This window comes from Sphaerisporangium sp. NPDC088356 (genome assembly GCF_040685555.1).
In the GTDB taxonomy this organism is placed as follows: domain Bacteria; phylum Actinomycetota; class Actinomycetes; order Streptosporangiales; family Streptosporangiaceae; genus Sphaerisporangium.
Genome location: NZ_JBFBIK010000004.1, coordinates 57672 through 113752 on the forward strand (window position 1 = coordinate 57672; position 56081 = coordinate 113752).

Genomic DNA, 56081 nt, shown 5'->3' on the forward strand with positions numbered 1-56081 from the left:
TGGACCTCGTTCACCCCGCCGCCGAAGGTCAGCACGACCGCGCCCTTGACCCCGTGGTCGAGCACGTCGACGAACGCGGCGGTCTCCGGGTCGGACGGGTCGCCGTACCGGGCGAGCACCTCGCCGACGATCCTGCCCACGTCCTGCATGCGCTCGGAGCCGTAGATCTTGGTGGCGGAGGCGTCCGGGGCGCCCAGCCAGCCGAGGTCCATGTTCGCCGCCACCTGCCAGTTCAGCAGCTCGTTGGTGCGGAAGTAGGCGTATACCCGCCCGATGGCCCGCCGCACCGCCGGCTCCTCGATCGCGCCGGTACGCCGCGCCCAGCCGGCGAACCGGTCGTACACGTGGGCGATGTTCCCGGCCGGGCCAAGAGTGACCCGCTCGTGGTTGAGCTGGTTGACGATGAGATCCCAGCCCTTGTTCTCCTCGCCGACCAGCATGTTCAGGGGCACGCGCACGTCGGTGTAGTAGGTCGAGTTGGTGTGGTGGCGCCCGTCCATCGTCATGATGGGCGTCCAGGAGTACCCCGGGTCGGTCGTGTCGACGATCATCATCGAGATGCCGCGGTGCTTCTTGGCGTCCGGGTTCGTGCGGGCGGCCAGCCAGATGTACTGGGCGTAGTGGGCGCCCGAGGTGAAGATCTTCTGCCCGTTGACGACGTAGTGGTCCCCGTCCTTCACGGCAGTGGTGCGCAGGGACGCGAGGTCCGTCCCGGCTCCGGGCTCGCTGTACCCGATGGCGAAGTGACACTCCCCGGCGAGGATCCGGGGCAGGAAGAACTCCTTCTGCTCCGCCGTGCCGTACTGCATCAGGGTCGGGCCGACCGTCTGCAGCGTGATGATCGGGTACGGCACCTCGGCGCGGGCGATCTCGTTGGCGAAGATCTGCTGCTCCAGCGGCCCGAGACCGGCGCCGCCGTACTCCTTGGGCCATCCGAGGCCGAGCTTGCCGTCGCGGCCGAGCCTGCGGCAGTGCTCGATGTACGCCTCGCCGAACGGGTCCTGGGCGATCTTCCTGCGGTCCTCGCCGGTCAGGCACGCGGTGAAGTAGTCGCGGAGCTCCGCGCGCAGCCGCTTCTGCTCGGGGGTGAGGTCGATCAGCATCAGACGAGCGCTCCTATCGTGTCGAGCCGGGCCTCCACGCCACCGAGAAGGTGGGCACGGTGCTTTCCCCAGGCGAAGTAGCGGTGCAGCGGGTATGTCACGTCGAGGCCGATCCCGCCGTGCAGGTGCTGGCAGGTGTACAGGCCGACGAGCGCGGCGTCGGTCACGGTGTGGGCCGCGACGGCCAGGTCCAGCTCGGCCTCGTCGTCCAGCCCGGCGTCGACCCGCCACGCGCCCGACCAGACCGCCACGTCGAGCGCCCGCCCGGCGATGTAGACGTCCGCGATCTGCACCGTCACCGCCTGGAACTCGGCCAGCGCGCGGCCGAACTGTTTGCGCGCCTTGATGTACTCGGTCGTCAGCCCCAGCGCCCCCGCCAGCACGCCGGAGGCACTGGCGGTGATCGCGACGAGGGCGAGCAGCCGCAGCGTGCCGTAGGCTGCTCCGCCGGGCTCGCCGACCGGCTCACCCGGGGCGCCGTCGAGGATGACGGCCGCCGCGGGCTCTCCGGTGGTGGCCGGCACGGCCCGCACCACCGCGTCCCCGGGCCTCACCAGGAAGAGGCCGGTGCCCTGCTCCGTCTGGGCGGGCACCAGGATGGCGTCGGCCTCGGCGGCGTAGGACACCATGGTCTTGCGCCCGGAGAGCACCCATCCTTCCCCTGATCGCCGCGCCGTCGTCAGGGGTGTCGCCCCGAGGTCCCGGCCCGGTTCCAGGAGCGCGGCGGTCAGCACGATCTCGCCCTCGGTCAGGCGGGCCAGCCTCCCGCGCTGCTCCGCGGAGCCGTACCGCCCGATCACCATCGCCGCGACCAGGCTGTCCTGGATCGGCGCCGGGACCACTTTCGCCCCCGCCTCGCGCAGGATCACGGCCAGCCCCACCGCGCCGAGCCCGGCGCCGCCCGCGTCCTCGGGCAGGCACGCGCCGATCAGCCCGGCCCGCGCCACCGCGTGCCAGAGCCCGGCGTCGTACGGCCTGCCGCCCTTCTCGTGGTCGGCGAGCCGGTCGTGCGCGGCCTCCCTGCCGAACAGGCTCGCGGCCAGTTCCCTCAGCTCCGCCTGCGTCTCGTCCAGGGTGAAGTCCATCATCGCTCCAGGGGGTGCTGGTCGTCCGGGATGAGGTCCATCAGTGCTCCACGGGTGCTGCTCGTCCGGAATGGGATGCGTCAAGGTCCAGCAGGTGGCGTCGTCCGTGCCGGGTGAACTCCTCCTCGATGGCCGCGAGGTCCGCCGGGGTGATCTCCCTGAAGGCCGCCGGCGCCCCGGGGGGACGCCACCAGACCGGATCGCCCGCGCGCCATCCCTCGGCGGCCAGCACGCGCTTGACGACCTTGTGGGACGGGGTCTGCGGCAGCTCCTCCGCGACGCGCACGTAGCGCGGCAGCGCCTTGCTCCCGAGATCGCTCCGGCCCGCCAGGAACGAGGAGAACGCCTCGGAGTCGAAACGGCCTTCGAGCACCAGCGCGGCCATCACCTGGTCGCCCGCCGCCGCGTCCGGCACCGGGTAGACGGCCGCCTCCACCACTCCGGGGAACTCGCGGATCACGCCCTCGATGGGGGCGACGGCCAGGTTCTCCCCGTCCACCCGGAGGCGTTCGGTGCCGCGCCCGGCGAAGAAGACCCAGCCGCCGGGGTCGGCGTAGGCCATGTCGCCGCTCCAGAACGCGCCTTCCCGTACGCGCTCGCCGTCGGCGCCCGGGTCGTTGTAGTAGCCCTCGAACAGGCCGAGCCCTCGGGTGTTGACCAGCTCGCCGATCGCCTCGCCGGCGTTCAGCAGCCTGCCGTCCTCGATGATCGCGGGGGGGCAGCGCCCTCCGGTGAGGGGATCGCGGATCTCCACCTCTTCCGGCAGGCGTCCCAGGCTTCCTGGCGGCCCCGTGGCGTCGGGGGTGATCGAGATGGCGGTCTCCGTGGAGCCGAACGCGTCGATCACGCGGCAGCCGAACCGCCGGCCGAACCGCCTGGTGGCGGTGGCGCTCCCCTCGTTGCCGAACGCGATCCTCAGCGAGGTGCCCGCGTCATCCGGCCCCTCGGGGGTGGCGAGGACGTACGACAGCGCCTTGCCGACGTAGTGCAGGTACGTGCAGCCGTACCGCCGCAGGTCGGGCAGCACGCCGGACGCCGAGAACCGCCTTCGCAGCACCAGTGCCGCCCCCGAGGCCACGGCGGGCGCGTACGCGGCCATGATCGCACCCGAGTGGAAGAGCGGCATCGAGCAGTAGACGACGTCCTCCGGCGTCAGCATGGCCGCCAGGCTCGTGCCGGGCACCGCGATCTTGCGCTGCGTCACCTTGACGGCGCGCGGGCGCCCGGAGGTCCCGGACGTGAAGATCAGCATCACCAGGGCTTCCGAGGCGGCGGGAGGGGCCGCCGGGCCGTCCCGCCGGGTGCCGGGGTCGTCTATGCGCGCCGCCGGTTCCTCCATCCGGGCGCCGCGCCGTCCCTCCGGGTCGACGCCGATCGCCGTCACCCCCAGCCGTCCGGCTATGGCTGTGGCGATCCCGGCGTACGCGGGCTCGTGGACGACCAGGCCGGTGTGCGTCGCCGACGCGTCCCGCGCCAGCTCGTCCACGCTTCTGGTGGTGTTCAGGGCGACGAGCACATGCCCGGACAGCGCCGCACCGCCCAGCAGGAACAGCAGCTCCGGCACGTTGTCGAACAGGACGGCGACATGCGGACGGTTCGCCGGACGGCGGCGGGCGAGCTCATCGAGCCAGGCGGCGCGGTCGCGGCACTCGGCCACATAAGCACGCCATGACCAGGTGCGCTCCTCGAAGAGCAGGCCGAGCCGGTCGTCCCGAGCCCTCGCCTGGAGCAGCTCCACGAGCGTGTCCGCCGACATGACGCCTCCCATGACCTGGTCAGCCGCAAACTAGAACAGATTCCAATCTGTGTCCAGGGACATTTACGGTGAGGCCGGCAGATATCTGCTCGCAACACAAACGTCATGCAAGACCGGCATTCGTTGTGACCGGTCAGTAACAAGGCCTACCTGCGAGTAATCCGGTAACGTGTTCTTATGCGCACCCCGCATGCCGGCGCCCCAGCCGTCCCGGCACCCATCGGGCCCGACGGCGACGATCACGTGGCGCATTCGCCTCCAGCCGCCCCGGTCTCCTCCGGCGTCCGCACGCGCAGCCAGCACCAGCGGCGCAAGCGCATCGTCCAGGCCGCCGCCGCGCTCGCGTCCAGGGGCGGCGTCGAGGCCATGCAGATGCGCACCGTCGCCGAGCGCGCCGGGGTGGCCCTCGGCACGCTCTACCGCTACTTCCCCTCCAAGATGGATCTGGTCGTCGCCGTCGTCGGCGAGGAGCTCGACCTGCTCGAAAGCAGCATCGAGCGCCGGCCGCCGAGCGCGGCCTCCCCGGCGGGCCGGGCCGTCGACGTGCTCATGCGGGCGACCCGCGGCCTCATGCGCGAGCCCGAGCTGGCCGACGCGCTGATCCGTTCGCTGATCATGGCCGAGGTCGACACCCCCTTCGGCGACCGCATGGCCGGCCTGCTCCTGCGCGTCTCGGGCGACGGCCTCACCGCGCAGTCGGCCACCGAGGAGGAGTTCGCCCTGGCGGGCTCGCTGGCGAGCATCTGGGTGCACGAGCTTCTCGAGATGCTCCGAGGCCGGCGCACCTACGAGCAGATCCAGCGCCGCATCGAGATCGCCGCCGGGCGCCTGCTCAGCGACTTCGGCGTCCGACCCCCGGCGCCCGGGGCTTCCACCTCAAAATAGAACCCGTTACAGTCTCGGCTAGAACAACGTTCGGACGTTGAGGAGGCCCGCATGGGCACGCCGGTGATCGTCGAGGCCGTACGCACCCCGATCGGCAAGCGCAACGGCTGGCTGGCGGGGCTCAAACCCCAGGCCCTGCTGGCGACGGCCATGAGGGGCGTGGTCGACAAGTCCGGCGTCGACCCCTCCACCATCGGCCAGGCGTTCGCCGGGTGCGTGACCCAGGCAGGCGAGCAGGGCGGGCACATCGGCCGCTACGCCTGGCTCTACGCCGGCCTGCCGTACCAGACGGGCGTGACCACGGTCGACGCCCAGTGCGGGTCGTCCCAGCAGGCCGTCCACCTGGTCGCGGCGCTCATCCAGGCGGGCGTCATCGACGCCGGCGTCGCCTGCGGCGTCGAGGCCATGAGCCGCCAGCCGCTCGGCAGCAACGTGCTCCCCGCCAAGCCCCGGCCCGAAGACTGGTCCATCGACATGCCCGACCAGTTCACCGCCGCGGAGCGCATCGCCAGGCGGCGCGGGCTCACGCGCGAGCGGCTCGACGCGTTCGGCGCCAGATCACAGCAGCGCGCCGCCAAGGCGTGGGCCGACGGCCGGTTCGAGCGCGAGATCATCCCGGTCACCGCCCCCGTGCTGGGCGAGGACGGGCAGGCGACCGGCGAGAGCCGCACGGTCTCCAGGGACCAGGGCCTGCGCGACACCACGGCCGAGGGGCTCGCCAGGTTGAAGCCGGTGCTCGGCGAGAACGCGTTACACACGGCGGGCACGTCGTCCCAGATCTCCGACGGCGCGGCGGCCGTGCTGCTGATGAGCGAGGAGGCCGCCGCGAGGCAGGGCCTGCGCCCGCGCGCCCGCATCCTGGCCCAGGCGCTGGTCGGCGCCGAGCCGTACTACCACCTGGACGGCCCGGTGGACGCCACCGCCAAGGTGCTGGCCATGTCGGGCATGAAGGTGGCCGACATCGACAGGTTCGAGGTGAACGAGGCGTTCGCCGCCGTCGTGCTGTCCTGGGCAACCGTCCACCAGCCGGACATGGACGCCGTCAACGTGAGCGGCGGGGCCATCGCGCTCGGCCACCCAGTGGGCGCCACAGGCTCACGCCTGATCACCACGGCCCTCCACGAGCTGGAGAGATCCGACTCCTCGACCGCCCTGGTCTCGATGTGCGCCGGAGGCGCCCTCGCCACCGCCACCGTTCTCGAGCGCGTGTGAAGACGCGCCGCAGGCCGTACAGCGCGCAGCGGCCCGCCGATCTCGGCGGCGGGGTGTGGAGCGTCCCGGTGCCGATCCCCGGCAACCCCCTCGGGTACACGCTCGTGTACGCCGTCGAGTCCCCCTCAGGGCCGGTGCTCGTCGACGCGGGGTGGAACCACGAGGACGCCTGGCTGGCGCTTCGAGACGGGCTCGCCACCCTGGGCATCGACGTCCGTACGGTGCGCGGGGTGGTCGTCACCCACCACCATCCCGACCACGCGGGGCTCGCCGGGCGGGTGCGCGAGGAGTCCGGCGGCTGGATCGCCATGCACGAGGCGGACGCCGCGCTCGTGCGGCTGATCCACGAGCTGGCCGAGGGCTCCCACCGGAACTTCCAGGCCGACATGATGCGCCGGGCGGGCGCGGGGTCCGACGCGGACGCGGTCGCGTTGTCCGGCCGTCCCGATCCGCCCGCCGTGCCCGACCTGGAGCTCAGGGATGGGGACCTGATCGACGTGCCGGGCCGCAGGCTCCGCACGGTCTGGACGCCTGGGCACACGCCCGGGCATGTCTGCCTGTACCTGGAGGACGCCGACCGGCTCTTCACCGGGGACCACGTCCTGCCCGGCATCACCCCTCATATCGGGATTTATCCGTACGACCGGACCGACGTCGACCCGCTGGGCGACTTCCTGTCCTCCCTGGAGCGCGTGACCGGCCTCGGGAGCGTCGAGGCCCTTCCCGCCCACGAGTGGACGTTCCCCGACGTCGCCACGCGCGCGGCCGAGATCCGCGCCCACCACGAGGACAAGCTCATACAGCTGCGCGACCTGCTGGCCGGGCTCTCCCCGGTCTCGCCGACCATCTGGGACGTCGCCGAGCGGATGACCTGGAACCGCCCGTGGGCCGACCTGGCGCCGATGCAGCGCGGGATGGCGGCGGGCGAGGCGGCGGCCCATCTGCGGACGCTCGAGGCCCGCGGGGTGATCCGCCGCGAGCCTGGTGCTCCCGGTGATCCCGTTCGGTTCACAGCCACGACACACTGACGGCATACACTCCTAGACATCCGATGTATTGGCTTGAACGCGCGACTACAGGGGTGGTGACTCCGTGGCGGTCACGGACGCGGCGATCGACAAGATCAAGGGGATGATCGTCTCCGGCGAGCTGGCCCCCGGTGCGAGGCTGCCCAAGGAGGCCGACCTCGCCGAGCGACTCGGTCTATCCCGCAACTCGCTCCGTGAGGCCGTCCGTGCGCTCGCGCTCATCAACGTGCTCGACGTGCGCCAGGGCGACGGCACGTACGTCACGAGCCTTGAGCCGCGGCTGCTCCTCGACGCCCTCTCGTTCGTGGTCGACTTCCATCGCGACGACACCGTGCTGGAGTTCTTCCAGGTCCGCCGCATCCTGGAGCCCTCGGCGACGGCGATGGCCGCCGCCAACATGAGCGCGGAGGACATCGAGGAGCTGCGCACCATCCTCGAAGCCCTGCCCGAGGAGCCCAACATCGAGCAGCTCGTGGCCAATGATCTGGACTTCCACCAGGCCATCGCCAAGGGCTCGGGCAACACCGTGCTGTGCTCGCTGATCGAGAGCCTTTCCGGCCCCACCACCCGGGCGCGCATCTGGCGGGGCCTCACGCAGGAGGGGGCCACCGTGAAGACCCAGGAGCAGCACACGGCGATCTACGAGGCCATCGCCAGCCACCAGCCCGACATCGCCCGCGCCTGGGCCACGGTGCACGTCGCAGGCGTCGAAGAATGGCTCCGCCGAGCCCTCTGACCCACGTCACCGCCCTCGCCAGTGTGCCGCGCGCCGGTATTGAGTAAGGAGCCCGAACACGTGAGCCGAGACCACCCGCGACCTGGATGTGGCCCCGGAAAGAGGTCCTCATCCAGAGGGAGCGCATCGCAGAACTGACGGGCCAGATCCGCGACTTCTCACTGGATGGAATCGGCTCCGTTAGAGAGATCGCCTAGAGGAAAATGCCCGCTTGTTAGATCCAGTCCGCAGGACCGCATCGGCACGGAGTTATGTAGCAATTGCGACGGGTATGCCGATCTTCGCAGTGATCGGCAGGTAGATGTCGGTCGGAACCTCGCTAGTCAGCGAAACCAGAAGTGCGTAGCGAACCGGCAGGTGGGCGCGGTCTTTCCGTCGGTAGTCCTTCCACCACCCGCCCACCGGGACCACCGCGATGGCGCCGCCCTCGGCCAACTCAGCAGCCGAGCCCTCCCAGATGTCCGCGTGCAGTGAACCCTTGTGCCGGTGGGCAGGCCCGACACACCAGCGGCCATCGGGCACGGACGGCGCTGGTGCGTGGTTCTCCTCTTCCTGTTGCGCCTCACGACCGACGCGAGCCTTGAACTCTTGGATGGTTTCGGTGGGGCGTTTGACGTCGAAGCGGAGCTGGTGTGACGGATAGCGATAACGCACGTCCCAACCTCTACTCGAAGGGTTGGGCTCGACGAAGTACGACAAGGTGATCCGCATCCGCACGGTCGCGTCATGCAGATCAAGCAACTGCTCGCGGGGCCACGGAAGCTCGTGGAGCCGGAGCGCTCTCATCTTGACTCCGGACTTCTCACGCTGGAAGGGCTGGAACTCGTCCTGGATGATCAGCGTTACATCGCTCGACGCGCTGGTAAGCAGCCGGTCCTCGGTGGGTACTCCCCAACCGTAACGGCGCAGGAGCGCTGCCCTCTGCCCCTTCGTTACCCCCCTGGCCAAGATCCGCTGCCGCATCGCGGGAGTCCAGTGGGCGGCATGCACAAGCAGTCCTCGGGTGGTCTCCGGCCACAGGCCCGGGTATCGGGCCATCACCAGGGCGGCCAGCCGGGCAGCCTGCGCGGTGGCGGCGCTGGTGGCATTGGCCGTGGTGAGACCTCCCTGATACGACGTTGTGAGCAAGCTCACCACGTCGTGACTTCCCTGCTCGACGCGCACCGGGTCAGTGAGAAGGTTGCCTCCTTCTAGCACGATGTCAGGTTTGACCGGCCAAGGGCCGTCGAAGAGAACCGACGTGCGGCTGTGCGGGGAAAGCTCTCCGGGCGGTGCCACCGGCTCCCAATTATGAAAGCTTCCATTCTGCGGCACGTCAGTGAGGTTGGTAACAGCGCCAACGGTTAGCACGTTCCACGCCTGGCCCGGGTTCTCGACCCGCTGACCGTCGCAGAACTCGAGGTAGTCAGGCAGACCAGTTGGCGCATGGAGGGCATAAGCCGCGTTGCCTGCCGAGACCACGAAGAGACGCCGGGCAGCGGCCTCAGGTTCGCCCAGCAGCGTGATACCTGTCGGGCTTGATGAAATGTCAGTCCCGAAAGAAATCGCGTCGAGCGCGGCTGACCAGGACGACGGTTGCCCCCCCGATGCCCCGTTCGTCGCGGTGACCGGCATGGAGAATACCCTTTGCCGAGCAGGAGCCTCGATCTCGACACGGGCAGCCGCATCCGCCGTTACGGCGCCGTACAACTCGGGAGCCGTGGTGGATCCCGGTCTTGAAGGGTCCACGTATTTCACCGACTCAAGGCGGTGCGAAAGCCGTACCAGGCCGTTCCCGGCGAGGACACCGCGTAGGTCACCGTAGAGAGCAAGACCAGCCATGCTGGTGCCGTGCCCATGTTCGTCGGCCGAGGTGGTTCCGGGGAGCACGCTGTGCATGCCGTCCACCGACTCGCGCAGCAACCGGTGCGCGGACGCGACGCCGGTGTCGAGCTGCGTAATGGCCGGCGAGCGCGGACGGGCGGGCTCGATGCGCTCGATCAGATGATCGATCAGTTCCCGCTGTGTGTCCAGGTCGACACCGAAGACCTCATCGACCCGTAATGGCCGATGAACCTCTGCGACTACGCAGTTCGTGGCGAGCAGAGCGCCAAGCTGATCGATGGTGCCATGCACCATCGCGATGGTCATCCCAGGAGATCCGCCGTTCATCCAGAGCCGCGATCACGCTTCGAGTGTCGAGAGCATCGTTGTCCTGGAGGATCGCTTGCTTGGCAGCGCCCTCGGCAGCCCGGACGAGCTCAGCCTGGCTCAGCCCCTCCGCTTGGCCGGCGACCTCATCCCAGTCCACCGCACTCGTGTCCACGGCCACGAGCCGACGCTGGAAGACCTCCAGTGATTGCCTTCGACTAGGGAGATCGTAGCTAATGGCCAAGTCAAACCGACGGAAAAGCGCGCGGTCGAGCAGGCCTGGATGGTTGGTGACGGCGACGACGAGACTTTCCGGCATGGTCTCGTCCAGGAACAGCAGGAAAGTGTTGAGAATTCGCCGAGCTTCACCGACATCGTTGCCCGCCCCACGCTCGGCACCCAGCGCGTCGAACTCATCGAACAAGTAGACCGCCCGAGTCTTTTTCGTGGCGTCAAAAATCACTCGGAGCTTGGCGGACGTCTCACCCATGAACCGGCTGATCAATGCGTCGAGTCGGATCGTGAACAGCGGCAAGCTCAACTCTTTGGCCAAGGCCGATGCCGTCATGCTCTTGCCCGTGCCCGGTGGGCCGACGAGAAGAAGCCGGTGAATTGGTGAGAACCCGTGATGGGCGAGCCGCTCCCGCTGGCGCTGCTCATGCAGCACTCGCACCAGTTTCGCTCGCACGCCCTCGGCCAGCGTCATGTCAGACAATCCAACGGTGGGGTAGCCGGCGGTGACGAGGTCCGCGAGCTCGCCGCGTGGCTGGACCACTGGCGTTGGGGCAACCCGAGGGGCCGGCTCGTCCTTGAGCCCGTCCACAAGGTCTCGCAACTCACCCGCGAGCCGAGTGTGGCCCTGTCTCGCCGCTTTTGCCGCCATCTGCAGGGCAATAGAATAGAAGGTATCCTCGTCGCCCGCCGCGTGCGCTCTGACGAGGGCCTTCACGTGGTCTGCCGAGGCGGCCATGTCTACACTCTCCACCCGGTTGCGTGTCGTCCGACTCTACCGACTCACCAGCACGAACAACCCGGCCTTGAACGAGAACGACGTTTCGCTATACAGATCATCATTCCCCTGAGCCACAGGCCCAAGCAGCCCACACCGGATTCGCCTCCTCCGACCCGTCACGCTGGAGGCCGGCGACGACGCTCGCCAGCACATCGTGCACCTGAGCACGAAGACGCGTTCCCTGCTTCCCGCCATCCAGGCCGAATGGGCCGCGAGCTGACGCTCGACGATCCCGCCCACGCCCCCGTTCCGCGAGGCGCTGGCCGGGCCGTCCCATCCTGCGGCCCCCGCCTGAGCGCCCGTACCGACACCCCCGGGGTACTGACACCCCCCTGCGCGAAAGAGAAGGACATGGCCGAGCGACGCTTCCTCATGGACATCCGGCCCCTGAAGGAGTCACCCGCTTTCCGGCGGCTCTGGGCGGGGTCGACGCTGTCGGCGGTCGGCGGTCAGATGACGAGCTTCGCGGTCGTCGTGCAGGTGTACGTCCTCACCGGCTCCGCGATCGCGGTCGGCGCGGTCGGCCTCGCCTCGGCCCTCCCGGCGATCGTGTTCGGCCTCGCCGGCGGCTCGCTCATCGACGCCGTCGACCGGCGCAAGCTCGTGCTGGTGACCAGCGGCTGCCTGACCGGGGTGTCGGCCGTGCTCGCGGTGCAGGCGTTCATGGGCCTCGACCAGTTGTGGCTGCTGTACTGCCTGGTCGCGGTGCAGTCCGTGCTCAGCGCCGTCAACGGTCCCGCGCGGAGCACCTTCCTGCCGCGGCTGCTCACGGCCGAACGGGTTCCCGCCGGAGCGGCGCTCAACATGTTCACCTTCCACTTCAGCGCGACGATCGGCCCCGCTCTGGCCGGGGTGACGGCCGCCGCCGGAGGGCTCCGGCTGTGCTACCTCGTCGACGCGCTCAGCTTCGCCGCGGCGCTGTACGGGATCGCCCGGCTGCCGGCGATGCCGCCCGAAGGCGGCGGCACGCGGCCCAGCCTGCGAGCGGTCGGCGAGGGCCTGCGGTTCATCGGCCGCAACCGGATCCTCGGCGGGGCGTTCCTCGCGGACATGAACGCCACGATCCTCGGCATGCCCTTCGCGCTCTTTCCCCTGATCAACGCCGAACGCTTCGGCGGTACGACCCAGACGCTCGGCCTGCTCACCTCGGCGGTCGCGGTCGGCGGCATCCTCGGCACGGCGCTGTCCGGATGGGTCGGCCGGGTGTCCCGGCAGGGACTCGCCATCCTGGTCGCCGGAGTCGTCTGGGGCGCCGGTCTCGCCGGCTTCGGCCTGGCCCAAAACCTGTGGCTCGCTCTCACCCTGCTCGCCGTCGCCGGCGCAGCCGACGTGCTCAGCGTGGTGTTCCGCACGACCATCGTCCAGGTCGCCACGCCCGACCGCTATCGCGGGAGGGTCAGCGCGGCCAACTACGTCGTCGGCGTGGGCTGCCCGGAGCTCGGGAACTTCCGCGCCGGCGCGGTCGGCTCGCTGGTGTCACCCACCTTCAGCGCCGTGACCGGCGGCCTGACCACCATCGCGGGCGCCGCCCTGATTGGGCTGGCCCTGCCCGCCTTCACCCGCTACCGCGCCGGGTCCGGCTCCGAACCCGAGGAGACGAACGTTCCGCAGCGGCATCCGGCCTGAGCCGCCCGTGAGCACCAAGCCTCGTCGCGCCGTGGATTCCCGCCCATCGCGCGATCAGGAGTGCTGAATCTGGTAGGGATGGCACATGTCTCCCCTGGCCCCCCTTCGCGCCGAAGACCCCGAGCAGCTCGGCACCTACCGGCTGGAGGGACGGCTCGGAAGGGGCGGCCAGGGCGTCGTCTTCTTCGGCCGCTCCCCCGGCGGCGCCCCCGTCGCGGTCAAGTTGATGCACTCGCGGCTGGACGAGGAGAAGGCGCGCCGCCGGTTCATCGGCGAGGTGGAGGCGGTGCGGCGGGTGGCACCCTTCTGCACCGCGCAGCTGCTGCATGCCGACCTCGACGGCGACCGGCCGTACATCGTCAGCGAGTACGTGGACGGCGTCTCGCTGCAGGAGCACATCACGGCGGAGGGCCCCCGTACGGGCGGCTCGCTCGACCGGGTGGCGGTCGGGACCGCCACCGCGCTGGCGGCCATCCACGGCGCGGGCGTCGTCCATCGTGACTTCAAACCGGGCAACGTCCTGCTCGGCGCGGACGGGCCGCGCGTCATCGACTTCGGCATCTCGCGGCTGATGAATACCACGGCGACCACCGGCCGGGTGCCGATAGGCACGCCCGCCTACCTGTCTCCGGAACAGCTCAAGGGCGAGCGCGCCGGGCCCCCGGCGGACATGTTCGGCTGGGCGCTGACGGTCGCCTTCACCTCCAGCGGCAGGCACGCGTACGCCGCCAACTCCTTCGAGGCGACCCTGGGCCGCATCCTGTTCGGCGAGGCCGACCTCGACCCGCTCACCGGGTCCCTGCGCGAGATCGTGGTCGCCTGCCTGGCCGAGGACCCGTCCCTGCGGCCGAGCGCCGAGGAGGTGCTGCGCCGCCTCATCGGCCACGGTGCGCCGCCCCTCCCGGCCCAGTCGCCCGGCGAGGTCCTGGAAACCGGCGCGACCCTTGCCTCGCAGCCGCAGCCGGCCGGGGGCGACGGCCCGACGAACCTCCCGTTCACACCACACGATCACCAGGGTCCCTCGACGCTCACCTTCGCGCCAGTGGACGACGGCCCCTCCACGCTCACCTTCACCCCGCGGGCGGACGACCACGAGGGCCCGTCGACGCTCGGCTTCGACGCGCACCGGGACGACCACGAAGCTCCGGGCACGCCCAGCTTCCCACCGCGAGCCGCCGGCCACGAGGGCGAGGCGCCCATCACGTCGGCGCCGGAGGCGAGCGGTCACGGCCTCCTGGAGACGGACCTCGGTCCCGCGGCTCGAACGGGGACCAGGTGGCGCACCGTCGTGGCCGGGACCGCCGTCCTCGCGGCCGGCGTGATCGGCGTCGCGCTGTGGCAGGGGAACCTCGGCACGGCGGGGAACGCCTCGCCGGACGCACCCGCCACCTTCTCGTACGCGGGCCGGTGGACCGGCAGCGCCGAGCATCCGACCGCCGGGCGGGTGTTCCCCGTGGAGATCCTGCTGAAGGGCGCCACAGGGCCGGGGACCATGCGGTGGGGCGCTGACCTGCACTGCACGGGGCGGCTGACCAGGCTCGATGGACAGGCCCCGCCGGCGACCTTCCGGCTCGACCAGGTGCGGGGCGACCAGTGCCACCCCAGCACGGTGGAGATCTCCCCCGAAGGCCCGGACCAGATGGCCTTCAGCGTCACCCGACCGGGCGAGACCTCCTCCCGCTACTCCGGCACCGCCTCCCGATCCGCCTGACCACGCCCTCAGAAGTCGACGTCGAGGCAGGCGAGGCGGGCGCCCGCCTGGCCTGCGTGACCGGCTCCGGTGTGGGTGTGCTCGGCATGGATCACGACCGAGTGCGGATGCCGGTCGGTGAACTTCTTGTCCAGCGCCGAGCGTGACGATCCATTGCCCTGGGCGTCGGTCGTGAAGTCCAGCCAGATCTCGTTACGCGCGTTCGCGTACTTGGGGTCGGTGGAGGGAGTGACGGGATCCTGCGTGTGCTGGTAATGCGGCCCCGCGTCCTCGCCCTTCGCCCCGCATTTGTCGTTGTGCACGTGCGCGCCGTACTTGCGGTTCGGAAGAAGCCCCTGCGCCTTCAACTGCACGTACGCGCGCGCGTTCCCCGAGGCCACGTACGCCACGGCCGCCGCGGCACCGGCCGGAACGAGTTTCGCGTCATAGGTGACGGCCACCTGCCCCTGCACATAAGCCCCGAACCGCCCAAGCGCCAACACCGGCTCCGAACCAGCTCTCACAGGCTCCGAACCAGCTCTCACAGGCTCCGCCTGAGCTTTCGCGACCATGGCGCCCGTATCAAGCAACGCCAACGGCAGCAACATGGCCGCGACCCCACTGCGCACCACCATTATGAAATCTCCCCGCTCTCTCCAGACCACCCTTTCAGCGGCATTTTCAGATATACCCGGCATTGGGATAATTCCAGCCAATACCACGCTAAGAGTACGCAATCACCCGCCACAGCCCCAGCGGACGTGCCGGTAACGACACCATGGCGATCCGGGTGCCGATCCGAAGCCAACATTGGCATCGGCTCGGGACCGCCTCCTGGTCTTACACGCGACCCTCGCGTCAGGACTCCGCAGCATGGATGAGGAGATCAACCAGGCAATGAGCCCATATAACATATTTCAGCATTCCATAAGGGTAAATATCGGACGCCTCTTACTCCACCAGTCGCAGGCAGTGCCAATCTCGGCGGCCGGTCACGGTAATGCGTTCGCACGAGCATTCATATAGAACATTCCACTACAACGTGGATAAGCGACCCCTTCGAGAACCCTGGAATCCAGGGCATTGGCGGCAATTGAGCACGGCACCGCAATCTTCTGTGCCAAGGTTGATCCTTTGACTTCCACCGAAGACAAGCGGCCCCCCAGGAGGTACAGTTTTGACTGTACAGCGAAGCGCGTGTCCCGATTGCGGTCGCATCTACTACGAACGGGGGTCGGCCAAGATGATCGAGGCGGCGCGCACCCGTGAAGGAGACTCCAGGGCCGACGCGTTCATAGCGAGGCTCGAAAATCGCGCAGCCAGAAGGACGCGAAACGGCTCGCCGATATCCTCGTAAGATTCGAGCGATATGCATACACAGGCTCGCTTGCCATTCCTCGTGAGCTAAACGAGCTGCGCGATGGCATAAGAGAGATAAAAGCAGGCGATGTCCGGTTGCCATTTTTCGACGTCCCCGCCTCCCCTCCCAACGCCATCCGTATCACCAGCGGGTTCCTCAAGAGGTCGTTGAAGACACCGAGGAGGCAGATAGACGAGGCCATCTGGGTCAGGAAGGAGGATCTGGCGTCGTGAGAAACCTGTATGAGCGGTTCGCGGCCACCACAAGGGGTGCCAGAGCTCTGGCGGCGGCCCGGCTCCGTCATGAAGTTCTCTCGGTTCTCCATCAGGCCTTGGAGTTGTTCGGGGCTTCGCAGAGTGATCTCGCCAAGCGGCTCGGGTTTCGTCGTTCGGCCGTCAACCAGGTCTTCCGCGGAGACGGAAACCTCCGGATCGACACCCTCGCCGACTACCTGCACGCCATGGGGTTCGAAGCGGACATCCGACTGGTGCCCGCGGGTGAGCCACGACGCGCCGCGGTCGAGCAACGAGCCGTACGCCCGGTGGCCAACGATTGGCGCGTCAAGCGCCCTCAGGCCACATCATCCGGCGTCTTCCTCACGGGCGAGGCCGAGGGGCGCCCCCTGCTGATCCAATGGAAGTCGGCACCCATCGGCAGCACGGAGAGCATCCGACTAGAGGCCGAAGTACACCCCATGGGTCCACGAGTTCCCTCTCCGGATCAGTACATCTCTCTCGGCACAAGCTCGCTGGTGACGTGATGAGCGAGCATGCGGGAGAAGACCCCGCCGATCTCGTCAAGAGGATCAGCGAACGCGTCGAGTTGCAGGACATCGCGCCCGTGGCCTTCTCCGGCGAGAGGCTGAAGCCTGGAAGCGGGTCCAGGCTCCAACTGGCACTCGGCGCGGCGGCCGCCACCGCCGACGGCTCCCTTTCCTACAAGTTCGACCTGAGCGGCGAGGTCTTGGACGACGATGACGAGGCCATCGTCACGTTCGCCATCTCGATGGTGGTGACCTACGGTCCCCGTGACGCCGGCCGGCAGGCCGCGTTCACCGAGGACACCGCCTCGCTCAAGGTGTTCGGTGACCAGGTCGCCTGGGTGGAGGTCTACCCCTACATACGTGAGGGACTGCAGACGGTTCTGGGCCGCCTGCGCGTACACGGCTTCCAGTTGCCGATGCTCCGTCCGGCCAGTGGCCTCAAACCGGATGTCACCGGCTAGGAAGAGACCCTGCGCCTTGCCTTTCGGTTCGCTCGGACCGAGGTCGCGAGTCGGTCAAATATGCAAGGCGTACGCCGTCTGCGCCGTGGTGGTGAAGAACTGTTCGCGCTCGTTCTCGCTGAGGGCCGTGGTGAGCTGCCGTGCGAGGGTGGTCACCTGTTCGTAGGACGCGGCGAGTTCGCAGACGGGCCAGTCGGAGCCGAACATCACGCGGTCGGGGCCGAAGCACGACAGCACATGGTCGGCGTACGGGGCGATGCGAGGGGCGTCCCAGTCGGTCCAGGCGGCCTCGGTGACCAGGCCGGACAGCTTGCACGTCACGTTGGGCGACTCGGCGAGGGCCTTGATCTCGCTCGCCCACGGTTCGGTGACACCCGAGGCGATCGGGGGCTTGGCCGCGTGGTCGAGCACGAAGCGCACCCCCGGCAGGTCTCTCACGACGTCTCTGGCCGCCGGGAGCTGTGGCGTGAGCACGAGCAGGTCGTACGCGAGCCCTGCCTGGCCCACCGCGCGGATGCCGTGCCGTACGTCGGGGCGGGCGAGCCACGCGGGATCCCGCTCGTCCTGCACCGTGTGGCGGATGCCGACCAGCAGGTCGCCACCCGGGCCGGTGCGCAGCCGCATGAGCTCGTCGGCGACGCCGGGCCCGGTCAGATCCACCCACCCGACGACCCCGGCTATCAGCCCGTCCGACGCGGCGGCGGTCGCCAGGAACTCCTCGGTCTCCTCGACAGAGGCGACCGTCTGGACCAGCACCGTGCGCTCGACGCCCGCGGCCGCCGTCTCCCGCCGCAGATCATCGACGCCGTACGGCCTGCGCAGCGGCGCGAGCGCCTCCCCCGCCATCCACGGGTACTCACGGCGCGAGGTGTCCCACAGGTGGTGATGCGCGTCGATCATCGGTGGCTCTCCATGGTCGGGCCGGCGATAAGGGACTCCTCGGCGAGCGCGGTCCACAGCTCGCAGGGGACGGGGGTCGCGACGAGGGCGGCGTTGCGCTCGACCTCCGCCGCGGACCGGGCGCCGGCGACCACGGACACCACGGCCGGGTGCCGCGAGGGGAAGGCCAGGGCCGCGTGCGGGAGCGTCACGCCGTACCGCTCGCAGACGGCGGCGATCCGCCGTGCCCGCTCGACCAGGTCGCCCGGCGCGGGCCCGTAGTTGTACGTGCCGGTCGCGTCGTGCGTGGCCAGGAGCCCGCTGTTGAACACCCCGGCCGCGAACACCGAGACGCCGCGCGCCTGGCACAGCGGCAGCAGCCCGGCCGCGCCCGACTGGTCGAGCAGCGTGTAGCGCCCGGCGAGCATGACCACGTCGAGGTCGGTCTCCTTGACGAAGCGCGCCGGCATCTCCCATTGGTTCATGCCGACGCCGACCGCCTTGATCACGCCCTCGTCGCGGAGCTCGGCCAGCGCCGGGAAGGCCTGGCCGGCCGCCTCCGCCCAGTGGTCGTCCGGGTCGTGGATCAGGACGATGTCGACCGAATCGTGCCCCAGGCGTTCGAGGCTCTCCTCGATCGAGCGGCGCACCCCGTCGCGGGAGAAGTCCCAGACCCTGCGGTGGTCCGCGGGCACGTCGAAGCCCTGGTCGTCGCGCCCGCCCGCCGATGAGGGCACCAGCAGCCTGCCCACCTTGGTCGACAGCGTGTACGAGTCACGCGGCCGGTCGCGGAGCGCGGCGCCGAGACGGCGCTCGGAGAGCCCGAGCCCGTAGTGCGGAGCGGTGTCGAAGTAGCGGATCCCGGCGGCCCAGGCCGCCTCGATCGCTCCCCCGGCCTGCTCGTCGCTGAGCGCCGAGAACAGGTTGCCGATCGGCGCGGCGCCGAACCCGAACCCGGTCACCCGCGCTCCCCGGCCCACGATCCCGTTCTCCACTCACATCTCCTTCGTCATCGGGCCGGTCCCCCGAGCGGCGCCTCGTCGTCGTACGTGCGGCCTGGCCCACCTAATCTTGCGCCTTTCCGCTGGTGACCCGGGCCAGCATCAGCGCGATGAGGATGATGCCTCCGTAGATGGCCTGGATCCACTGCGCCGAGACGCCGGCCAGCGTGAGGATGTTGTTGATCAGGCCGAGCACCAGCACGCCGCAGAGCGCGCCGAACAGCGTGCCCTTGCCGCCGTCGAGGCTGACCCCGCCGATGACCGCCGCGGCGAACACCGTGAAGATCATGCCGTCGCCCTGGGCCGCCGAAACCGAGCCGAGCCTGCCGGTCATCAGCAGTCCGGAGAGGGCCGCGAGCAGCCCGCCGATCATGAACACCGCCCAGACCACCCGGTCGGTACGTACGCCCGCCGCGCGGGCCGCGTCGACGTTGCCGCCGATGGCGTAGATCGACCGGCCGTGCCGGAAGTATCCGAGGGTGATGATGCCGGCGATGTAGGCGACCCCGCAGATCCAGATCGACGCCGGCAGCCCGAGCCAGCGCGCGTTGCCCAGGTACAGGAACGACTCGGGCAGCGCGAACAGGTTCTGGCCGCCGGTGAAGCCGATCTGCAGGCCGCGCAGCACGATCAGCATGCCCAGCGTCACGATGAACGCCGACAGCTTGAACCGCAGGATCAGCAGCCCGTTGAAAGCTCCGATGATGACACCGATCAGCAGGCAGATCGGGATCCCGAGCGCGGCCGGCCAGTCGGTGCCGAGGCCGTTGGCGGCGGCCGGGATGACCAGCCCGACGCCCAGCGCCGGGGCGAGCCCCACGGTGGACTCCAGCGACAGGTCGAACTTGCCGGCGATGAGGATCATCGCCTCCGCCAGCACCAGCAGGGACAGCTCGGTCTGCTGCTGGAGCACGTTGGTCAGGTTGTCACCGCTGAGGAACGCCGGTTCGAGCAGCGCGCCCACGACCATCAGGACCAGGATGGCCGGAACCAGCGCGAGGTCGCGGAACCGTGCGAGCCGCACCACGGGCGGTCCCGAACGCGTCTTGCCCGGAGACCCGGGAGAGCCGCCCGGTGTCCCGGGTGAGGCCACGGTCGTTTCAGTCATCGTGCGTCGACACCTTCCATGACCGCCACGAGCTCGGCGTCCGCCCAGCCTCGTGGCACTTCCTTGACGACCCGGCCGTGGAACATCACCACGACCCTGTCGCAGATGCGCAGGTCGTCCAGCTCGTCGGAGACCAGCACGGCTCCCGCGCCGCGTTCGGCGGCGTCCTCGACGGCGCCGAGCAGCGCCTGCTTCGCCCGCACGTCCACTCCCGAGGTCGGGTTGATCACGACGAGCGCCGTCGGGTCGTCCGCGAGCGCGCGCGCCATGACGACCTTCTGCGCGTTCCCACCGGACAGGTCCCCGACGGGCTGGGACGGGCCGGTGGTCTTGATGGCCAGGTCCTCGATCATCCGCTCCGCCCTCGCCCGCCGCAAGGCCGGGGAGACCGCTCCCAACCGCCCCAGCTTGTGGGCGATGGGGAGGGTGGCGTTCTCGGCGATCGAGAGCAGCGGTATGAAGCCCTCCTTGTGCCGGTCCTCGGGAACGAAGCCGAGGCCCGCGCGAAGCGCCGAGGTGACGTCCCCGGGGCGGGGACGGTCCCCGTTGATCGTCACCTGACCGCTGTCGGCGGCCTGCAGGCCGACCAGCGTCTCCGCCAGGCCGATCTTGCCGCTGCTGCCGGAGCCGGCGAGTCCGACGATCTCCCCGGCGCGGACGGTGAGGTCCACGTCCTGGTAGCGGCCGGCCAGCGACAGTTTCTCGGCGCTGAGCACGACCTTCGCCTTGGCGTCGGCCGTACGGGGGCGGGCCTGGTAGCCCGCGGCGGCCTCCCCGGTCATGGCCGCGACCAGCTCGTCGTGCGGGAGCTCGCCGACCGCGCTGGTGAGGATGTGCCGGGCGTCACGGAAGACCGTGACCGACTGGCACACCTCGTACACCTCTTCCAGGTGGTGCGAGATGAACATCATCGTCACGCCCTGGGAGCGCAGCGCCCGCATCCGGTCGAAGAGCCGCTGGATGGCCGGGCCGTCGAGCCGTGCGGTCGGCTCGTCCAGGATGATGAACCGCGCGCCGAACGACAGCGCGCGGGCGATCTCCAGGAGCTGGCGCTGCTCGACGTCGAGGTCGCCCGCGAGGCGGCCGGCGTCGACGTCCACGCCGTACTGGTCGAGCAGGTCGCGGGCGCGGGCCCGCAGCGAGCGCCAGTTGATCGGGCCGTGAGCCGCCTGGCGGTTGAGGAAGAGGTTCTCCGCGACGGTGAGCGTCGGGATGATCGTGGACTTCTGGTAGACGCAGGCGACCTGCCGGCGCCAGCCGTCACGGTCCGCGATCGCGGGGGCGGGGGTGCCCGCGAAGAGCACCTCGCCCTCGTCGGGGCGCTGGAGGCCGGTGAGGATCGAGACCAGCGTCGACTTGCCGGCCCCGTTGCGGCCGACCAGGGCGTGGGTCTCGCCTTCGCCGATGACGATCCCCGCGTCGTCGAGTGCCGTCGTGGGCCCGAAGCGCTTGGTGACGCTCCGGGCCTCCACGGCCGGGGTGGTGGATTCCGGCATCACTTGACCTGGTTGCCCCAGAGGTTGGGGTCGTCGACGTTGTCCTTGGTGACCAGCGGCGCGGGGAGCTGGTCCTCAAGGCGGCCACCGCCCACGTCGATGATCGTGCTGTCGTGGTCGGTCTTCCCGGGGGCGAACGTCTTGCCCTCAAGGGCCGCCTTGGCGTACGAGAGCGCCCACTTGGCGTACAGGTCGGCGGGCTGGGAGACCGTGGCGTCGATCTGGCCCTCCCTGATGGCCTGGAACTCCTGCGGGATGCCGTCGTTGGAGACGATGAAGATGTGCTTGGGGTCGGTCGGCGGCACCAGCAGGTTCTTGGACTTCAGCAACTGCAGGGTGGGGGCGAGGAACGCGCCGCCGGCCTGCATGTAGATGCCGTTGATGTCGGGGTGCTGGGTGAGGCGGGTCTGCAGCGCGGCCGAGGCCTTGGTGCCCTCCCACTCGGTGGGCTCGGCGAAGACCGTGATGCCGGGGTAGTTCGTCTTCATGCACTCGCCGAACGCCTCGGAGCGGTCGCGGCCGTTGACCGACGCCAGCGACCCCTGGAACTCGACGACCTTGCCCTTGCCCTTGAGCTGTTCGCCGAGGAACTCGCAGGCCTTCTCGCCGTACGCGCGGTTGTCGGCGCGGACCACCATGAACGTCTTGCCCTTGTCGGGGCGGGTGTCCACGGTCACGACGGGGATGTTCTTGCTCGCGAGCTGGTCCAGGGTGGTCGCGATGGCGCCGGTGTCCTGCGGGGCCATGACGATGGCCTTCGCGCCCTGGCTGACGAGCGCCTGGGTGTTGGACACCAGCTTGGCGATGTCGTTCTGCGAGTTGGTGGGGGCCATCAGATCGATGCCCAGGTCACTCGCCATCTTCGGGACGTACTTGTTGTAGGAGTTCCAGAAGTCGGTGTCGGCTCGGGGGAAGTCGACGGCGACCTTGCCGCCCGCGGCCGGGGCCGAGGAGCCGGCCCCGGCGGAGGCCGCGGGGGCAGCCGGGTCGGAGGACCCACATGCCGACAGCGTCATGGTGACCGCGAAAAGGGCCACGCAGGTGGCCGAGGATCGTATTTTCACTTGTCGCCTCAATTCAACCGGAGTTGGGGGGTGCGGGCCGCTCCTAAGAGCGACCGGGTCTGTCTCATCTGTCGAACCGCCGGTCAGGGTCCCCGGCGCCATGGGTCTGGGGAACCCTAGGATTTCGGGCGGGGGCGGAGCCCGTGCATGCCGCCGTCGACGGCCAGCACGGTGCCTGTCGTACTGCTCGCGAGGGGGCTCGCCAGGTACGCGATCGCGGCGGCCACCTCCTCGGCGCTCACGAGCCGCCCCATGGGCTGGCGCTGCTCCAGCGCCCGGCGTTCGGCGTCCGGATCGGACGCGGCGTCGAGCAACCGCTGCACCCACGGAGTGTCGGCGGTGCCCGGGTTGACGCAGTTCACCCGGATCCCCTCCGCGATGTGGTCGGTCGCCATGGCCAGCGTGAGGGAGAGGATCGCGCCCTTCGACGCGCTGTAGAGCGCGCGGTTGGGCAGGCCGGCGGTGGCCGCGATCGAGCAGGTGTTGACCACGGCCGCGTGGCCGGACGCCCGCAGGTACGGCAGGGCCGCCCGCGTCACCCGGACGATGCCGAGGAGGTTGACGTCGAGGACGCGGAACCACTCCTCGTCGGCGTTCTGCTCGATGGTGCCGGCCGCGCCGATGCCGGCGTTGTTGACCAGGATGTCGATGCCGCCCAGGCGCCCGGCCGCCTCCGCGACGGCCGCGCGGACCGCGGCGTCGTCGGTGACGTCGGCCTTGACGCCCACGAAGGGATCGCCAGGCGGGTTGACGTCCAGGCAGGCCACGCGGGCGCCCCGCTCGGCGAGCATGGTCGCCGCCGCGAGGCCGATGCCGGAACCGCCGCCTGTGACCAGCGCGGCGAGTCCGCCGAACTCACTCATCTGACTTCTCCATCTCTTCCTCCGGCCTCACGCCGACTCCAGAGCCGCCGTCGAGGCGATGTTCCAGACGGGGCCACCGGGAAACGTGTACTCGGCGATCGACTCAGGGCGCATCGTGGCACTGAAACCGGGCGCCAGGGGAGCCCTGTAGCGGCCGTTGTCGATCACGGCGGGGTCGACGAAGTGCTCGTGCAGGTGGTCGACGTACTCGATCACCCGGTCTTCGAGGCTGCCGCTGACCGCCACGTAGTCGAACATGGCCAGGTGCTGCACCAGCTCGCAGAGGCCGACGCCGCCGGCGTGCGGGCAGACGGGCATGCCGAACTTGGCCGCGAGCAGCAGGATCGCGATGTTCTCGTTCACGCCGCCCACGCGCGCGGAGTCCAGCTGGACGATCGACAGCGAGCCCGCCTGCAGCATCTGCTTGAAGACCACGCGGTTCTGGACGTGCTCGCCGGTCGCGACCTTGATCGGCGCGAGCGCCCGCGCGATGGTGGCGTGGCCGAGCACGTCGTCGGGGCTCGTCGGCTCCTCCACCCAGTACGGGTCGAACTCCTTGAGCGCGCTGACCCACGCGATGGCCGAGCCCACGTCCCAGCGCTGGTTGGCGTCGATCGCGATGCGGAATCCCGGCCCGCAGACCTCGCGGGCGATGCGCATCCGCCGCCGGTCGTCCTCCAGATCGGCTCCGACCTTCAGCTTGATCTGGGTGAACCCCTGATCGATCGCCTCCTTGCACAGGCGGCGCAGCTTGTCGTCGTCGTACCCGAGCCAGCCCGGCGAGGTGGTGTACGCGGCGTAGCCCTCCGCCTTGAGGTGAGCGATGCGCTCCTGCCGCCCGGGCTCGGCCCTCCGCAGGATGGCCAGTGCCTCCTCGGGGGTCAGCGCGTCGCTGAGGTAGCGGAAGTCGACCAGCGAGACGAGCTCCTCGGGGGACATCTCCCCAAGGAGCAGCCACAGGGGCTTGCCCTCGATCTTGGCCTTGGCGTCCCAGAGCGCGTTGACGACCGCGGAGATCGCCATGTGCATGACGCCCTTCTCCGGGCCGAGCCAGCGGAGCTGGGAGTCGTGCACCATCTCCTTGCAGAGCGCGCCGAGGTCGTCCAGGCGCCTGCCCACGACGAAGGGCGCGAGGGCCTCGATCGCCGTGGTCTCGATGTCGTTGCCCCGGCCGATGGTGAACGCGAACCCGTGCCCCTCGACGCCGGCGTCGGTCCGAAGGACGACGTACGCGGCCGAGTAGTCGGGGTCGGGGTTCATCGCGTCGGAGCCGTCGAGCTCCCTCGATGTGGGGAACCGGATGTCGTGGGTCTCCAGCGCGGTGATCAGGTGGGCGCTCATGCCTGTCCCACGATCTGACGCTGCCGGCCGAGGCCGTCGATCTCCAGCTCCATCACGTCCCCGCTCCTGAGGTAGGGCTGGTCCGGCATACCGAGCGCGACGCCGGCGGGCGTGCCGGTGTTGATCACGTCGCCGGGCTCCAGGACCATGAACCGGCTCAGGTAGCGCACGACCTCCGCCACTCCGAAGATCATGTTCTTGGTGCCGCCGTCCTGCCGGACCTCGCCGTTGACCGAGAGCCGGAGCCCGAGGTTCTGCGGGTCGGGTACCTCGTCGGCGGTGACGAGCCAGGGGCCGAGCGGGTTGAAGGTCTCGCACGACTTGCCCTTGTCCCACTGGCCGCCGCGCTCAAGCTGGAACTCCCGCTCGGAGACGTCGTTGGAGATGGCGTACCCGAAGACGCAGTCGAGCGCCTCCTCGTGAGAGTCGAGGTAACGCGCGGTCTTCCCGATGACGACCGCGAGCTCCACCTCCCAGTCGGTCTTCACACTGCCACGCGGGATCAGGACCTCGTCGTTCGGCCCCACCACGGTGTTGGGTGCCTTCATGAAGATGATCGGCTCGGCGGGGATGGCCGCTCCGGTCTCCTCGGCGTGGTCACGGTAGTTGAGGCCGACGCAGACGACCTTCCCCGGCCGCGCGATCGGCGCCCCGATGCGCCCTCCGAGGGCACCGGAGGCCGTGTCCTCGCGGAGGAGCGGCAACTCATTCCTCAGCAACGCGTTCGCGACGCGCGCCACTTGCCCCGAAGCGAAGAAGGCCCCGTCGAGGTCGGCTTCCTGCCCGAGCAGGCTTCGCAGGTCACGCGGATGCCCGGTGTCGTCCAGGACCGCGGGACGCTCCTCTCCGGGTGGTCCCACTCGCAGTAGCTTCACGCGTCTCCTTCAATTCATCGGATGTCTTGAGAGAGAAGACTACGCGGAGATGGGCCAGCGTCAAGTCCTTCGAGGTCAGGCGGCATGATTCATCCGATCCTTATTTTCACCTCCATACAATGTCCGTGACGTCCGCCCGGTGATGGGAGGGGCACTTTCCGCTGCTCGGCGCGGCGGGCGCATCAGTGGCGGTCACGTGACTTGACGTGCCCGCACGCCCGTAATAGAACACGTTCCAGAAACTGGTTCGGCCAAGCGCTTGATCGAAACCTCAGGTGGTCATATGGAAATCAACCTCGTCGACCAGGATCACTACGCGAGGGACGGTGTCCCGCACGAGCAGCTCAGGTGGCTGCGGGCCAACGATCCCGTCTTCTGGCACGAGGGGGATCCCGAGCTCGACTGGCCGGGGTTCTGGGCGGTCACCAAGCACGAGGACGTCGTCCACGTCTCCCGCAACTCCGAGCTCTTCTCCTCCAGCAAGAAGCTGGCCCTGTTCAACGAGATGCCCGAGGAGCAGCGCGAGCTCCAGCGGATGATGATGCTCAACCAGGATCCCCCCGACCACACCCGCAGGCGGTCGCTGGTCAACCGGGGCTTCACGCCGCGCCAGATGGGCGCACTGGAGGAGCACATCCGCGACATCTGCCACAACCTGATCGACGAGGCCGCGGCCAAGGGCACGGTGGACTTCGTCACCGACGTGGCCGCGCCCCTCCCCCTGTACGTGATCTGCGAGCTGCTCGGAGCGCCCGTCGAGGACCGGAACAAGATCTTCGAGTGGTCGAACCGGATGATCGGGAGCGAGGACCCCGACTACGCCGGCACTCCCGAGGAAGGCGCGATGGCGGCCGGGGAGGTCTACGCGTACGCCAACCAGCTCGCCGCGCAGCGCCGCGACCAGCCGCAGGACGACATCGTCACCCGGCTCATCCAGCCCGCCGAGAACGGCGAGGTGCTCAGCGAGGACGAGTTCGACCTGTTCGTGCTGCTTTTGGTCGTGGCGGGCAACGAGACCACGCGCAACGCGGCCTCCGGCGGCATGCTCACCCTGTTCGAGAACCCGGCGCAGTGGGAGCGGCTGGTACGCGACCCGTCGCTCGCGCGCACGGCCGCCGACGAGATCGTCCGGTGGGTGTCCCCGGTCAACCTCTTCCGCCGTACGGCCACCCGCGACACCGTCATCAGGGACAAGGAGATCAAGGAAGGCGACAAGATCGTCGTCTTCTACTCCTCGGCCAACCGGGACGAGGACGTGTTCGCCACGCCGTCGAACTTCGACATCGGCCGCGACCCCAACCCGCACATCGGGTTCGGGGGCGGCGGCGCGCACTTCTGCCTGGGCAACCACCTGGCCAAGCTGGAGCTTCGGGTGCTCTTCGAGGTCGTCGCCCAGCGCCTGCCCAACCTGCGCCAGGCCGGAGAGGCCAAGCGGCTGCGGTCGAACTTCATCAACGGCATCAAGACCCTCCCTGTGGAGATCTGACCGGGTCATCCCATCCGGTGACCGTCCCCGTGGGCGGTCACCGGGTGAGCTCTCCGGGGGGGGCATGACGCTCCCGGGGGGGGAGCCCCCGCTCCTGACGGACGGCGGATCGGCGTGGTCCCGCCGCTAAGATCCTCGAAGAGGACGATCAGCCCATATTTCCCCTCATATGGGGGTGGGCGGCGGCAGAGGAGAGACGATGTCAGGCCAGCGTCCGGCACCCGTAGGCGTCGACCCGAACACCCCGAGCGCCGCGCGCATCTACGACTATGCCCTCGGCGGCAAGGACAACTACGCGGCCGACCGCGCCGCCGCCGAGAAGGTCTTCGCCCTCGCCCCCGAGATGCCGCGGATGGCCAGGCAGAACCGCGAGTTCCTGGGCCGCGCGGTCCGCTACCTCAGCGCCGAGGCGGGCATCCGCCAGTTCCTCGACATCGGCTCCGGGCTGCCGACCCAGCAGAACGTCCACCAGGTCGTCGCGGAGACCGCGCCGGAGTCCGCGGTGGTCTACGTCGACCACGACCCGATCGTCGTCGCGCACGGCGACGCGCTGGTCGCCACCACCGGCAACGTCTCGTTCGTACGCGGCGACCTGCGCGAGATCGACCCCATCCTGGACCACCCCGACCTGCGGCGGCTCATCGACTTCGACCGGCCCGTGGCCGTGCTGCTGGTCGCCGTCCTGCACTTCGTCCAGGACGCCGACAGGCCGTACGAGGTCGTCGACCGGATCAAGGGGCTGATGGCGCCCGGGAGCTACCTGGCCCTGTCGCACGTGACCCCGGATCCGCATCCGGAGAAGACCGCCGAGCTCGTCAAGGTCTCCACCAAGGCCGGTGCCCCGTGGGTGGCCCGCTCCCACGCCGAGCTGACGCGCTTCTTCGACGGCTTCGACCTCGTGGAGCCCGGCCTGGTCACCGCCCCCGAATGGCGTCCCGGCATCACCAGGCGGGTCGACCCGGACAAGATGTGGGTCCTCGCCGGCGTCGGCCGCAAGCGCTGACCCGGAGCCCACTGGATTAGGCGTTCCCCGGCGAAGTACTCCCCAGGGCGTACGCGACATGACGCTGCATGAGGGACGACCCGGCGGGCCGTGTCGGCCAGCATCACGGTAACCACCCAACCTTGGAGGTAAACCGTGCGCAGGGCCTATGCCGTCCTTGCCGGCCTCATGCTCATCGCCGTCGTGGCGCAGTTCTACTTCGCCGCTGTCGGCGCGTTCGACAAAACCACAGGAGGACAGCTCCTACGCCTTGCACGGCATGACCGGCATGATGGTCATCCCGGTGCTCTCGCTGCTCGCCACCGTCGCCGCCGCCGTCGCGCGGGCGCCGGGCCGGCTGATCGGCATGACCATCCTCCCGCTCGGCCTGGTCGTGGTCCAGATGCTGATCATCGCCGTCGGCGGCCTGCTCGACGACAGCGCGGGCAACACGACCCCGGGAAGCCTCGCCATCCTCGGACTGCACGCCATCAACGGGCTCGCCGTCATGGCCGTGTCCGGCATGGTGTTCCGGCAGGCCCGGCTCTTCGCGAAGGGAGCGGCGGCGGCTCCCGGCGAGGCCGCGCGCGTGCGATGACGGTCGCGGGCCTGATCGTGCTCGACCTCGTCGCCGGGGTCACCGCCACGGTGGCGTGGCTGGGCTCGGGCGCGGCGGCCGCCGCCCGGCGCGCCGGGCTCGCGCTGGCGCTCTTCTGCGTCGCCGTGGCGGCGTCGCTGGCCCGGGTGGGGGTGGCTCTCGCGCTGGCCCCCGCCGGGTGGTGGTTCGTCCAGGAGAAGTTCACGCTCACGCTGCCGCTACTGGTCGTCGCCGGGCTGGCCGCGAGCGTCCTCGCCGCACCGCGCCTGGTCACGGCCGTACGCGGCCGAGGAGACCTGTCGGCCGCGGTCGTGATCCCGCTTCTCGGGGCGGGGTACGCGGCCGTGGCGGGGCCGGCGGTCACGCTCCTGATGGGGTACCCGGCGACGTGGAGCACCGGTCTGGTGACGGTGGCCCTGGTCGCCGCGGCCGTGCTGGTGACCTGGCGGGCCGTCTCCGCGCCCGTCCCCGGGCTTCGGGTCACCGCCGCCGTGACGCTTGCGGTGGGCCTGGCCGGCGTGGGCCTGGCGTTCGTACCCGCCGAGACCGCCGGGACCACCGAGACCGGCGGCGGCCCTCCGGCGGCCATGGAAGCCCACGCCATGGACACCCACGCCATGGGAGCCATGGGAGCCGGTGCCTCCAGCGCTTCGGATGGCGGTCACGCGCGGCAGGGGCGGCCGGTGACGGCGCTGCGCGGGCCGTCCACTCCCGCGGCGGGCGGGGAGGTACGGCGGTTCACGCTGACCGCCCGTACCGCGACCGTCACCCTGTCCTCCGGGCGCGAGGTGGCGGCGTGGACCTTCGACGGCCGGGTGCCGGGGCCGCCGGTCACCGCGTCCGAGGGCGACCTGATCGAGGTACGGCTGCGCAACGCCGACATCACCTCGGGGGTGACCCTGCACTGGCACGGCTACGACGTGCCCTCGGGCGAGGACGGGGTCCCCGGCCTGACGCAGGACGCCGTAATGCCAGGGCAGGAGTTCCTGTACCGGTTCCGCGCCACCCAGGTGGGGACGTACTGGTACCACACACACGAGGTCTCGGACCGTGGGGTCAAGTTGGGCCTCTACGGGATGCTGGTCGTCACTCCTCGCGAAGCCGCCAACGAGGGGGCCGACCTCACCCTCCCCGTGCACACGTTCGGCGGAAAGATCACTCTGGGAGACCACGACCAGCCGTTCGAGCAGCGGGTGGCGCCCGGCACGCCCGTACGGCTGCGCCTGGTCGGCACCGACAACACCCCGCACCAGTTCACGCTGAGCGGCACGCCGTACAAGGTGGCGGCGATCGACGGCAGGGACCTGAACGCCCCGGGCGAGCTGAGCCGGACGAGGCTGCGCCTTCCCGCCGGCGGTCGCTACGACCTCGTGTTCGCCATGCCCGCCGGTGGAGCGCTCCTGCGCGTCGACGACCGCGCGACCAGCCTGCGCCTCACCCCGGACGCTCCGTCGACGCCGGCCCCGTCCGCCGCCGAGGACACCTCCGGGTGGCCCGAGTTCGACCCGCTGTCGTACGGCACGCCGAGTGCCACGCCCTTCGGGGCGGGCAGCCGCTCCGACCGCCGCTTCACGCTCGTGCTCGACCAGGGACTTGCCATCATGAACGGCCGGCCCGCGTACGCGCACACGGTGAACGGGCACGCGTTCCCGTCCATCCCCACCCAGCTCGTGAGGGAAGGGGACCTGGTGCGCGTCACGGTCGTCAACAGGGGCCGCGAGACGCATCCCTGGCACCTGCACGGCCACACGGTGCGGGTGCTCTCCCGTGACGGCCGCGCGCCGGCGGGCAGCCCGCTGCTGCTGGACACCTTCGACGTACGGCCCGGCGAGGTCTGGGAGGTGGCGTTCCGCGCGAACAATCCCGGCATGTGGATGAACCACTGCCACAACCTCAGCCACGCCGACCAGGGCATGGCACTGCACCTGGCCTACGAGGGCGTCACCACCCCCTTCCACGGGGCCCACGGCGGCTGACCCGCCCGTCGCCCGGGTCGCCACCGCGGACAGCGGGAGCGGCCCGCGGTGTGAAACTTTCGCGGAGCGTCCGAGCCGGCGCCATCACGCGGTAGCAACCGCTTGCCACCGGTATAGGGCTATATCAGGATTTGCCCGTGACGGATCGTATGCCGCAGGGACCGGCGTTATCCCGGGAAAAGCCGACCTCCTCCCGGGAGGACCCCGAGTTACCCCGGGAGGAGCCGGTGCCGTCCCCGGATCAGCCGGACGGGGACGCCGCAGGGCGGTGGTGGTCGCCGCGGTTCCTGAGGGACGCCGCCGACCAGCGGGCTCTGCTGATCTGGTTCCTGTCCCACATCGGGGTCCTGATCTACACCTACCTGGCCGCCCCCGGCCGTACCACCGACCCGTTCGTCAACCGGCTCACCCGCTGGGACGCCGAGAACTTCATCGCCATCGCCGACTACGGCTACGACGGCCCCCCGGGCATGCAGGACAGCGCCAAGCTGCCCGCGTTCTTCCCCGGCATGGCCCTGCTGATCAGGCTCCTGAGGCCGATCGTGCACGACGGCCGCATCGCGACACTGCTCATCTCCCTGGTGGCCAGCGCGGTCGTCGCGGTGGCGCTGTCGCGGCTCGCCGAGTCGTACGCGCCGGGCAGCGGCAAGTTCGCCGTGGCCGCCCTGTTCCTCAGCCCGTTCAGCGTCTTCCTCTTCTCCGGCTACTCCGAGGCGCTGTTCCTCGCCCTCGCGCTCTCGGCCTGGCTGCTGGCCCGCAGGGGCCGCTGGGAGGACGCCGCCCTGTGCGCCGCGGGCGCCGTCACGGTGCGCGTCTCGGGCCTGTTCCTGGTGCTCGGCATGCTCGTCATGTTCCTGGTGGCCGAGAACGGCCGTAAGGCGCCCGGGGGCTGGCGCCTGCTCCCCTGGCTGGCACTGCCGGGCGTGCCGATGGTGCTGTACGTCATCTACCAGTGGACCCGCACGGGCGACTGGCTGGCCTACAACAGCGTCCAGGACCAGTTCTGGGGACGGCACGCCGTCTGGCCGTGGGAGGCGTTCCTCAACACCTGGAACATGTCGGACGACGTCCCCACGCTGACCACCTCCTACTACGAGGAGATCATCTCGGCCGCGGTGCTGCTGGCCCTGGCCGTCTGCCTGGCGGTACGGCGCAAGTGGCCCGAGCTGGCCTACATCGTGCCCCAGGTGCTGTCGTTCCTGACCCTGTCGTCGTTCTACATGTCGGTCGGCCGGGGATCGCTGACGTGGTTCCCGCTGTGGGTGGCCATCGGCGTAGCCGGTGTGAAGCGACCATGGGTCTGGTACACGAGCATGGCCATCATGATCCCCGTCATGGCCATCAACGTCGGCAACTTCACCACAGGAGCCTGGATCGGCTGACAGGGCGTCCCGGACCCGTCAGGACCAGGAGGTGTCCTGTTCTGGGTCGTTGCCGTCGGACAGGAGGCGGAGGTCGGACTCGACCATCATCGCGACGAGCTGCTCGAACGCCACGGTCGGTTCCCAGCCGAGCTGGACGCGGGCCTTCTTGGGGTCGGCGCACAGGAGGTCGACCTCGGCGGGGCGGTGCAGGGCCTGGTCGCCGACCACGTACTGCTCCCAGTCGAGCCCGGCCGCCTGGAAGGCGGCGACGACCAGCTCGCGCACGGACTGCGTGTGCCCGGTGCCGATGACGTAGTCCTCGGGCGCCCCGGCCTGGAGCATCAGGCGCATGGCCTGGACGTAGTCGCCGGCGTAGCCCCAGTCGCGGCGGGCTTCGAGGTTGCCCAGCCGCAGCTCGGAGGCGAGGCCCAGCTTGATCCTCGCGACGCCCAGCGTCACCTTGCGCGTCACGAACTCGGCGCCACGCCGGGGCGACTCGTGGTTGAACAGGATGCCGGAGACCGCGAACATCCCATAGGACTCGCGGTAGTTCTGGGTGAGGAAGTGCCCGTACGCCTTGGCCACGCCGTACGGCGAGCGCGGGTGGAACGGCGTGCGCTCGTTCTGTGGCGTCTCGCGTACCTGGCCGAACATCTCCGAGGACGAAGCCTGATAAAAACGGATCTGGCCGGAGGCGGAGGCCCGGGAGGAGGTGATCCCGGAGCACACCCTGATCGCCTCCAGCATGCGCAGCACGCCCATGCCGGTCACCTCGGCGGTCAGCTCGGCCTGCTCCCACGACATGGGCACGAACGAGATGGCGCCCAGGTTGTAGACCTCGTCGGGCTGAACACGTTCCACAGCGGAGATCAGCGATCCCTGGTCCAGGAGATCACCTCGGACGAGCTTCACGTCCTGGAGCAGCTTGCGAACGCGGGAGACCCGGGGGTTGGCCTGCCCGCGAACCAGACCCCAAACGTCGTATCCCTGGTCGAGCAGGTGCTCGGCGAGGTAGGAGCCGTCCTGCCCGGTGATGCCAGTGATCAGCGCACGCCTGGCCAACGGGTCCTCCTTGTTCTTTCGGGATCAGCGGCTCGTACTGCTTCGCCCGAACTCTGAGCTGTAAGACGCGAATGTACCGCCATGCCCCCCGTCGAGCGCCATGGGACGCCGAGGATCCTACGTCCGCCGGACATAGAACTCGTTCTACCGAGCCGCGCTCGGTTGGCCTAACTTCCCAGTTCGCGGCGCGTGAGGGTGATATGAGGCACAATTCCATATTAGAGATGCGTCCACTACCAGATGGTAGGGTTCGCTCCTAAGATCAGCTTTCGCGGTACATGCCCCTTGTGGGCGGCTACCGAGCACCGCTCTCGAAAGGGGTGTCCGTGGAGGTTCCAGACGACGCGCGAGGGCACGGGGATCACGGCGGGGACAGGCTGCGCATCGCCCTCCTGTCGTACCGGAGCAAGCCCACCTGCGGCGGCCAGGGCGTCTACCTGCGCCACGTCAGCCGCGAGCTCGTCGCCCTCGGGCACTACGTCGAGGTCCTGTCGGGACCGCCGTACCCGGAGCTGGACGAGGGCGTCGTGCTCACCAAGATCCCGAGCCTCGACCTCTACCGTGACGAGGACCCCTTCCGCACCCCGTCACTCGGCGAGTACCGCGACTGGATCGACGTGCTGGAAGTCGCCACCATGTGGACGGCCGGCTTCCCCGAGCCGCTGACCTTCAGCCTGCGGGCACTGCGCGAGCTGAAGAAGCGTCAGGGCGACTTCGACGTCGTGCAGGACAACCAGACGCTCGGCTACGGCCTCCTGGGCATCCAGAAGCTCTTCCCCGTCGTCGGCACCATCCACCACCCCATCAGCGTGGACCGGCGCATCGAGCTGAAGGCCGCGCCGCTGCGCAAGCAGCTCTCGATGCGCCGCTGGTACGGGTTCGTGCGCATGCAGAGCCACGTCGCGCCCCGGCTGAAGCCCATCCTCACGGTGAGCGAGTCGAGCCTCGCCGACATCCACCGCGATTTCAACGTGCCGCAGAACAACATGCGGCTCATCCCGCTGGGCGTGGACACCCGCTTCTTCCACCCGCGCCCGCACCTTCCGAAGCGCAAGGGCTCGATCGTCGCCGTGGCGAGCGCCGACTCCCCCATGAAGGGCGTCGCCACGCTGCTGCGCGCCGTCGCCAAGCTCGCCACCGAGCGCGACGTGAACCTGACCGTGGTCAGCAAGCCCACCGCCGGCGGCCCCACGGAGAAGCTCGTCCAGGAACTGGCACTCGGGGACCGCGTGAAGTTCGTCCACGGCATCTCCGACGACGAGCTGGGCGAGCTCATCGCGACCTCCGAGATCTCCGTCGTGCCGTCGCTGTACGAGGGCTTCTCGCTTCCCGCCGTCGAGCACATGGCCTGCGGTACCCCGCTGGTCGCCAGCCGTACGGGCGCGCTGCCCGAGGTCGTCGGCGACGCGGCGGTCCAGGTCGCGCCCGGCGACCCCGAGGAGCTGGCCTCGGTGCTGCGCCGGCTGCACGACTCCCCTGAGGAGCGGGAGCGCGTCGGCAGGGCCGGATACGAGCGGGTCATGGAGCGGTACACCTGGCACGTCGTGGCCAAGCGGACAGTCGAGGCGTACCGCGAGGCCATCGAGGCCCGCGGTAAGGCGAAAGGGGAGCGGTAAGTGCTGACCGTCGACTTCGGGAAGCTCCCGGTCGGGCCCGGTGTCCGCGTGCTCGACCTCGGCTGCGGCGGTGGCCGCCACGCGTTCGAGGTGCTGCGGCGCGGCGCCGACGTGGTGGCGTTCGACCAGGACGCGGCCGAGCTGGAGGGCGTCGCGAGCATGTTCGCCGCCATGGACAAGGCGGGCGAGGTGCCGCCGGAGGCGACCGCCGAGACCGTGACCGGCGACGCGCTGGCCATGCCCTTCCCCGACGCCTCGTTCGACCGCGTGATCGCGGCCGAGGTGCTGGAGCACATCCCCGACGACATGGCGGCGATGCGCGAGATCCATCGGGTGCTCAAGCCCGGCGGCCGGGCAGCGATCACCGTGCCGAGCTTCTTGCCCGAGCGCATCTGCTGGGCGCTGTCGGAGGCGTACCACACGGCCCCCGGCGGGCACGTGCGGATCTACACGCTCGCCGAGCTGAGCGCGAAGCTGAAGGCCACCGGCCTTGAGGTCGGCCCGCACCACCACGCCCACGGCCTGCACTCGCCGTACTGGTGGATCAAGTGCGCGGTCGGCGTGAACGACGACGACCACCCACTGGCCAAGGCCTACCACGAGCTGCTCGTCTGGGACATCATGAAGCGCCCCGCGGCCACCCGCATCGCGGAGGCCGTGCTCAACCCTCTCATCGGAAAGAGCGTGGTCGTCTACGTCCGGAAGCCCGCTTGACCCCCCACGCGGGCCGGGTCCCGGCCGTACCCGGGGTCATCACAGCGGAGCAGATCGTCGAGACGGCGCGGAGCATCGCCGCCGTACAGGAACCGGACGGCGGGGTGCCCTGGCCCGAGGGGCACGTCGACGCCTGGAACCACGTCGAGTGCCTGATGGCCATGACGGTCGCCGGGCTCACCGCCGAGGCCAGGAAGGGCTACGACTGGCTCGTACGGCACCAGCGTGACGACGGCTCGTGGCCGATGAAGACCGTGCGCGGCGAGGCCGTCGAGAAGAACGGCGAGAGCAACCACGCGGCGTACGTCGCCGTGGGAGTGTGGCACGATCTGCTGGTCACCCGCGACGAGGACTTCGCGCGCGCGATGTGGCCGGCCGTCAGGAAGGCGCTCGACTTCGTGGTCGACCTCCAGACGGCTCGCGGCGAGATCGTGTGGGAGCGGTCCGCCTCGGGCGCTCCGGCGCAGTACGCCCTGCTGACCTGCTGCTCCTCCATCTACCAGGGGCTTCGCTGCGGCGTGCTGCTCGGCGAGCACCTGGGCGAGCCGCAGCCCGACTGGGAGCTGGCGGCCGACCGGCTCGGGCACGTGCTGGCCGCCCATCCGGAGGCCTTCGCCGACAAGAGCCGGTTCTCGATGGACTGGTACTACCCGATCCTCGGGGGCGCGGTGCGCGGGGCGGAGGCGCGCGAGCGACTGGAGGAGGAGTGGGACACCTTCGTCGTGCCGGGGCTCGGCATCCGCTGCGTGTCCGACCAGCCGTGGGTGACGGGCGCGGAGTCCTGCGAGCTGACCCTCGCCCTGGACGCGGTGGGGGACACCGAGCGCGCTCTCACCATCTACCGGGACATGCAGCACCTGCGCCACGAGAACGGGTCGTACTGGACGGGCTGGCAGTTCGTCAACGAGCGGCCGTTCCCCAACGAGCAGTCGGCGTACACCGCCGCCGCCGTCATCCTCGCGGCCGACGCGCTGTCCGGCGCCACCCCGGCGGCGGGCCTGTTCCGCGAGGCCGGCCGGTACGCCATCCCGGTGACCGACCCCGACACCTGCGGCTGCTCCCCCGCCGCCAGCCGCACCTGAAACGCTCCTCGCTGGTCATCAAGGACCAACCACGCCCGCTGTGGATCAAGTGAGCCGGCCGCGGTTTCGGCTGTCTTGCCCCAGATGCTCGCTCATGCCGATGAGCGGATGCATGACGCCAAGGGGCATCGATCACCACTCAGCCCGATAATGATCTAATGAACATCCAGATTCGACGGTCCCAGCCAGGTACCGAGGCCGAGTTCGTAACGGGGCTGGAGTGGCTCTTCGACCCGCCCGGCAGCCGTCCTCCGGATTGGGACCGCGACCGCGCCGTCGAGCGCACCGCCCAGGTCCTCGCGAGCGAGAACGCCGCACTGTTCGAAGCCCGCTCGCCTCAGGACCAGGTGGTCGGCGTTGCCAGCGTCTACCTGGACATCCTCTCGGTGCGCTTCGGTCGCCGGGCTTCGATCGAGGATCTCGCCGTGCACCCCGAATGGCGCTCCCGAGGTGTCGGCGCCAGCCTGCTGACAGCCGCCAGGACGTGGGCGCAAGAGCATGGCGCCGACTTCGTCTTCCTGGAGTCCGGCCTCGCACGAACCGAGGCGCATCGCTTCTACCTTCGCCAAGGTGCAGACCACGCGGCCGCAGCGTTCAGATGGACGGTTGGACACAATCGCTGACGGGCTTCGGTCGTGAATCGCCTTATCCGCTTCTGCCGCTGGTCGCGCGGTCATGCCAGGAGGTGTTCCGCTGGCGGGCTGTCCTGCTTCGGTTGATGCTTGCCGCTTCGGCCACGCCTGATGCTGGACATGATCACAACGAGGCTGACCAACCCAAGCTCTGCGCGGACTGGCCATCATGTCGCCCGGCGACACTTCCGCTCATGCCGATGAGCGGATGTCGAATTGCAGCACCTGGCCCCGCTGCCCAGCAGACCAACCGAACAGCCCACGTCCCCCGCCGTAGGGACTCGGGGGTTGACCGACACGGGGGGCCTTACCGATATCCGTCATACGCGAGGCGGACTTCGCCGGGCCGAATTCGCGAGCCGGCTGGCGAGCGCCATGACGAGGTCGCGGAGCTCATCCGGTCGCTCGATGACGAACGGCCGGTCCAGCGACGCGAGCACGGCAGGCAACCAGTCGAGCCGTTCCGCCCGCAGCTCGACGCGGGACCAGCGCTTGGTCTCCGAATCTAGGCTGCTCGCGGACGGCAACTCTTCCACGATCGCGACGCTGGCGGGAAGTCGGGCGCGGATCTGCTCGGCCGTCCCCTGGACCCGCAGAGTCACCTCATGCCGGTACGGAGCCGTGGCGAGCCCTGACAGGACGCGCTCCGCCGGATCGAGTCCGGCAGGCGGCTCGAACGAGCCGGGCAGCGTCCTCGCACCGGCGATGCGATCCAGCCGGAACGTCCGGTCCTCGCCGATCACGGGATCCGCACCCGTCACGTACCACCTGCCCGAGTGGGCGACGAGCCCGTACGGGTGCAGCGTGCGTTCGCTGCGCCGACCGTCGGCGGCGGTGTACCGGATCGAGATCGGCCGGTGATGGCGCACCGCGTCGGCGATCGAGAGCAGGACCGCGGTCTCCGGGGCGGCTGACTCGCCGGGCGGAGCCGTGAAGGCGAGGGAGTCGAGCACGGCGTCGAGCCTGCGGCCGAGCCGCTCGGGCAGCACCCGCCGGACCTTGGCCGCCGCCGTCTCGCTCGCTGTGCCCGTGGTCGTCATCAAGCCGGCTCGCTGACCCGCGACCAGGCCGAGCAGCACGGCGAGCGCTTCGTCGTCGCTCAGCATGAGCGGAGGCATGCGGTAACCGGAGGCGAGCCGGTAGCCGCCGTAGCGGCCGCGCACCGACTCGACGGGCACGTCGAGGTCGATGAGGTGGTCGACGTACCGCCGCACCGTGCGCTTGTCGACGTCGAGCCGATCGGCGAGTTCGGCCACGGTCCGGATGCCGCCCGACTGCAGGAGCTCCAGCAGGGTGAGCACGCGAGCAATGGGTCGAGACATGCCCAGAAGTATCCCGCAGATACCGGGCAGGTTCTGTCCAGTATCCGTCGTAGCGTGCGATCACAAGCACCGACCGACCAGGAGAGAACCCATGGACTTCGTCTCGATCCGCATCATCACGGGCGACGTCGCCCGCCTCGTCGACTTTTACGAGCGCGCCACCGGAGTGCGGGCGAGCTGGTCCAACGAGGACTTCGCTGAGCTCAGGACCACCTCGGCCACCCTCGCGATCGCCAGCACCCGTACCGTCCCTCTGTTCGCGCCTGGCTCCGCCCGCCCGGCCGACAACCGCAGCGTCATCCTCGAGTTCCTTGTCGACGACGTGGACAGCGTGCACCAGAACCTGACCGGCTTCGTGGAGGACTTCGTCAATGAGCCCACCACGATGCCCTGGGGCAACCGCTCGCTCCTGTTCCGCGACCCCGACGGCAACCTCGTCAACGTCTTCACACCCGTCACCCCAGCCGCCATCGAGAAGTTCGCTCGCTGACGACAGCGCAGCCGCCAGGCAGGCGCCTGCGGCCGAAAGTCTCGGGATCGATCCCAGCGATCCCAGGGCTCCCGCCGAACGCGGCGGCACGCGAGCAGCGGCAGGATCACACCCGACCTGCCGCACCCGCTCGTTCCCTGCCGCGCTCCCCCGCTCATGCCCTGCGGCAGGCAGTGGCGCCCAGAGGCGGTTGCGCAGAAGAGGCACCTCCGGGACGAGCAACAGAACTTGCGCGACGCCCTGTCATGCCGCTGAGCGAGCGCCCGGTCTCCGGATTGCCGTGCGTGGTGTTCGCCCCACGGTTACAGCGCGGACGGGAGATTGTCGGCGCCAACCGATAACTTCGTCGATCCTGGGGAGTCAGCACGATAGAGCGACGAGTTAGGTCCGACGGAGAGGAACCGTTATGCCCGTGATCGACCTGGAGTCCGCGGCCCGCGAGGTGGTGCGCCTGTTGGATGGCGTGACCGAGGACCGACTGGACGATCCAACGCCATGCACTGACACCCCGGTCGCCGCACTGCTCGACCACTTCATGGGACTGTCGCTGGCGTTTACCTGGGCGGCCCGCAAGACCACCCCACCCGAAGACGGACCAGGGCCGGGAGCGGTGAGTGCCGAGCATCTCGATCCGCAGTGGCGCACGCTGCTTCCGCGGCGGCTCGGTGAGTTGGTGGAGGCCTGGCGCGACCCGATCGCCTGGGAGGGGATGACCGAGGCCGGCGGCGTGACGATGCCCGCCGAACAGATGGCCATAGTCGCGCTGGACGAACTGGTCCTGCACGGTTGGGACCTGGCCCGCGCGACCGGCCAGCCGTTCGCGTGCAACCCGGCCGACACGGCGGCTGTCCTTGCGTTCACCAGCACGTCGGCGCGACCGGAGCAAGCAGCCGGCCGGGAAGGGCTCTTCGGGCCGGTGGTCGAGGTCCCCGAGGACGCGTCAGCGTTCGACCGCGCACTCGGCTTCGCAGGTCGCGACCCCGCGTGGACGCCCAAATTGGCGTGACCATCGACGGTGGGCCGGAAAAGTTCACCGTCCCGCGCAACCGCGAGGATCCGCTCATGCCGCCGATCGAGCGTGCTGATAGAAGTTGCCCTGTCACTCCGTGTACGCGCGCCTTGAGTGCAGCTCGGGGTTTCCGAAGGTCCGGTCGTGCCGATGAGCGGACGTCGGCCATTGATCGACCAAATCGTCGTCTCAGCGGGCAGGACTTGGCTCGCGTCTGACGGTGAGGTCGACATGGCGTCAGAGTTGCAGGCCGACCAGTTTGGTCAGGAAGCGGTCGAGTTGGTCGGCCAGGGGCGGCCAGGGCAGGTCGGGTTCGTTGATGCGCTGAGCCAGCATGCCGTTGACCGCGGTGCGCAGGTCGATCGTCACAGTGAGCGCGTCGTCGTGGGGGGCGGCGCCGGCGTCCATGCAGCGTTGCACCGCGGTGCGGGTGCGGTCGACCATGACCTCCTTGAACGGCATGCCGAGGCGGCGGTGGACGGCGCTTTCGTGCAGCACCTTGTAGAGGCCAGGGTGGGTCTGAGCCCATTCGGCCTGGGCCATGATGCGGGCCCGCAGTTGTGCGGCGGGGTGGTGGTCGTGGGCGGCCTCAGCGGCGTCGCCGGCGGCGATGAGTTCTTCGTGGCAGCGGTGGGCGGCGGCGAGCACGAGTGCATCGCGGTCGGGAAAATAGAGGTAGACCGAGGTCGCGGCGACGGCGACGGCGCGGGCGACGGCGCGGAGCGACAGCGCCTGATCGTCGCCGAGTTTGTCGAGCATGCGTACGCCAGCCGTCAAGATCTCCTCGCGGAGCAGGTCGCCCTGCCCTCGGGTGTTCTGCTTGCGCCGGCCCTTGGAGTCCATCTCAGCAAGAGTAGCTGTACACCTATTGCGCTACAGCTGTACTTCAATCATGCTCGGGGCGTGGCCGATGCCGGCCAGCGCAGCTACCCGTCCAACTCAAGGGGATCGCCATGCCGCTAACACTTCACGAGGCTCAGGCAGTCATCACCGGCGCACACGAACGCGCCGCCGAGATAGCCGCGCCGGTGACGGTCGCGGTCGTCGACGAGGGCGGACACCTGCAGGCCCTCGGCCGCATGAACGGCGCACCACCGCTGTCAGCCCAGATCGCCGAGGCCAAAGCGGCCAGCGTTGCCCTCTTCCGCCGCGACGGCGCCGCACTGCGCAAGATGCAGGAGAACTCGCCTGCCTTCTTTGCCCAGCTGGACCGGGCCGTGCGGGTACCCATCCTGGTTGGCGCCGGTGCGGCGCTCATCGTGCGGGGAGACACCGTCCTCGGCGCACTGGCGGTGAGCGGCGGGGTGCCCGGACAAGACGACGAATGCGCTGAGGCTGCGCTTGCTGTCCTCGCTCCCTAGCCGCGATCTGGCTGGCCGACCGCAGACATCCCGTCCGGCCGGCTCCTGACGCTCGTCGGTCACGCACTCTTCTGCCGCTGGTCGCGCGGTCATGCCAGGAGGTGTTCCGCTGGCGGGCCGCGGGGAGACGTTTGATTAGATCGTTCTATGAAGACACGAGGACATGACATCGAGGTCACGCCTGTATCGGAGCAGGTCGTGGTGCGGGTCAAGGACGTGGTCGTCGCGACCTCCTCCCGGCCGGTCCTGCTCACCGAGACGGGCTGTCCACCGCGGTACTATCTGCCGCCGACGGACGTGAAGATGGACCTGCTCAGATCATCGACAACCACGTCGCACTGCCCGTTCAAGGGCGACGCCGTCTACTGGTCGGTTCAGACCGGTGACGGTGTGGCCGAGGACGTCGTCTGGTCCTACCCGGAGCCGTTCCCGAGGGTTGAGGAGATCGCCGGACTGCTCGCCTTCTGGGCCGAGAAGCCAGGCGTCACCCTTGAGGTGAACGGGCAGGCTGCGTAAGCGTCGCGGGTTGCGATCGCCGCCACACGCAACAGACTGTCCACCATGATGGCGCTGAACATCCGCTTCTGCCGCCGAGCGTGCGCCGACTGAGCCATGAAATGCAGCCGCGACTTACGGGTGAACGATGACGCCCCGGAAGCGGCCGGGAGGGGGGTTGCGCGGCCGGCACGGGCTTCCGGGGCGTCGGTTTAACGGGGAACGGCGATTTCGAACCACACGGTGCGTCCCGCCTGGTCCTCGCGGACTCCCCATGCTGAAGCGATCTGTTCGACCAACCACAGCCCACGTCCGCTGTCGCCGTCGATGGTCGGTTCCTGGACGCGAGGAACGTGATGAGGTGCACCTTCGTCGATCACGTCCACGTGCAGCGCGTCACCGTTGTCCGTCACGGTCAGCGTCACGAGTCCCAGCGGCTTGCTGCCGGAAGCGGAGTGGCGTACGGCGTTGGTGACCAGCTCGCTGACCAGCAACTCCGCATCATCCGCGTCGCGCCATCCCTCCGCCCCGAGCAGTTCCCGTACGAAGGCCCGTGCCACCGAGACCGAGATCACCCTGCCCGGAAGCTGGACGGTTCCGAGGAGGCCGGCGGTTCTCATCGCGCCACCTCCCAGATGCGGTCCGCCGCGTCGTCCGCCAGCGCCCGCACTCGCTGCTTCCGGCCTCGCCCCCATGTGAAGAACCACCTTCCGCCCTTCGCCACCGCCATGACCCTCAGCGGACCGGGCACACGTGAGACCAGCAACGTCGGCTCCTGCCTGCGCGGTAAGTCGACGGCCGCACTGAGACCGCGCTTATGCAGGTCCCATGCCAGCCGTACGAGATGGATGAACTGCTGCTCCGTGCTGCTTACGCTCACGAGCCGACCTCCTGACGTGAAGCTCGTTCGCTCGGTTGTGGCAATCGCTACGTCCCCCACATCGGCAACCACAGGACATACCACCCCTTAGCGCATATCTCACGATAAGTAAGCGAGCGATTGCCCTCCGTGGAGATCTGGCCATAATGAACATGCTCAATGCAGCCTGTCAATGCACTGTGCAATTTTCGTTCAATCCATGCGGCTGTGACTCAGGAAAAGGGTTCCTCCGGCACACTGGCGCCATGTCAACGCCGTACAGTCCGACCGTGCGACTCCGGCGGCTCGCGCGCGAACTCCGCAAGATGAGAGAGATCAGCGGATTGAGCCCTGAAGCCGCCGCCGCGCGACTCGGATGGAGCCGCAGCAAGGTCAGTCGCATCGAAACAGGGCGTACTCGCGCGAGCCCGGCCGACGTGGCCGCAGTCTGTGACCTGTACGGCACCGGCTCCTCAGTACGCGCGGGATTGATACAACTCGCGAAGGAGGTACGCCATCGGGGTTGGTGGACCGCATACGCCGATGTGTTCACAGGCTCTTACATCGGTCTAGAGGACGAGGCCAGGCGCATCCACCAATGGGAAGTGCAGTTGGTTCCGGGGCTTCTGCAAACCGAGGATTACGCCCGCACGGTCATCAAGGCTGGCCGTCCCGACGTCAACGACCATGACGACATCCACAGGCGTGTCATGGCGCGCATGGCGCGGCGCACGCTACTCAGCCGCCAGAACGCCCCAGAACTCTGGGCGGTGCTCGACGAGGCTGTCGTACGGCGGCCTATCGGTAGCCCCGAAGTGATGCGGAACCAACTGGAAGCATTACTCGTCTTCGCACGGCGGCCGAATGTGACTATCCGCATCCTTCCATTCAGCACCGGAGCACACGCCGGCCTCGAAGGAGCATTCACGATTTTGTCCTTCGCGGAAGAAGCGGATCCCGACGTGGCCTACGTGGAAGGCACAGCGGGTGACGTATATGTCGAGAGCTCTCAGCACGTTGACCGCTATAAGGTGGCATTTGCACGCATCTGGGATGCGGCTCTCCCTCCGGAGGAGACAACGCGGCTCATCGCTGAGATCAAGGAATGCCTGTCTGATGACTGATCTGGCCAACGCGGAGTGGCGCAAGAGCAGCCTGAGCGGTAGCGGGAACAACTGTGTCGAGGTGACCCTGAACCTTCCCGGCGTCGTGGCGGTTCGCGACAGCAAGGATGCGCAAGGCGCCCCGCTGATCTTCACCCCGGCCGAGTGGCGAACCTTCGTCAGCGGCGTCAAGCGCGGCGACTTCGAGTAGGCACCGTCCCCCGAAGAATTGAACGTTCAGGTGATCTGAGGGGCCGAAGGGGTCGGCACAGTCCTGCGCCCACAGCCCAAGCCGGACGTGAGGACTGTTGGCAACGCTGCCGACCGATACGCCATCCCCGTGACCGACCCCGGCACCTGCGGCTGCTCCCCCGCCGCCAGCCGCACCTGATCGCCTGACGAGGCCGGCTGAGCTTTTTCAGGGTACTTGCTGATTTTTCGTTATCCAGGGTTCGCGGGTCGGTCTCCTTTACAGGAGCGAATGCGTCCGTCTGGGCGCCGTCGATCCGGTCCCCGATTCCCGACGAAGGATCTCATCGACCATGAGTGAGACTGTTCCGCGTGGCACCGTACGAGGCCGTACATCCGGCGTCCGCCGCGTCGCGCTCGTAGGCGCCCTCGCGGCCGTCCTGGGCGCCTCCATGGTGAACGGCGCAGGCGCGGCCGAAGCCCCCCTCTCGCAGGGCCGGGCGGCCGCCGCCTCCTCGTCCGAGCGGGGTGACCTGTCGCCCTCGGCCGCGGTCGACGGCAGGAGCGACACTCGCTGGTCCAGCAAGTTCAGCGACCCGCAGTGGCTGCAGGTCGACCTGGGCAGGACCACCGCGATCAAGAAGATCGTGCTGAACTGGGAGCGCGCGTACGCCACCGCGTTCCAGATCCAGACGTCCCCCGGCGGGGGCCAGTGGACGACGGTCCTGTCCACGAGCGCGGGCAAGGGCGGCCTGCAGACCCTCAACGTGTCGGCCACCGGCCGGTACGTGCGGCTCTACGCCACCAAGCGGTCCAGCCAGTACGGCGTCTCGCTGTGGGAGTTCCAGGTATTCGGCAGCGGCTCGGCGACCCCTGCACCCACCGCCACCCCCACCAAGCCCGCTCCGAGCGGTAGCCCCAGCGCCACTCCGACCAAGCCGGTCCCCGTGGAGACCTCCGCGAAGAAGGGCGTCGGCGTGTGGCAGGCGCCCGGCGTCAGCGCCGCGCTCGCCGGCTCCGGCGCGAGCTGGTACTACACGTGGTCGACCAACCACAACGGCGTCACCACGCCCAAGTCGGCGGAGTTCGTGCCGATGATCTGGGGAGCGGCCAGCGTCACCGACGCGAACCTCGCCCAGGCCAAGAGCGCCGGCCCGTACCTGCTCGGGTTCAACGAGCCGGACATGGCCGCGCAGTCCAACATGTCCGTGGACAAGGCGCTGTCGCTGTGGCCGAAGCTCATGGAGACCGGCAAGGTGCTCGGCAGCCCCGCCGTCGCCTACGGCGGGAACACCCCCGGCGGCTGGCTCGACAGGTTCATGTCGGGAGCGGCCTCCCGCGGCTACCGCGTCGACTTCATCACGCTGCACTGGTACGGCGGTGACTTCCGCACCGACGCCGCGGTCGGCCAGCTCAAGTCCTACCTGCAGGCCGTGTACGAGCGGTACCACAAGCCGATCTGGCTGACCGAGTACGCCCTGATCGACTTCTCGAAGGGCACCCGCTTCCCCAGCGACACCCAGCAGGCGGACTTCGTCACCGCCTCCACCAAGATGCTCGGCTCTCTGTCGTACATCCAGCGCTACGCGTGGTTCGGCCTGCCGGCCTCGGACACCGAGCCCAGCAGCGGCCTGTTCCACGGCAACGGGGTCGCCACCCCGGCGGGCCGCGCCTTCCAGGCCGCCGGCTGACCCTCGAAGGACTTCTGGGGTAGCACCCCCGCGACAAGCCCTGCTCCCAGAAGCACGGGAGGCCCCCGGCCGCCACCGGGGGCCTTTCGTCGTCAGAGCCCGGCCACGGCCGATCTAGACCCGTTCGAGGACGCGGAGGGAACCCTCGGTCCTGATCTCCTTGTAGTCGCCCGAGGAGATCGCGCGCTGGAAGACCCGGAACGGGGCCTGCCCGCCCGTGGCGGGGTCGGGGTAGATGTCGTGGAAGACCAGCGCGCCGCCCGGCATGAGGTGCGGCGCCCAGCCCTCGTAGTCCTTGGTGACGGGCTCCTCGGAGTGGCCTCCGTCGATGAAGAGCATCGCGAGGGGGGTTCCCCAGTAGCGGGCTACCATCTCGGAGCGCCCCACGACCGCGATCACGTACTCCTCCAGCCCGGCCGAGGCGATGGCCGCGCGGAAGAACGGGAGCGAGTCCATCTTGCCGAACCGCGGGTCCATCAGCGTGGGGTCGTGGTGGGCCCAGCCGGGCTGGATCTCCTCCGAGCCCCTGTGGTGGTCCACGGTGAACACGACCGACCCGGTCTCGCGTGCGGCGGCGCCGAGGTAGATCGCCGACTTGCCGCAGTAGGTGCCGATCTCGCAGATGGGGCCGAGCGAGCCGTACGCGCAGGCGGTGTCGAACAGGGCCACGCCTTCGTTCGGCGGCATGAACCCCTTCGCACGCTCGGCCGCGTGGCGCAGGTCGGCCGGCAAGGACACGTGAGTCATGATTTTTCCCCTGTGTACGGCAATGCTGGTGCACCCTACCTATCAACGCTCACGGCGTGGGAACCGTGCCCCGTTTCTTGATCGAAGCGAGCCGAACAATATTCCAAACGACCCTTGCCCCACCTGGTGGAACGTGTTCTACTTTGCAGCGTGAACCAGCGTGCTCGCATAGTGATGTCCGATGACGAGGTGACGGCGTTCCTGCGGGAGTCCCGCAAGCTCCAGCTGGGCACGATCAACCCGGACGGTACACCGCACATGGTGACGATGTTCTACGGCCTCGTCGAGGGCCAGATCGTGGTCTGGACGTACGGCAAGGCCCAGAAGACGCGGAACATCGAGCGCGACCCCCGGGTGACCTGCCTCATCGAGGCCGGGGACGACTACTTCGACCTCAGAGGCGTCCTGCTGTACGGCACCGCGCGGCTGATCGACGCGCCTGACGCCATCCTCGACATCGGCATGAACATCACCGGGCGGATGACGGGACTCGGCGACGCCGGCGCCACCGACGAGCTTCGCGGGTACGTCGAGCACACCGGCCGCAAGCGAGTCGCCTACGTTGTCGAGCCGACACGCGTGGTTTCCTGGGACCACCGCAAGCTCGCCACCCCCGCTTCGGCCTAGTCTCGCCTTAAGCCGTACGAACGCGAGAAGGGCTCCGATGAAAATCAAGGTCGACTACGACGTCTGCGAGGCCAACGCCGTCTGCATGGGCCTGGCACCCGAGGTCTTCGAAGTGGACGACGACGACAACCTGAACGTCCTGCTTCCCGAGCCCCCGCCGGAGATGCTCGACCGCGTGCGCCACGCGGTCCGATCCTGCCCCAAAGCCGCCCTCTCCCTAGAGGAAGAGTAGGCGCCCCCCAAGGAGGTCCCCTTTATGCGAGCCGCGCTACTGCACGCCGTCGGCGACGACAAGCTCGACATCCGCGACGACTTCACCCTCGCCCCGGTGGGTCCGACGGACGTGCGCGTGAAGATCAAGGCGACCGGCGTCTGCCACTCGGACCTGTCGGTGCTGTCGGGTGTGCTGCCCATGCCCCTGCCGGTGATCCCCGGGCACGAGGGCGCGGGCGAGGTCGTGGAGGTGGGCGAGCACGTCACCTCCGTCCAGCCGGGCGACCACGTCATCATCAACTGGACCCCGGCCTGCGGCTCGTGCCCGAACTGCGTCGTCGGCCAGCCCTTCCTCTGCATGACCTACGTCATGGAGAGCTTCTCCCTGGCGAGGTTCCGCTTCGGCGGCGAGACCCCCGCGTTCGGCATGGCCGGCTGCGGCACCTGGGCGGAGGAGATCGTGGTCCCGTGGCAGGGCGCGATCAAGGTCGACCCCGAGGTCCCGTACGAGGTCGCGGCCCTGATCGGGTGCGGCATCACCACGGGCGTGGGCGCCGCGATCAACACGGCGAAGGTCAGGCCCGGCTCCACCGTCGCCGTGATCGGCTGTGGCGGCGTGGGACTGTCGGTCATCCAGGGGGCCCGGGTGTCCGGGGCCACGACGATCCTCGCGGTCGACCCGCTGGAGTCCAAGCACACGCTCGCCAAGAAGGTCGGCGCCACGGACGCCTGCACTCCCGATCAGCTGATGGAGGTCATCGGGTCCCTCACGGGCGGCCAGGGGTTCGACTACGGCTTCGAGGTGGTCGGCAAGTCGGCGTCGATCATGTCGGCCTGGCAGGCCACCCGCCGGGGCGGCGACGTCATCGTGGTCGGCGCGGGCGCCATGGACGACATCGTGCCCCTGTCGGCCTTCAGCCTGCTGTTCGAGGGCAAGAACCTCCTCAGCTCGCTGTACGGCGGCAGCGACGTGCGCCGTGACTTCCCGTTCTTCGCCAACCTGTGGAAGGCCGGCAAGCTCGACCTTGAAAGCATGATCAGCTCTCGCATCAGGCTCGGCGACCTCAACGACGCCGTCGCGGCCCTCAGGGGCGGCGAGGTCCTCCGCCAGATCGTCGTCTTCGACTGACCAGGAGAACGCGGATCCGGCCACGCCCCTGCTATGTAGGCTGCGTGTCTACATAGCAGGGGCGTGGCCGGAACGGGCTGGCCGGTCGCGTGACCGCCGGCGGCGTAGCGGGGTCAGTCGGAGGAGAAGGCCGCGTCGAAGGACGCGGTGGGGGGCGTGATCGCGTTGAGACCCTTGACGAAGGTCAGGGCCTCGGGGGCGCCGGCGAGGCGGTCCATGCCGGCGTCCTCCCACTCGACCGAGATCGGGCCGTCGTACCCGATGGAGTTGAGTGCGCGGAAGCAGTCCTCCCAGGGCACGTCTCCCCTGCCGGTGGAGACGAAGTCCCAGCCCCGGCGCAGGTCGGCCCAGGGCAGGTGAGAGGACAGCCGGCCCCGGCGCCCGTCGCCCGAGCGGACCTTGGCGTCCTTGCAGTCCACATGGTAGACGCGGTCGGCGAAGTCGAGGATGAACCCGACCGGGTCGATCTCCTGCCATACCATGTGCGAGGGGTCCCAGTTCAGGCCGAAGGCGGGCCGGTGCCCGATGGCCTCGAGCGTCCGCACGGTGGTGTGGTAGTCGTAGGCGATCTCACTCGGGTGCACCTCGTGGGCGAAGCGCACGCCGACCTCATCGAACACGTCCAAGATCGGGTTCCACCGGTCGGCGAAGTCCTGGTAGCCCGCGTCGATCATCGACGGCGGGACCGGGGGGAACATCGCCACGGTGTGCCAGATCGACGACCCGGTGAAACCGACCACCGTGCTCACGCCGAGCTTCGCCGCCGCGCGGGCGGTGTCCTTCATCTCCTCCGCCGCGGCCTGGCGCACCTGCTCGGGGTCTCCCGAGCCCCAGATGCGCGCGGGCACGATGCCCTTGTGGCGCTCGTCGATCGGGCTGTCGCAGACGGCCTGCCCGACGAGGTGGTTGGAGATCGTCCAGACCTTCAGCCCGTGCTTGTCCAGGATCTCCAGCTTGCGGGGGATGTAGGACTCGTCCGACAGCGCCTTGTCGACCTCGAAGTGATCACCCCAGCAGGCGATCTCCAGGCCGTCGTATCCCCACTCGCCGGCCAGGCGGCACACCTCCTCGAAGGGAAGGTCGGCCCACTGGCCCGTGAACAAGGTGATCGGTCGCGTCATGTCCGCGCTCTCCTTCGGTGCTTACAAGCGGTTGCAGGGGTTCGCTTATCAGGGATCCTGGAGACCCGGGCCCGGGAACGCAACACTTCCCGGGCCCCGGTTCCAGCGCTCTACGGGATCGGCGTCCAGCGGCTCTCGTTGGCCGCGCTCCGCTCGACGGCCGCGAGCACCTGCTGCACCCGCAGCCCGTCGGCGAACGACGGGGCCGGGTTGGTGCCCGAGCCGATCGCCTCGATGAAGTCCTTCACCTCGTGGCTGAACGTGTGCTCGTACCCGAGCCCGTGCCCCGGCGGCCACCAGGCCCCGGCGTACGGGTGTCCCCCCTCGGTGACGAGGATGCGCCGGAAGCCGGCCTCCTCGGCGGGAAGGGTGTGGTCGTGGAACCACAACTCGTTCATCGACTCGAAGTCGAAGTACAGGCTGCCGAGTGAGCCGTTGACCTCGATGCGCATGGCGTTCTTGCGCCCGGTGGCGAAGCGGGTGGCCTCGAACGAGGCGACCGCGCCTCCGGAGAGCCTGCCGATGAACACCGCCGCGTCGTCGACGGTGACGGTGCCTGTCGAGTCCGCGTCCTCGGCCACGCCGGCCGCGAGCCCAGCGGACTCGTCGGCCAGCGGGCGGTCGTTGATGAAGGTCTCGGTCAGGCCCGACACCCCGGTCAGCATCTGACCGGTGATGAACTGGGCGGTGTCGACGATGTGGGAACCGATGTCCCCGAGCGCCCCCGACCCCGCCTTGTCCTTCTGGAGCCGCCACACCAGCGGGAACTCCGGATCGACGATCCAGTCCTGGAGGTACTGCGCGCGGACGTGGCGCAGCTCCCCCAGCCGTCCCTCGGCCACGAACTGCCGCGCGAGCGCGACGGCCGGGACCCGCCGGTAGTTGAAGGCCACCATGCTGCGCACGCCGCGCTCGGCGGCCCGCTCCGCCGCCGCGACCATGGCCTCGGCCTCGGCGACGGTGTTGGCCAGCGGCTTCTCGCACAGAACGTGCTTGCCCGCTTCCAACGCGGCGATCGCGATCTCGGCGTGTGAGTCGCCGGGCGTGCAGATGTCGACGATGTCGACATCGTCCCGCTTGATGAGGTCCTTCCAGTCGTTCTCGACTGCCGCCCAGCCCAGGTCGGCGGCGGCGGCGGCCGTACGGTCCTTGGACCTTCCGGACAGCACCGCCATGACCGGCGCGACCGGCAGGTCGAAGAACGCTCCGACGCTGCGCCACGCCTGGGAGTGCACACGCCCCATGAACGCGTACCCGACCATGCCGACCCCGAGCGCCGGCCTGTTGTCACTCACGAAATAACCCCCGAATTAGGATTCGAACCCGAGCGGCAGATACTTCTGCGCGTTCTCCTTGGTAATGGTCTCCGATGCCAGCGTGATGGACTGGGGCACCTGCTGCTCGACCAGGTCACTGAGGCCCTTGCCCTGGGCGATGAGCCGGGCGAGCTTGATCGCCGAGGACGCCATGGTCGGGCTGTAGGTCACCGTGGCCTTGAGCACGCCGCTGTCGGCCTGGATGTCGCGCATGGCGTTGGCCGATCCGGCGCCTCCCACCATGAAGAACTCGTTGCGGTTCGCCTCCTTGATGGCGGCGAGCACGCCGATGCCCTGGTCGTCGTCGTGGTTCCAGATGGCGTCGATCTTCTTGTGCGCCTGGAGGAGGTTGCTGGCCACCTGCGTGCCCGACTCGACGGTGAACTTGGCGTCCTGCTTGGCGGTCACCGTGAAGCCGAAGGTCTTCAGGGCGTCGGCGAAGCCCTTGCTCCGGTCCTGCGTCAGCGGCAGCGTCGCGATGCCCTGGATCTCCAGGATCACCGGGTTGGAGACGCCCTTGTCCTTCAGGGTCTTGCCGACGTAGGTGCCCGCGGCCACGCCCATACCGTAGTTGTCGCCGCCGATCCAGACCCGGTACGACAGCTTGTCGGGGAAGACCCGGTCGAGGTTGATCACCGGGATGCCGGCGTCCATGGCCTTGCGCGCGACCTGGTTGAGCTGCTCGCCGTCGTTCGGGAGGATCACCAGAGCGCTGACCTTGGCGGCGATCAGCGACTCGACCGCGGAGATCTGCTGGTTGATGTCGTTGGTCGGCTCGACCGGCTTGAACTCCACGTCGGAGTACTGCTTGGCCTGGTCGGCGGCGTTCTTGGCTATGGCCGCGATCCAGCCGTGGTCGGCCGCCGGGGCGGAGAAGCCGATGACGACCTTGGTACCCGGCTCGTCGTTACCCGTACCGGCCGTGGTGGCCTGCGGGGCGGCGGAGCTGGGGGCGGCCGCGGGCTCGTTGCTGGTGCAGGCGCTCACGAGGGCCCCTGCGCCGACGACGGCTCCGCTGACGAGGAAACCTCGCCGGCCGACGCTCTTGTTCATGGTGACTTTCTCCTTCTGGTACGGGGGATTACCTGGGCGTAGGCGCGGTGACCGGGATCTCGGGGCTTTCGGGCGCGGCGAACGAGACCGCGGAACCCCCGCGGCCGTCCTGACGTGCCCGTCAAGCCCTTCTGACGTGTCCCGTGCCGTCGAGCCCTATGTTCGGGATTCGAGGCTTCGCCGCTGCAGGAGGACGGCGATGACGATGATCAGGCCCTTGGCTATGAGCTGGTCACTGGTGTTGAGGCCGTTGAGGATGAACAGGTTGGTGATGACCGTGAAGATCAGCAGCCCGAGGATCGAGCCGATGATGGTTCCCCGGCCACCGGTGAGCAAGGTTCCCCCGATGATGACCGCGGCGATCGCGTCAAGCTCGTACAGGTCGCCGTGGGTACTCGAGCCCGTGGTGGTGCGGGCCATGATGATCACTGCGGCGATGCCGCAGCACAGGCCGGACAGCGCGTACAGCATCATCGTGTGACGCCGTACGTTGATTCCGGCGAGCCGGGCGGCCTCCGGGTTGCCGCCGACCGCGTAGGTGCGCCGGCCGAAGGTCGTGCGGTTGAGCACGAGCCATCCGACGGCGACCACGAGCGCGAAGATGTAAACCAGCAGCGGCAGGCCGAACACGCGTGTGGTCGAGAGGTCGACGATCGCGCTGTTGTCCGCTCCGACGAGCTGGGTCCTGCGGTCGGACATGCGCTGCGCGAGCCCGCGCGCCGCCACCAGCATGGCGAGCGTGGCGATGAACGGCACCATCCTCCCGTAGGAGATCAGGAAGCCGCTGACCAGCCCCGCGCCCGTGCCGACCACGATCGCGCAGATCGCCATCACGACCGGCCCGTACGCCTGGGTGGCGAGGGTCGTGGCCCACACCGAGGCGAGCGCCATGACCGCGCCGACCGACAGGTCGATGCCCCCGCCGATGATGACGAAGGTCATGCCGACCGTGATGACGCCGATCGTCGAGGCCAGCGCGAGGATGCTCACGAGGTTCGACGAGGTGGCGAAGTTCTCTGGGCTGGTGATCAGGCCCACCACGGCCAGCAGGATCAGCGCCACGACGAGGCCGAGGTGGCGCGCCTGCCCGACCCTGCCCAGCACGCCGGACCGCGCGGGCTGAGCGGCTCGCGCCTGCTCCTCCACGCGGTGATGCTCGTCGGCGGGCGGCTGGGTGCTCTGCGGGGTGCTGCCACCCGAGGCGCGTGCGTCCGTCACAGCGCGCTCCCTTCCATGATCATGTCAATAACCCGTGGTTCGTCGAGTTCTCGTGCGTCCGACTCGTGGATGACCTTGCCTTCGCGGAGCACGAGGACCCGGTCGGCGAGGCCCAGGACCTCGGGGACCTCACTGGACACCAGCAGCACGCCCACGCCCTCGTCCGCGAGCCGCCGGATCACGGCGTACAGCTCGGCCCGGGCGCCGACGTCGACGCCCCGGGTGGGCTCGTCGAGGAGCAGGAGCTTGCGGTCCTCGACCAGCCATCGGGCGAACACGGCCTTCTGCTGGTTGCCGCCCGAGAGTGTGCGCACCGGGCGGCGTGGATCGGGCGGCCGGATGTCGACCGCCTCCGCGAGGCGCGCCGCCTCGGCGCTCTCCTCCTTGCGGTCGACCCAGCCGAACCGGGAGTACTTGCCGAGGCCGGCGATCGTGATGTTGCGCGCGACGGTCTCGTTCATCAGCAGGGCCTGCGACTTGCGCTCCTCGGGCGCGAGGCCCATGCCGAGCCGTACGGCCTTGGAGGTGCTGCCCGGAGGCACGGGCTCGCCCGCGAGCACGACCTGGCCGGACGAGGCCCGGCGCGCGCCGTACACGGTCTCGACGATCTCCGACCGCCCCGAGCCGACCAGTCCGGCCAGCCCGACGATCTCGCCTTCCCTCACCGTCAGCGAGACGTCGGTGAAGCGGCCGGGCAGCGTGAGGCCCTCAACCTTCAGCACCTCAGGGCGGCTGTCGTGAGACCCGGGCGCTGGACGCGGCGGGAAGACGTACTCCACGTCCCTGCCCGTCATCAGCGACACCACCGTGGAGGTCGGCGTCTCGCGGGCGGGAAGCCCGACGGCGGCGGTCCTGCCGTCCTTGAGCACGGTGACGCGGTCGCCGATCTCGCGGATCTCCTCCAGCCGGTGGGAGATGTATACGACCGCGACCCCCTGTGCCGTCAGGTCCCTGATGACCCGGAACAGGTTGGCCACCTCGTCGTGCGCGAGGGCGGCGGACGGCTCGTCCATGACGATCAGCCGCGTCTTGTGGGACAGCGCCCGCGCCATGCTGACGATCTGCTTCCCGGCCGCGGAGAGCCGCCCGACCTCCATCGTGGAGCGCATCTCGCCGTGGCCGAGGCTGCCGAGGAGTGTCGAGGCGGCCTTGTTCATCTCACCGCGCCGGGTGAAGCCGAACGCGGCCTGCTCGTGGCCGAGGAAGATGTTCTCCGCGACCGAGAGGCCGTCCACCAGGTCGAGCTCCTGGTAGATGGTCGAGATGCCCGACTTGATGGCGGCGATGGGCCCGGCGAAACGGACTTCCTCGCCGCCGAAGGTCACGGTGCCCTCGTCCGGCTGATGGGCACCGGCGAGGATCTTGATGAGGGTGGACTTGCCCGCGCCGTTCTGCCCGAGCAGGCAGTGGACCTCGCCGGCGCGGACATCGAGGTCCACACCGTCGAGGGCGCGGACGCCGGGAAACTGCTTGACGATCCCGCGCATGACCAGCAGGTCGCTCACAGGGCCTCCGGGAGGTGGATCGAGAGGGGTGTTCTGGGGGGCTGGAGCCATCACGAGTGTTTCATAGATCGGAGGTATGAGGCAGATAGGCGACGGAACGATGCAAACACGTTTCAAAAGGGGGCGAAAGATCGGATCTTTGAGGTCTACGGGGCGGAGAAGACATGGTCACTGATGAGCCGGGCGCCCCCGATGACCCCCGCGGTGTCCCCCAACTCGGAGAGCACGATGGGGAGGTTTCCGGTGGCCAGGGGCAGTGACCTCCGGTAGACGACGCTCCTGATCTCCGCGAGTAGTACATGGCCCAGACGGGCCACTCCTCCCGCGATAATCACTAGGCCCGGATTGAAGAAGCTGACGAGGCTCGCCAGCACCTGCCCTGCCTGACGGCCTCCGTCGCGGATGAGCTGGATCGCGGCCGGGTCCCCGAGGGTCGCGGCGGCGGCCACGTCCTCGGCGGACAGCCTTCCCACCGAGGCGAGGCGTTCGGAGAGGTACGACGACCGCGGGGCGATCCTGACCGCCTCCCTTGCGAGCGCCGCGCCGCCGAAGTAGGCCTCCAGGCACCCGGTGTTGCCGCACGTGCAGGTCGGCCCCTGGTCGTCGACCCGTATGTGGCCGATGTCGCCGGCGCTCCCGGAGACACCCCGGTAGATCTTGCCGTCGACTACGATGCCGCAGCCGATTCCGGTGCCGATCTTTATGAGCAGGAAGTCGTCGACCTGCTTCGCGAGACCGGCGTGGAGCTCGCCCAGCGCCATGAGGTTGACGTCGTTGTCCACCATGGCGGGGCAGCCGAGCTCCTGGCTGATCGCCTCCTTGACCGGATACCTGTCCCAGCCCGGCATTATGGGGGGCGCCACGGGGACGCCCTCCCGGAAGCTCACGGGCCCTGGCACTCCGATGCCGACGCCGTGGAGCTGGGTGAACAGCCCCTGCTCGCGCAGCTTGCCGAGGAGCTCCATCGCACGGTCGAGCACCGCCGCCGGTCCGATCCGGACGTCACAGGGCTCGCTGACGTGGCCGAGGACCTCCAGCTCGCCGTTGGTGACCGCGACGTCGACCGAGGTGGCGCCGATGTCGATGCCGACGAACCTCAGGTGGGGCGACAGCCGGACCATGCCGGACCGCCTTCCCCCGCGCGACGCGGCCAGCCCGGCCTGCTCGACCAGTCCCATCTCGATGAGGCGGTCGAGCTCCAGATTGAGCTTCGAACGGGAGAGCTCGACGACGTCCCCGAGCTCCGCTCGCGACCGGCCGCCGTCTCGCAACAGGCGCAGCAAGGTCGCCTGATGGACGTTGTCGGGCCGTACGGGCATTCGCTTCACAGAGCCTCCGGGTCGGAGTGATATGACGCCGAAGCTAGTTCACTTCCGCTGCTTCGGGAAGCCCTTTTTGATGACAATTCATAACTTTCGCCGTTATCAACGAAAGCAGGTGACAGACTTCACTTGTATGCGAAAACCGCACGATCATCGCGGCGCTGCGATGATCGTGCGGTTACGGGGGTGTTTCGCCGGAAGGTTTCCGGCGAAACGGCGGACGGGGCCGTCAGGGGTCCGGCTCAGAGCACGACCTTCAGAGCATGGCCGTCAGAGCACGACCTTCAGAGCATGGCCTTCATGGAGGCACTGGCCTGCTCGCCGA

At 69.2% G+C, this 56081-nt stretch carries 54 protein-coding genes (2 of these 54 cut by a window edge); 27 read left to right on the forward strand and 27 right to left on the reverse strand.

Annotated features, from left to right (window positions below; all coding sequences use genetic code 11):
• The 3 genes in view from AB0O34_RS03130 to AB0O34_RS03140 are tightly spaced (at most 40 nt apart) and all read right to left on the reverse strand, a layout consistent with a single transcriptional unit that may run on beyond the window.
• On the reverse strand, positions 1 to 1103 hold the 5' portion of the coding sequence (locus AB0O34_RS03130) for an acyl-CoA dehydrogenase family protein (protein ID WP_363912004.1). It extends 52 nt beyond the left edge of the window; the window shows 1103 of its 1155 coding nt (coding positions 1-1103); the start codon lies at positions 1101 to 1103; its stop codon lies off the left edge, out of view.
• Complete coding sequence (locus tag AB0O34_RS03135; RefSeq protein ID WP_363912006.1) at positions 1103 to 2188, reverse strand: acyl-CoA dehydrogenase family protein; 1086 nt, start codon at positions 2186 to 2188, stop codon at positions 1103 to 1105. Before AB0O34_RS03135 ends, AB0O34_RS03130 begins: the two co-directional genes overlap by 1 nt.
• Before the next feature lie 40 nt (positions 2189 to 2228).
• Positions 2229 to 3944, reverse strand: coding sequence for an AMP-binding protein (locus AB0O34_RS03140; protein ID WP_363912008.1), 1716 nt, complete (start codon positions 3942 to 3944; stop codon positions 2229 to 2231).
• Between the two features lie 177 nt (positions 3945 to 4121).
• Between AB0O34_RS03140 and AB0O34_RS03145 the strand changes: the two genes are divergently transcribed.
• The 4 genes from AB0O34_RS03145 to AB0O34_RS03160 all read left to right on the forward strand — a co-directional run bounded on the left by AB0O34_RS03145 (position 4122) and on the right by AB0O34_RS03160 (position 7805).
• Positions 4122 to 4829 (forward strand): TetR family transcriptional regulator, encoded by a 708-nt coding sequence (locus AB0O34_RS03145; protein ID WP_363912010.1) that lies wholly within the window; start codon positions 4122 to 4124, stop codon positions 4827 to 4829.
• A gap of 51 nt (positions 4830 to 4880) precedes the next feature.
• Positions 4881 to 6041, forward strand: coding sequence for a steroid 3-ketoacyl-CoA thiolase (locus AB0O34_RS03150; protein ID WP_363912012.1), 1161 nt, complete (start codon positions 4881 to 4883; stop codon positions 6039 to 6041).
• Complete coding sequence (locus AB0O34_RS03155) at positions 6038 to 7069, forward strand: MBL fold metallo-hydrolase (RefSeq protein ID WP_363912014.1); 1032 nt, start codon at positions 6038 to 6040, stop codon at positions 7067 to 7069. The genes AB0O34_RS03150 and AB0O34_RS03155 overlap by 4 nt, the downstream gene beginning before the upstream one ends.
• A gap of 64 nt (positions 7070 to 7133) precedes the next feature.
• Positions 7134 to 7805 carry a FadR/GntR family transcriptional regulator gene (locus AB0O34_RS03160; RefSeq protein ID WP_363912016.1) on the forward strand — a complete coding sequence of 224 codons (672 nt, stop codon included), beginning with the start codon at positions 7134 to 7136 and terminating at the stop codon, positions 7803 to 7805.
• A 249-nt stretch (positions 7806 to 8054) separates the two neighbouring features.
• On the opposite strand, the gene AB0O34_RS03165 is transcribed toward AB0O34_RS03160, so the two are convergent.
• Positions 8055 to 9935 carry a S8 family peptidase gene (locus AB0O34_RS03165; RefSeq protein ID WP_363912018.1) on the reverse strand — a complete coding sequence of 627 codons (1881 nt, stop codon included), beginning with the start codon at positions 9933 to 9935 and terminating at the stop codon, positions 8055 to 8057.
• Entirely contained in the window at positions 9835 to 10905 is a 1071-nt protein-coding gene (locus tag AB0O34_RS03170) for an ATP-binding protein (protein WP_363912020.1), read from the reverse strand. Before AB0O34_RS03170 ends, AB0O34_RS03165 begins: the two co-directional genes overlap by 101 nt.
• Positions 10906 to 11298: 393 nt before the next feature.
• On the opposite strand from AB0O34_RS03170, the gene AB0O34_RS03175 reads away from it, so the two are divergent.
• Positions 11299 to 12573, forward strand: a complete 1275-nt coding sequence (locus tag AB0O34_RS03175) for an MFS transporter (RefSeq protein ID WP_363912022.1) — start codon at positions 11299 to 11301, stop codon at positions 12571 to 12573.
• 85 nt (positions 12574 to 12658) lie between these two features.
• Positions 12659 to 14284, forward strand: coding sequence for a serine/threonine-protein kinase (locus tag AB0O34_RS03180; RefSeq protein ID WP_363912024.1), 1626 nt, complete (start codon positions 12659 to 12661; stop codon positions 14282 to 14284).
• 8 nt (positions 14285 to 14292) lie between these two features.
• Here AB0O34_RS03180 and AB0O34_RS03185 read toward each other — a convergent pair whose 3' ends face one another.
• Positions 14293 to 14898 carry a superoxide dismutase family protein gene (locus AB0O34_RS03185; protein ID WP_363912026.1) on the reverse strand — a complete coding sequence of 202 codons (606 nt, stop codon included), beginning with the start codon at positions 14896 to 14898 and terminating at the stop codon, positions 14293 to 14295.
• 954 nt (positions 14899 to 15852) lie between these two features.
• Between AB0O34_RS03185 and AB0O34_RS03190 the strand changes: the two genes are divergently transcribed.
• The gene (locus AB0O34_RS03190) at positions 15853 to 16383 is read left to right on the forward strand and encodes a helix-turn-helix transcriptional regulator (protein ID WP_363912028.1); all 531 of its coding nucleotides are present in this window, start codon (positions 15853 to 15855) and stop codon (positions 16381 to 16383) included.
• Complete coding sequence (locus AB0O34_RS03195; protein WP_363912030.1) at positions 16383 to 16847, forward strand: hypothetical protein; 465 nt, start codon at positions 16383 to 16385, stop codon at positions 16845 to 16847. Before AB0O34_RS03190 ends, AB0O34_RS03195 begins: the two co-directional genes overlap by 1 nt.
• A 54-nt stretch (positions 16848 to 16901) precedes the next feature.
• Here AB0O34_RS03195 and AB0O34_RS03200 read toward each other — a convergent pair whose 3' ends face one another.
• From AB0O34_RS03200 to AB0O34_RS03235, 8 genes are all read right to left on the reverse strand, one after another.
• Positions 16902 to 17747 (reverse strand): amidohydrolase family protein, encoded by an 846-nt coding sequence (locus AB0O34_RS03200; RefSeq protein WP_363912032.1) that lies wholly within the window; start codon positions 17745 to 17747, stop codon positions 16902 to 16904.
• Positions 17744 to 18721 carry an aldo/keto reductase gene (locus AB0O34_RS03205; protein ID WP_363912034.1) on the reverse strand — a complete coding sequence of 326 codons (978 nt, stop codon included), beginning with the start codon at positions 18719 to 18721 and terminating at the stop codon, positions 17744 to 17746. Before AB0O34_RS03205 ends, AB0O34_RS03200 begins: the two co-directional genes overlap by 4 nt.
• Before the next feature lie 70 nt (positions 18722 to 18791).
• Positions 18792 to 19835 (reverse strand): ABC transporter permease, encoded by a 1044-nt coding sequence (locus tag AB0O34_RS03210; RefSeq protein ID WP_363912036.1) that lies wholly within the window; start codon positions 19833 to 19835, stop codon positions 18792 to 18794.
• Positions 19832 to 21331, reverse strand: a complete 1500-nt coding sequence (locus tag AB0O34_RS03215) for a sugar ABC transporter ATP-binding protein (protein WP_363912038.1) — start codon at positions 21329 to 21331, stop codon at positions 19832 to 19834. The genes AB0O34_RS03210 and AB0O34_RS03215 overlap by 4 nt, the downstream gene beginning before the upstream one ends.
• Positions 21331 to 22395, reverse strand: coding sequence for a sugar ABC transporter substrate-binding protein (locus AB0O34_RS03220; protein ID WP_363912040.1), 1065 nt, complete (start codon positions 22393 to 22395; stop codon positions 21331 to 21333). Before AB0O34_RS03220 ends, AB0O34_RS03215 begins: the two co-directional genes overlap by 1 nt.
• 116 nt (positions 22396 to 22511) lie before the next feature.
• On the reverse strand, positions 22512 to 23258 hold the full coding sequence (locus AB0O34_RS03225; protein WP_363912042.1) for an SDR family oxidoreductase: 747 nt from the start codon (positions 23256 to 23258) through the stop codon (positions 22512 to 22514).
• Between the two features lie 27 nt (positions 23259 to 23285).
• Positions 23286 to 24599 (reverse strand): L-fuconate dehydratase, encoded by a 1314-nt coding sequence (locus AB0O34_RS03230; protein WP_363912044.1) that lies wholly within the window; start codon positions 24597 to 24599, stop codon positions 23286 to 23288.
• A complete protein-coding gene (locus AB0O34_RS03235) occupies positions 24596 to 25474 on the reverse strand; it encodes a fumarylacetoacetate hydrolase family protein (protein ID WP_363912046.1) in 879 nt (292 codons plus the stop codon). The genes AB0O34_RS03230 and AB0O34_RS03235 overlap by 4 nt, the downstream gene beginning before the upstream one ends.
• Before the next feature lie 283 nt (positions 25475 to 25757).
• Between AB0O34_RS03235 and AB0O34_RS03240 the strand changes: the two genes are divergently transcribed.
• From AB0O34_RS03240 to AB0O34_RS03260, 5 genes are all read left to right on the forward strand, one after another.
• On the forward strand, positions 25758 to 26960 hold the full coding sequence (locus AB0O34_RS03240; protein ID WP_363912048.1) for a cytochrome P450: 1203 nt from the start codon (positions 25758 to 25760) through the stop codon (positions 26958 to 26960).
• 199 nt (positions 26961 to 27159) lie between these two features.
• Complete coding sequence (locus AB0O34_RS03245) at positions 27160 to 27963, forward strand: SAM-dependent methyltransferase (RefSeq protein ID WP_363912050.1); 804 nt, start codon at positions 27160 to 27162, stop codon at positions 27961 to 27963.
• Between the two features lie 250 nt (positions 27964 to 28213).
• The gene (locus AB0O34_RS03250) at positions 28214 to 28540 is read left to right on the forward strand and encodes a DUF6220 domain-containing protein (protein ID WP_363912052.1); all 327 of its coding nucleotides are present in this window, start codon (positions 28214 to 28216) and stop codon (positions 28538 to 28540) included.
• Positions 28537 to 30516 (forward strand): multicopper oxidase family protein, encoded by a 1980-nt coding sequence (locus AB0O34_RS03255; RefSeq protein ID WP_363912054.1) that lies wholly within the window; start codon positions 28537 to 28539, stop codon positions 30514 to 30516. Before AB0O34_RS03250 ends, AB0O34_RS03255 begins: the two co-directional genes overlap by 4 nt.
• 227 nt (positions 30517 to 30743) lie before the next feature.
• Entirely contained in the window at positions 30744 to 31898 is a 1155-nt protein-coding gene (locus AB0O34_RS03260) for a mannosyltransferase family protein (protein WP_363912056.1), read from the forward strand.
• 18 nt (positions 31899 to 31916) lie between these two features.
• On the opposite strand, the gene AB0O34_RS03265 is transcribed toward AB0O34_RS03260, so the two are convergent.
• Entirely contained in the window at positions 31917 to 32942 is a 1026-nt protein-coding gene (locus AB0O34_RS03265; RefSeq protein ID WP_363912058.1) for a GDP-mannose 4,6-dehydratase, read from the reverse strand.
• Between the two features lie 326 nt (positions 32943 to 33268).
• Here AB0O34_RS03265 and AB0O34_RS03270 point away from each other — a divergent pair, with 326 nt between their 5' ends.
• The 4 genes from AB0O34_RS03270 to AB0O34_RS03285 all read left to right on the forward strand — a co-directional run bounded on the left by AB0O34_RS03270 (position 33269) and on the right by AB0O34_RS03285 (position 36977).
• A complete protein-coding gene (locus AB0O34_RS03270) occupies positions 33269 to 34558 on the forward strand; it encodes a glycosyltransferase family 4 protein (protein ID WP_363912060.1) in 1290 nt (429 codons plus the stop codon).
• On the forward strand, positions 34559 to 35272 hold the full coding sequence (locus tag AB0O34_RS03275) for a methyltransferase domain-containing protein (protein ID WP_363912062.1): 714 nt from the start codon (positions 34559 to 34561) through the stop codon (positions 35270 to 35272).
• Positions 35269 to 36354 carry a prenyltransferase gene (locus AB0O34_RS03280; RefSeq protein WP_363912064.1) on the forward strand — a complete coding sequence of 362 codons (1086 nt, stop codon included), beginning with the start codon at positions 35269 to 35271 and terminating at the stop codon, positions 36352 to 36354. The genes AB0O34_RS03275 and AB0O34_RS03280 overlap by 4 nt, the downstream gene beginning before the upstream one ends.
• A 158-nt stretch (positions 36355 to 36512) precedes the next feature.
• The gene (locus AB0O34_RS03285; protein WP_363912066.1) at positions 36513 to 36977 is read left to right on the forward strand and encodes a GNAT family N-acetyltransferase; all 465 of its coding nucleotides are present in this window, start codon (positions 36513 to 36515) and stop codon (positions 36975 to 36977) included.
• 329 nt (positions 36978 to 37306) lie between these two features.
• On the opposite strand, the gene AB0O34_RS03290 is transcribed toward AB0O34_RS03285, so the two are convergent.
• Positions 37307 to 38308: a YafY family protein gene (locus AB0O34_RS03290; RefSeq protein WP_363912068.1), complete on the reverse strand. Its 1002-nt coding sequence runs from the start codon at positions 38306 to 38308 to the stop codon at positions 37307 to 37309.
• A gap of 91 nt (positions 38309 to 38399) precedes the next feature.
• On the opposite strand from AB0O34_RS03290, the gene AB0O34_RS03295 reads away from it, so the two are divergent.
• Together AB0O34_RS03295 and AB0O34_RS03300 are read left to right on the forward strand one after the other, a co-directional pair.
• On the forward strand, positions 38400 to 38798 hold the full coding sequence (locus tag AB0O34_RS03295) for a VOC family protein (RefSeq protein WP_363912070.1): 399 nt from the start codon (positions 38400 to 38402) through the stop codon (positions 38796 to 38798).
• A gap of 406 nt (positions 38799 to 39204) precedes the next feature.
• The gene (locus tag AB0O34_RS03300) at positions 39205 to 39804 is read left to right on the forward strand and encodes a TIGR03086 family metal-binding protein (protein ID WP_363912072.1); all 600 of its coding nucleotides are present in this window, start codon (positions 39205 to 39207) and stop codon (positions 39802 to 39804) included.
• A gap of 240 nt (positions 39805 to 40044) precedes the next feature.
• Here AB0O34_RS03300 and AB0O34_RS03305 read toward each other — a convergent pair whose 3' ends face one another.
• Positions 40045 to 40650 carry a TetR/AcrR family transcriptional regulator gene (locus AB0O34_RS03305; RefSeq protein ID WP_363912074.1) on the reverse strand — a complete coding sequence of 202 codons (606 nt, stop codon included), beginning with the start codon at positions 40648 to 40650 and terminating at the stop codon, positions 40045 to 40047.
• 110 nt (positions 40651 to 40760) lie between these two features.
• On the opposite strand from AB0O34_RS03305, the gene AB0O34_RS03310 reads away from it, so the two are divergent.
• Positions 40761 to 41168: a heme-binding protein gene (locus tag AB0O34_RS03310; RefSeq protein ID WP_363912076.1), complete on the forward strand. Its 408-nt coding sequence runs from the start codon at positions 40761 to 40763 to the stop codon at positions 41166 to 41168.
• Between the two features lie 147 nt (positions 41169 to 41315).
• Positions 41316 to 41684 carry a DUF427 domain-containing protein gene (locus AB0O34_RS03315; protein ID WP_363912078.1) on the forward strand — a complete coding sequence of 123 codons (369 nt, stop codon included), beginning with the start codon at positions 41316 to 41318 and terminating at the stop codon, positions 41682 to 41684.
• A 191-nt stretch (positions 41685 to 41875) separates the two neighbouring features.
• Here AB0O34_RS03315 and AB0O34_RS03320 read toward each other — a convergent pair whose 3' ends face one another.
• Positions 41876 to 42283, reverse strand: a complete 408-nt coding sequence (locus AB0O34_RS03320; protein WP_363912080.1) for an ATP-binding protein — start codon at positions 42281 to 42283, stop codon at positions 41876 to 41878.
• Entirely contained in the window at positions 42280 to 42543 is a 264-nt protein-coding gene (locus AB0O34_RS03325; RefSeq protein WP_363912082.1) for a hypothetical protein, read from the reverse strand. Before AB0O34_RS03325 ends, AB0O34_RS03320 begins: the two co-directional genes overlap by 4 nt.
• Before the next feature lie 146 nt (positions 42544 to 42689).
• Between AB0O34_RS03325 and AB0O34_RS03330 the strand changes: the two genes are divergently transcribed.
• From AB0O34_RS03330 to AB0O34_RS03340, 3 genes are all read left to right on the forward strand, one after another.
• A complete protein-coding gene (locus AB0O34_RS03330; protein ID WP_363912084.1) occupies positions 42690 to 43646 on the forward strand; it encodes a helix-turn-helix transcriptional regulator in 957 nt (318 codons plus the stop codon).
• Positions 43639 to 43836 (forward strand): DUF397 domain-containing protein, encoded by a 198-nt coding sequence (locus tag AB0O34_RS03335; protein ID WP_363912086.1) that lies wholly within the window; start codon positions 43639 to 43641, stop codon positions 43834 to 43836. The genes AB0O34_RS03330 and AB0O34_RS03335 overlap by 8 nt, the downstream gene beginning before the upstream one ends.
• 331 nt (positions 43837 to 44167) lie before the next feature.
• Positions 44168 to 45505, forward strand: coding sequence for a glycosyl hydrolase (locus AB0O34_RS03340; RefSeq protein ID WP_363912088.1), 1338 nt, complete (start codon positions 44168 to 44170; stop codon positions 45503 to 45505).
• A gap of 114 nt (positions 45506 to 45619) precedes the next feature.
• On the opposite strand, the gene AB0O34_RS03345 is transcribed toward AB0O34_RS03340, so the two are convergent.
• Positions 45620 to 46252, reverse strand: a complete 633-nt coding sequence (locus AB0O34_RS03345; RefSeq protein WP_363912090.1) for a class I SAM-dependent methyltransferase — start codon at positions 46250 to 46252, stop codon at positions 45620 to 45622.
• A gap of 174 nt (positions 46253 to 46426) precedes the next feature.
• Here AB0O34_RS03345 and AB0O34_RS03350 point away from each other — a divergent pair, with 174 nt between their 5' ends.
• Genes AB0O34_RS03350 through AB0O34_RS03360 form a run of 3 tightly spaced genes read left to right on the forward strand, consistent with a single transcriptional unit; the run spans position 46427 to position 48221 of the window.
• Complete coding sequence (locus AB0O34_RS03350) at positions 46427 to 46879, forward strand: pyridoxamine 5'-phosphate oxidase family protein (protein WP_363912092.1); 453 nt, start codon at positions 46427 to 46429, stop codon at positions 46877 to 46879.
• A 37-nt stretch (positions 46880 to 46916) separates the two neighbouring features.
• On the forward strand, positions 46917 to 47111 hold the full coding sequence (locus AB0O34_RS03355; protein WP_358549913.1) for a ferredoxin: 195 nt from the start codon (positions 46917 to 46919) through the stop codon (positions 47109 to 47111).
• Between the two features lie 24 nt (positions 47112 to 47135).
• Positions 47136 to 48221: a Zn-dependent alcohol dehydrogenase gene (locus AB0O34_RS03360; protein WP_363912095.1), complete on the forward strand. Its 1086-nt coding sequence runs from the start codon at positions 47136 to 47138 to the stop codon at positions 48219 to 48221.
• Positions 48222 to 48334: 113 nt separating this feature from the next.
• Here AB0O34_RS03360 and AB0O34_RS03365 read toward each other — a convergent pair whose 3' ends face one another.
• From AB0O34_RS03365 to AB0O34_RS03395, 7 genes are all read right to left on the reverse strand, one after another.
• A complete protein-coding gene (locus tag AB0O34_RS03365; protein ID WP_363912097.1) occupies positions 48335 to 49342 on the reverse strand; it encodes a sugar phosphate isomerase/epimerase family protein in 1008 nt (335 codons plus the stop codon).
• 110 nt (positions 49343 to 49452) lie between these two features.
• Entirely contained in the window at positions 49453 to 50637 is a 1185-nt protein-coding gene (locus AB0O34_RS03370) for a Gfo/Idh/MocA family oxidoreductase (protein WP_363912099.1), read from the reverse strand.
• A gap of 15 nt (positions 50638 to 50652) precedes the next feature.
• Positions 50653 to 51711: an ABC transporter substrate-binding protein gene (locus AB0O34_RS03375; protein ID WP_363912100.1), complete on the reverse strand. Its 1059-nt coding sequence runs from the start codon at positions 51709 to 51711 to the stop codon at positions 50653 to 50655.
• 156 nt (positions 51712 to 51867) lie between these two features.
• Entirely contained in the window at positions 51868 to 52929 is a 1062-nt protein-coding gene (locus tag AB0O34_RS03380; protein WP_363912102.1) for an ABC transporter permease, read from the reverse strand.
• Complete coding sequence (locus AB0O34_RS03385) at positions 52926 to 54434, reverse strand: sugar ABC transporter ATP-binding protein (protein WP_363912104.1); 1509 nt, start codon at positions 54432 to 54434, stop codon at positions 52926 to 52928. Before AB0O34_RS03385 ends, AB0O34_RS03380 begins: the two co-directional genes overlap by 4 nt.
• 146 nt (positions 54435 to 54580) lie before the next feature.
• The gene (locus AB0O34_RS03390; protein ID WP_363912159.1) at positions 54581 to 55753 is read right to left on the reverse strand and encodes an ROK family transcriptional regulator; all 1173 of its coding nucleotides are present in this window, start codon (positions 55751 to 55753) and stop codon (positions 54581 to 54583) included.
• Positions 55754 to 56040: 287 nt separating this feature from the next.
• Positions 56041 to 56081, reverse strand: partial view of an SDR family oxidoreductase gene (locus AB0O34_RS03395; protein ID WP_363912106.1) — the end only. The gene runs 856 nt beyond the window's last position; 41 of the gene's 897 nt are visible here — the last part of the coding sequence; its start codon lies off the right edge, out of view; the stop codon is at positions 56041 to 56043.

Coding starts and splice junctions, on each gene's coding strand:
- AB0O34_RS03135 (WP_363912006.1), bottom strand. CDS start 2,188: ATGGACTTCACCCTGGACGAGACGCAGGCGGAGCTGAGGGAACTGGCC.
- AB0O34_RS03140 (WP_363912008.1), bottom strand. CDS start 3,944: ATGTCGGCGGACACGCTCGTGGAGCTGCTCCAGGCGAGGGCTCGGGAC.
- AB0O34_RS03145 (WP_363912010.1), top strand. CDS start 4,122: ATGCGCACCCCGCATGCCGGCGCCCCAGCCGTCCCGGCACCCATCGGG.
- AB0O34_RS03150 (WP_363912012.1), top strand. CDS start 4,881: ATGGGCACGCCGGTGATCGTCGAGGCCGTACGCACCCCGATCGGCAAG.
- AB0O34_RS03165 (WP_363912018.1), bottom strand. CDS start 9,935: ATGACCATCGCGATGGTGCATGGCACCATCGATCAGCTTGGCGCTCTG.
- AB0O34_RS03170 (WP_363912020.1), bottom strand. CDS start 10,905: ATGGCCGCCTCGGCAGACCACGTGAAGGCCCTCGTCAGAGCGCACGCG.
- AB0O34_RS03175 (WP_363912022.1), top strand. CDS start 11,299: ATGGCCGAGCGACGCTTCCTCATGGACATCCGGCCCCTGAAGGAGTCA.
- AB0O34_RS03180 (WP_363912024.1), top strand. CDS start 12,659: ATGTCTCCCCTGGCCCCCCTTCGCGCCGAAGACCCCGAGCAGCTCGGC.
- AB0O34_RS03185 (WP_363912026.1), bottom strand. CDS start 14,898: ATGGTGGTGCGCAGTGGGGTCGCGGCCATGTTGCTGCCGTTGGCGTTG.
- AB0O34_RS03195 (WP_363912030.1), top strand. CDS start 16,383: ATGAGCGAGCATGCGGGAGAAGACCCCGCCGATCTCGTCAAGAGGATC.
- AB0O34_RS03200 (WP_363912032.1), bottom strand. CDS start 17,747: ATGATCGACGCGCATCACCACCTGTGGGACACCTCGCGCCGTGAGTAC.
- AB0O34_RS03210 (WP_363912036.1), bottom strand. CDS start 19,835: ATGACTGAAACGACCGTGGCCTCACCCGGGACACCGGGCGGCTCTCCC.
- AB0O34_RS03215 (WP_363912038.1), bottom strand. CDS start 21,331: ATGCCGGAATCCACCACCCCGGCCGTGGAGGCCCGGAGCGTCACCAAG.
- AB0O34_RS03225 (WP_363912042.1), bottom strand. CDS start 23,258: ATGAGTGAGTTCGGCGGACTCGCCGCGCTGGTCACAGGCGGCGGTTCC.
- AB0O34_RS03230 (WP_363912044.1), bottom strand. CDS start 24,599: ATGAGCGCCCACCTGATCACCGCGCTGGAGACCCACGACATCCGGTTC.
- AB0O34_RS03240 (WP_363912048.1), top strand. CDS start 25,758: ATGGAAATCAACCTCGTCGACCAGGATCACTACGCGAGGGACGGTGTC.
- AB0O34_RS03245 (WP_363912050.1), top strand. CDS start 27,160: ATGTCAGGCCAGCGTCCGGCACCCGTAGGCGTCGACCCGAACACCCCG.
- AB0O34_RS03255 (WP_363912054.1), top strand. CDS start 28,537: ATGACGGTCGCGGGCCTGATCGTGCTCGACCTCGTCGCCGGGGTCACC.
- AB0O34_RS03285 (WP_363912066.1), top strand. CDS start 36,513: ATGAACATCCAGATTCGACGGTCCCAGCCAGGTACCGAGGCCGAGTTC.
- AB0O34_RS03290 (WP_363912068.1), bottom strand. CDS start 38,308: ATGTCTCGACCCATTGCTCGCGTGCTCACCCTGCTGGAGCTCCTGCAG.
- AB0O34_RS03295 (WP_363912070.1), top strand. CDS start 38,400: ATGGACTTCGTCTCGATCCGCATCATCACGGGCGACGTCGCCCGCCTC.
- AB0O34_RS03300 (WP_363912072.1), top strand. CDS start 39,205: ATGCCCGTGATCGACCTGGAGTCCGCGGCCCGCGAGGTGGTGCGCCTG.
- AB0O34_RS03305 (WP_363912074.1), bottom strand. CDS start 40,650: ATGGACTCCAAGGGCCGGCGCAAGCAGAACACCCGAGGGCAGGGCGAC.
- AB0O34_RS03310 (WP_363912076.1), top strand. CDS start 40,761: ATGCCGCTAACACTTCACGAGGCTCAGGCAGTCATCACCGGCGCACAC.
- AB0O34_RS03315 (WP_363912078.1), top strand. CDS start 41,316: ATGAAGACACGAGGACATGACATCGAGGTCACGCCTGTATCGGAGCAG.
- AB0O34_RS03320 (WP_363912080.1), bottom strand. CDS start 42,283: ATGAGAACCGCCGGCCTCCTCGGAACCGTCCAGCTTCCGGGCAGGGTG.
- AB0O34_RS03330 (WP_363912084.1), top strand. CDS start 42,690: ATGAACATGCTCAATGCAGCCTGTCAATGCACTGTGCAATTTTCGTTC.
- AB0O34_RS03335 (WP_363912086.1), top strand. CDS start 43,639: ATGACTGATCTGGCCAACGCGGAGTGGCGCAAGAGCAGCCTGAGCGGT.
- AB0O34_RS03340 (WP_363912088.1), top strand. CDS start 44,168: ATGAGTGAGACTGTTCCGCGTGGCACCGTACGAGGCCGTACATCCGGC.
- AB0O34_RS03345 (WP_363912090.1), bottom strand. CDS start 46,252: ATGACTCACGTGTCCTTGCCGGCCGACCTGCGCCACGCGGCCGAGCGT.
- AB0O34_RS03350 (WP_363912092.1), top strand. CDS start 46,427: ATGTCCGATGACGAGGTGACGGCGTTCCTGCGGGAGTCCCGCAAGCTC.
- AB0O34_RS03355 (WP_358549913.1), top strand. CDS start 46,917: ATGAAAATCAAGGTCGACTACGACGTCTGCGAGGCCAACGCCGTCTGC.
- AB0O34_RS03360 (WP_363912095.1), top strand. CDS start 47,136: ATGCGAGCCGCGCTACTGCACGCCGTCGGCGACGACAAGCTCGACATC.
- AB0O34_RS03365 (WP_363912097.1), bottom strand. CDS start 49,342: ATGACGCGACCGATCACCTTGTTCACGGGCCAGTGGGCCGACCTTCCC.
- AB0O34_RS03375 (WP_363912100.1), bottom strand. CDS start 51,711: ATGAACAAGAGCGTCGGCCGGCGAGGTTTCCTCGTCAGCGGAGCCGTC.
- AB0O34_RS03390 (WP_363912159.1), bottom strand. CDS start 55,753: ATGCCCGTACGGCCCGACAACGTCCATCAGGCGACCTTGCTGCGCCTG.